The sequence below is a fragment of the Nonomuraea sp. AD125B genome (genome assembly GCF_041402765.1).
GTDB lineage: Bacteria > Actinomycetota > Actinomycetes > Streptosporangiales > Streptosporangiaceae > Nonomuraea > Nonomuraea bangladeshensis.
The window spans coordinates 1-54,447 of sequence record NZ_JBGLOU010000030.1; the positions used below are offsets into that span (position 1 = coordinate 1).

The 54,447-nt window shown below is 74.2% G+C and carries 56 protein-coding genes and 1 pseudogene (1 of these 57 only partly in view); 31 read left to right on the forward strand and 26 right to left on the reverse strand.

Annotation, left to right across the window (positions count from 1 at the left end; all coding sequences use genetic code 11):
• Positions 1–124, forward strand: a pseudogene (locus ACBR40_RS45195) (IS481 family transposase); the annotation flags it as partial.
• Here the strand turns inward: ACBR40_RS45195 and ACBR40_RS45200 are convergent.
• Complete coding sequence (locus tag ACBR40_RS45200; protein ID WP_344205720.1) at positions 121–594, reverse strand: ATP-binding protein; 474 nt, start codon at positions 592–594, stop codon at positions 121–123. The pseudogene ACBR40_RS45195 and the gene ACBR40_RS45200 sit on opposite strands and share 4 nt — an antisense overlap.
• Before the next feature lie 209 nt (positions 595–803).
• Here ACBR40_RS45200 and ACBR40_RS45205 point away from each other — a divergent pair, with 209 nt between their 5' ends.
• Positions 804–1,271: an adenylyltransferase/cytidyltransferase family protein gene (locus ACBR40_RS45205; RefSeq protein WP_344205719.1), complete on the forward strand. Its 468-nt coding sequence runs from the start codon at positions 804–806 to the stop codon at positions 1,269–1,271.
• Between the two features lie 37 nt (positions 1,272–1,308).
• Here the strand turns inward: ACBR40_RS45205 and ACBR40_RS45210 are convergent, their stop codons facing one another.
• Positions 1,309–2,178, reverse strand: coding sequence for a glycerophosphodiester phosphodiesterase (locus ACBR40_RS45210; RefSeq protein ID WP_371252709.1), 870 nt, complete (start codon positions 2,176–2,178; stop codon positions 1,309–1,311).
• Between the two features lie 178 nt (positions 2,179–2,356).
• Between ACBR40_RS45210 and ACBR40_RS45215 the strand changes: the two genes are divergently transcribed.
• The 5 genes from ACBR40_RS45215 to ACBR40_RS45235 all read left to right on the forward strand — a co-directional run bounded on the left by ACBR40_RS45215 (position 2,357) and on the right by ACBR40_RS45235 (position 6,038).
• Positions 2,357–3,022, forward strand: a complete 666-nt coding sequence (locus ACBR40_RS45215) for a DUF1345 domain-containing protein (protein ID WP_371252710.1) — start codon at positions 2,357–2,359, stop codon at positions 3,020–3,022.
• Entirely contained in the window at positions 3,019–3,399 is a 381-nt protein-coding gene (locus ACBR40_RS45220; RefSeq protein WP_371252711.1) for an STAS domain-containing protein, read from the forward strand. Before ACBR40_RS45215 ends, ACBR40_RS45220 begins: the two co-directional genes overlap by 4 nt.
• Before the next feature lie 106 nt (positions 3,400–3,505).
• Positions 3,506–3,937 (forward strand): SPW repeat protein, encoded by a 432-nt coding sequence (locus ACBR40_RS45225; protein ID WP_344205714.1) that lies wholly within the window; start codon positions 3,506–3,508, stop codon positions 3,935–3,937.
• A 231-nt stretch (positions 3,938–4,168) separates the two neighbouring features.
• Positions 4,169–5,158 carry a TerC/Alx family metal homeostasis membrane protein gene (locus tag ACBR40_RS45230; RefSeq protein WP_371252712.1) on the forward strand — a complete coding sequence of 330 codons (990 nt, stop codon included), beginning with the start codon at positions 4,169–4,171 and terminating at the stop codon, positions 5,156–5,158.
• Between the two features lie 64 nt (positions 5,159–5,222).
• Positions 5,223–6,038, forward strand: coding sequence for an SAM-dependent methyltransferase (locus ACBR40_RS45235; protein WP_371252713.1), 816 nt, complete (start codon positions 5,223–5,225; stop codon positions 6,036–6,038).
• Positions 6,039–6,057: 19 nt separating this feature from the next.
• Here ACBR40_RS45235 and ACBR40_RS45240 read toward each other — a convergent pair whose 3' ends face one another.
• Entirely contained in the window at positions 6,058–7,914 is a 1,857-nt protein-coding gene (locus ACBR40_RS45240; protein ID WP_371252714.1) for an ABC transporter ATP-binding protein, read from the reverse strand.
• A 163-nt stretch (positions 7,915–8,077) separates the two neighbouring features.
• Between ACBR40_RS45240 and ACBR40_RS45245 the strand changes: the two genes are divergently transcribed.
• The 3 genes from ACBR40_RS45245 (at position 8,078) to ACBR40_RS45255 (ending at position 10,543) form a co-directional block, all read left to right on the forward strand.
• On the forward strand, positions 8,078–8,947 hold the full coding sequence (locus tag ACBR40_RS45245; RefSeq protein WP_371252715.1) for an alpha/beta fold hydrolase: 870 nt from the start codon (positions 8,078–8,080) through the stop codon (positions 8,945–8,947).
• A gap of 134 nt (positions 8,948–9,081) precedes the next feature.
• On the forward strand, positions 9,082–9,438 hold the full coding sequence (locus ACBR40_RS45250; protein ID WP_344205705.1) for a helix-turn-helix transcriptional regulator: 357 nt from the start codon (positions 9,082–9,084) through the stop codon (positions 9,436–9,438).
• Positions 9,439–9,601: 163 nt separating this feature from the next.
• On the forward strand, positions 9,602–10,543 hold the full coding sequence (locus ACBR40_RS45255) for a M23 family metallopeptidase (RefSeq protein WP_371252757.1): 942 nt from the start codon (positions 9,602–9,604) through the stop codon (positions 10,541–10,543).
• A gap of 88 nt (positions 10,544–10,631) precedes the next feature.
• Here the strand turns inward: ACBR40_RS45255 and ACBR40_RS45260 are convergent, their stop codons facing one another.
• The 6 genes from ACBR40_RS45260 to ACBR40_RS45285 are packed head-to-tail and all read right to left on the reverse strand — an operon-like array spanning position 10,632 to position 17,096.
• On the reverse strand, positions 10,632–12,092 hold the full coding sequence (locus ACBR40_RS45260; protein ID WP_371252716.1) for an NAD(P)/FAD-dependent oxidoreductase: 1,461 nt from the start codon (positions 12,090–12,092) through the stop codon (positions 10,632–10,634).
• A complete protein-coding gene (locus ACBR40_RS45265; protein WP_371252717.1) occupies positions 12,076–12,381 on the reverse strand; it encodes a (2Fe-2S)-binding protein in 306 nt (101 codons plus the stop codon). Before ACBR40_RS45265 ends, ACBR40_RS45260 begins: the two co-directional genes overlap by 17 nt.
• Positions 12,378–13,532, reverse strand: coding sequence for an NAD(P)/FAD-dependent oxidoreductase (locus tag ACBR40_RS45270; RefSeq protein ID WP_371252718.1), 1,155 nt, complete (start codon positions 13,530–13,532; stop codon positions 12,378–12,380). Before ACBR40_RS45270 ends, ACBR40_RS45265 begins: the two co-directional genes overlap by 4 nt.
• Complete coding sequence (locus ACBR40_RS45275; RefSeq protein ID WP_371252719.1) at positions 13,529–14,848, reverse strand: aminopeptidase P family protein; 1,320 nt, start codon at positions 14,846–14,848, stop codon at positions 13,529–13,531. Before ACBR40_RS45275 ends, ACBR40_RS45270 begins: the two co-directional genes overlap by 4 nt.
• Positions 14,841–16,130 (reverse strand): alpha/beta fold hydrolase, encoded by a 1,290-nt coding sequence (locus ACBR40_RS45280; RefSeq protein ID WP_371252720.1) that lies wholly within the window; start codon positions 16,128–16,130, stop codon positions 14,841–14,843. The genes ACBR40_RS45275 and ACBR40_RS45280 overlap by 8 nt, the downstream gene beginning before the upstream one ends.
• Before the next feature lie 54 nt (positions 16,131–16,184).
• Complete coding sequence (locus ACBR40_RS45285) at positions 16,185–17,096, reverse strand: SDR family oxidoreductase (protein ID WP_371252721.1); 912 nt, start codon at positions 17,094–17,096, stop codon at positions 16,185–16,187.
• A gap of 119 nt (positions 17,097–17,215) precedes the next feature.
• On the opposite strand from ACBR40_RS45285, the gene ACBR40_RS45290 reads away from it, so the two are divergent.
• Entirely contained in the window at positions 17,216–17,791 is a 576-nt protein-coding gene (locus ACBR40_RS45290) for a TetR family transcriptional regulator (protein ID WP_344205692.1), read from the forward strand.
• 55 nt (positions 17,792–17,846) lie between these two features.
• Here the strand turns inward: ACBR40_RS45290 and ACBR40_RS45295 are convergent, their stop codons facing one another.
• The 3 genes from ACBR40_RS45295 to ACBR40_RS45305 form a co-directional block, all read right to left on the reverse strand.
• The gene (locus tag ACBR40_RS45295) at positions 17,847–19,547 is read right to left on the reverse strand and encodes an RICIN domain-containing protein (protein WP_344205691.1); all 1,701 of its coding nucleotides are present in this window, start codon (positions 19,545–19,547) and stop codon (positions 17,847–17,849) included.
• A 276-nt stretch (positions 19,548–19,823) separates the two neighbouring features.
• The gene (locus ACBR40_RS45300) at positions 19,824–20,213 is read right to left on the reverse strand and encodes a VOC family protein (protein WP_371252722.1); all 390 of its coding nucleotides are present in this window, start codon (positions 20,211–20,213) and stop codon (positions 19,824–19,826) included.
• Between the two features lie 73 nt (positions 20,214–20,286).
• Positions 20,287–21,573, reverse strand: coding sequence for a glycosyltransferase family 4 protein (locus ACBR40_RS45305; RefSeq protein ID WP_371252723.1), 1,287 nt, complete (start codon positions 21,571–21,573; stop codon positions 20,287–20,289).
• Positions 21,574–21,849: 276 nt separating this feature from the next.
• On the opposite strand from ACBR40_RS45305, the gene ACBR40_RS45310 reads away from it, so the two are divergent.
• Positions 21,850–22,203: a peptidase inhibitor family I36 protein gene (locus ACBR40_RS45310; RefSeq protein WP_344205686.1), complete on the forward strand. Its 354-nt coding sequence runs from the start codon at positions 21,850–21,852 to the stop codon at positions 22,201–22,203.
• Positions 22,204–22,334: 131 nt separating this feature from the next.
• Positions 22,335–23,987, forward strand: a complete 1,653-nt coding sequence (locus ACBR40_RS45315) for an ATP-dependent DNA helicase RecQ (protein WP_371252724.1) — start codon at positions 22,335–22,337, stop codon at positions 23,985–23,987.
• Here ACBR40_RS45315 and ACBR40_RS45320 read toward each other — a convergent pair.
• A complete protein-coding gene (locus ACBR40_RS45320) occupies positions 23,984–24,160 on the reverse strand; it encodes a hypothetical protein (RefSeq protein WP_371252725.1) in 177 nt (58 codons plus the stop codon). The genes ACBR40_RS45315 and ACBR40_RS45320 overlap by 4 nt on opposite strands.
• A 21-nt stretch (positions 24,161–24,181) precedes the next feature.
• Positions 24,182–24,385 (reverse strand): hypothetical protein, encoded by a 204-nt coding sequence (locus ACBR40_RS45325; RefSeq protein ID WP_371252726.1) that lies wholly within the window; start codon positions 24,383–24,385, stop codon positions 24,182–24,184.
• Positions 24,386–24,858: 473 nt separating this feature from the next.
• On the opposite strand from ACBR40_RS45325, the gene ACBR40_RS45330 reads away from it, so the two are divergent.
• A complete protein-coding gene (locus ACBR40_RS45330) occupies positions 24,859–25,476 on the forward strand; it encodes a hypothetical protein (RefSeq protein WP_344205681.1) in 618 nt (205 codons plus the stop codon).
• 3 nt (positions 25,477–25,479) lie between these two features.
• Here ACBR40_RS45330 and ACBR40_RS45335 read toward each other — a convergent pair whose 3' ends face one another.
• Positions 25,480–26,220, reverse strand: coding sequence for a GntR family transcriptional regulator (locus ACBR40_RS45335; protein ID WP_344205680.1), 741 nt, complete (start codon positions 26,218–26,220; stop codon positions 25,480–25,482).
• Between the two features lie 74 nt (positions 26,221–26,294).
• Here ACBR40_RS45335 and ACBR40_RS45340 point away from each other — a divergent pair, with 74 nt between their 5' ends.
• From ACBR40_RS45340 to ACBR40_RS45380, 9 genes are all read left to right on the forward strand, one after another.
• Positions 26,295–27,785, forward strand: a complete 1,491-nt coding sequence (locus ACBR40_RS45340; RefSeq protein ID WP_364445217.1) for an amino acid permease — start codon at positions 26,295–26,297, stop codon at positions 27,783–27,785.
• A 2-nt stretch (positions 27,786–27,787) separates the two neighbouring features.
• Positions 27,788–29,221, forward strand: a complete 1,434-nt coding sequence (locus ACBR40_RS45345) for an FGGY family carbohydrate kinase (protein WP_371252727.1) — start codon at positions 27,788–27,790, stop codon at positions 29,219–29,221.
• Positions 29,221–30,591 carry an NAD(P)/FAD-dependent oxidoreductase gene (locus ACBR40_RS45350; protein ID WP_344205676.1) on the forward strand — a complete coding sequence of 457 codons (1,371 nt, stop codon included), beginning with the start codon at positions 29,221–29,223 and terminating at the stop codon, positions 30,589–30,591. Before ACBR40_RS45345 ends, ACBR40_RS45350 begins: the two co-directional genes overlap by 1 nt.
• Positions 30,588–31,826, forward strand: a complete 1,239-nt coding sequence (locus tag ACBR40_RS45355) for an FAD-dependent oxidoreductase (protein WP_344205674.1) — start codon at positions 30,588–30,590, stop codon at positions 31,824–31,826. Before ACBR40_RS45350 ends, ACBR40_RS45355 begins: the two co-directional genes overlap by 4 nt.
• Positions 31,827–31,920: 94 nt before the next feature.
• Positions 31,921–33,150, forward strand: a complete 1,230-nt coding sequence (locus ACBR40_RS45360) for a cytochrome P450 (RefSeq protein ID WP_371252728.1) — start codon at positions 31,921–31,923, stop codon at positions 33,148–33,150.
• Position 33,151: 1 nt separating this feature from the next.
• On the forward strand, positions 33,152–33,790 hold the full coding sequence (locus tag ACBR40_RS45365; protein WP_371252729.1) for a TetR/AcrR family transcriptional regulator: 639 nt from the start codon (positions 33,152–33,154) through the stop codon (positions 33,788–33,790).
• Positions 33,791–33,895: 105 nt separating this feature from the next.
• On the forward strand, positions 33,896–34,864 hold the full coding sequence (locus tag ACBR40_RS45370) for an alpha/beta hydrolase (RefSeq protein ID WP_371252730.1): 969 nt from the start codon (positions 33,896–33,898) through the stop codon (positions 34,862–34,864).
• Between the two features lie 75 nt (positions 34,865–34,939).
• Positions 34,940–36,277 (forward strand): sensor histidine kinase, encoded by a 1,338-nt coding sequence (locus tag ACBR40_RS45375; RefSeq protein ID WP_371252731.1) that lies wholly within the window; start codon positions 34,940–34,942, stop codon positions 36,275–36,277.
• Positions 36,274–36,945 carry a response regulator gene (locus ACBR40_RS45380; protein WP_371252732.1) on the forward strand — a complete coding sequence of 224 codons (672 nt, stop codon included), beginning with the start codon at positions 36,274–36,276 and terminating at the stop codon, positions 36,943–36,945. The genes ACBR40_RS45375 and ACBR40_RS45380 overlap by 4 nt, the downstream gene beginning before the upstream one ends.
• On the opposite strand, the gene ACBR40_RS45385 is transcribed toward ACBR40_RS45380, so the two are convergent.
• Genes ACBR40_RS45385 through ACBR40_RS45395 form a run of 3 tightly spaced genes read right to left on the reverse strand, consistent with a single transcriptional unit; the run spans position 36,942 to position 39,764 of the window.
• Positions 36,942–37,685, reverse strand: coding sequence for an MBL fold metallo-hydrolase (locus ACBR40_RS45385; RefSeq protein ID WP_371252733.1), 744 nt, complete (start codon positions 37,683–37,685; stop codon positions 36,942–36,944). The genes ACBR40_RS45380 and ACBR40_RS45385 overlap by 4 nt on opposite strands.
• Positions 37,686–37,694: 9 nt before the next feature.
• Positions 37,695–38,939 (reverse strand): DUF3500 domain-containing protein, encoded by a 1,245-nt coding sequence (locus tag ACBR40_RS45390; protein ID WP_371252734.1) that lies wholly within the window; start codon positions 38,937–38,939, stop codon positions 37,695–37,697.
• 33 nt (positions 38,940–38,972) lie between these two features.
• Positions 38,973–39,764, reverse strand: coding sequence for a FadR/GntR family transcriptional regulator (locus ACBR40_RS45395; RefSeq protein WP_371252735.1), 792 nt, complete (start codon positions 39,762–39,764; stop codon positions 38,973–38,975).
• Positions 39,765–39,824: 60 nt separating this feature from the next.
• Here ACBR40_RS45395 and ACBR40_RS45400 point away from each other — a divergent pair, with 60 nt between their 5' ends.
• Positions 39,825–40,715, forward strand: coding sequence for a fumarylacetoacetate hydrolase family protein (locus ACBR40_RS45400; RefSeq protein ID WP_371252736.1), 891 nt, complete (start codon positions 39,825–39,827; stop codon positions 40,713–40,715).
• On the opposite strand, the gene ACBR40_RS45405 is transcribed toward ACBR40_RS45400, so the two are convergent.
• Positions 40,675–41,103: a glutaredoxin domain-containing protein gene (locus ACBR40_RS45405; RefSeq protein ID WP_371252737.1), complete on the reverse strand. Its 429-nt coding sequence runs from the start codon at positions 41,101–41,103 to the stop codon at positions 40,675–40,677. The two genes, ACBR40_RS45400 and ACBR40_RS45405, sit on opposite strands and share 41 nt — an antisense overlap.
• Before the next feature lie 174 nt (positions 41,104–41,277).
• Between ACBR40_RS45405 and ACBR40_RS45410 the strand changes: the two genes are divergently transcribed.
• Entirely contained in the window at positions 41,278–41,937 is a 660-nt protein-coding gene (locus ACBR40_RS45410; RefSeq protein WP_371252738.1) for a DUF4142 domain-containing protein, read from the forward strand.
• Between the two features lie 26 nt (positions 41,938–41,963).
• The gene (locus ACBR40_RS45415) at positions 41,964–42,470 is read left to right on the forward strand and encodes a MarR family transcriptional regulator (protein WP_344205654.1); all 507 of its coding nucleotides are present in this window, start codon (positions 41,964–41,966) and stop codon (positions 42,468–42,470) included.
• A 9-nt stretch (positions 42,471–42,479) separates the two neighbouring features.
• Here ACBR40_RS45415 and ACBR40_RS45420 read toward each other — a convergent pair whose 3' ends face one another.
• Genes ACBR40_RS45420 through ACBR40_RS45440 form a run of 5 tightly spaced genes read right to left on the reverse strand, consistent with a single transcriptional unit; the run spans position 42,480 to position 46,285 of the window.
• A complete protein-coding gene (locus tag ACBR40_RS45420; protein ID WP_371252739.1) occupies positions 42,480–42,908 on the reverse strand; it encodes a GNAT family N-acetyltransferase in 429 nt (142 codons plus the stop codon).
• A 38-nt stretch (positions 42,909–42,946) separates the two neighbouring features.
• Entirely contained in the window at positions 42,947–43,540 is a 594-nt protein-coding gene (locus ACBR40_RS45425; RefSeq protein ID WP_371252740.1) for a response regulator, read from the reverse strand.
• Complete coding sequence (locus ACBR40_RS45430) at positions 43,537–44,679, reverse strand: sensor histidine kinase (RefSeq protein WP_371252741.1); 1,143 nt, start codon at positions 44,677–44,679, stop codon at positions 43,537–43,539. Before ACBR40_RS45430 ends, ACBR40_RS45425 begins: the two co-directional genes overlap by 4 nt.
• On the reverse strand, positions 44,676–45,377 hold the full coding sequence (locus tag ACBR40_RS45435; RefSeq protein WP_371252742.1) for an ABC transporter permease: 702 nt from the start codon (positions 45,375–45,377) through the stop codon (positions 44,676–44,678). Before ACBR40_RS45435 ends, ACBR40_RS45430 begins: the two co-directional genes overlap by 4 nt.
• On the reverse strand, positions 45,374–46,285 hold the full coding sequence (locus ACBR40_RS45440) for an ABC transporter ATP-binding protein (protein ID WP_371252743.1): 912 nt from the start codon (positions 46,283–46,285) through the stop codon (positions 45,374–45,376). Before ACBR40_RS45440 ends, ACBR40_RS45435 begins: the two co-directional genes overlap by 4 nt.
• A 299-nt stretch (positions 46,286–46,584) precedes the next feature.
• On the opposite strand from ACBR40_RS45440, the gene ACBR40_RS45445 reads away from it, so the two are divergent.
• Positions 46,585–47,292 carry a CHAP domain-containing protein gene (locus tag ACBR40_RS45445; protein WP_344205643.1) on the forward strand — a complete coding sequence of 236 codons (708 nt, stop codon included), beginning with the start codon at positions 46,585–46,587 and terminating at the stop codon, positions 47,290–47,292.
• Positions 47,293–47,315: 23 nt separating this feature from the next.
• On the opposite strand, the gene ACBR40_RS45450 is transcribed toward ACBR40_RS45445, so the two are convergent.
• Complete coding sequence (locus ACBR40_RS45450; protein WP_371252744.1) at positions 47,316–48,533, reverse strand: TetR/AcrR family transcriptional regulator; 1,218 nt, start codon at positions 48,531–48,533, stop codon at positions 47,316–47,318.
• Between the two features lie 175 nt (positions 48,534–48,708).
• Here ACBR40_RS45450 and ACBR40_RS45455 point away from each other — a divergent pair, with 175 nt between their 5' ends.
• From ACBR40_RS45455 to ACBR40_RS45470, 4 genes are all read left to right on the forward strand, one after another.
• Complete coding sequence (locus ACBR40_RS45455; protein ID WP_371252745.1) at positions 48,709–50,496, forward strand: long-chain fatty acid--CoA ligase; 1,788 nt, start codon at positions 48,709–48,711, stop codon at positions 50,494–50,496.
• On the forward strand, positions 50,493–51,629 hold the full coding sequence (locus ACBR40_RS45460) for an acyl-CoA dehydrogenase family protein (protein WP_371252746.1): 1,137 nt from the start codon (positions 50,493–50,495) through the stop codon (positions 51,627–51,629). The genes ACBR40_RS45455 and ACBR40_RS45460 overlap by 4 nt, the downstream gene beginning before the upstream one ends.
• 117 nt (positions 51,630–51,746) lie before the next feature.
• The gene (locus ACBR40_RS45465; RefSeq protein WP_371252747.1) at positions 51,747–53,282 is read left to right on the forward strand and encodes a PP2C family protein-serine/threonine phosphatase; all 1,536 of its coding nucleotides are present in this window, start codon (positions 51,747–51,749) and stop codon (positions 53,280–53,282) included.
• Positions 53,282–54,307, forward strand: coding sequence for a B12-binding domain-containing protein (locus tag ACBR40_RS45470; protein ID WP_371252748.1), 1,026 nt, complete (start codon positions 53,282–53,284; stop codon positions 54,305–54,307). Before ACBR40_RS45465 ends, ACBR40_RS45470 begins: the two co-directional genes overlap by 1 nt.
• A 13-nt stretch (positions 54,308–54,320) precedes the next feature.
• On the opposite strand, the gene ACBR40_RS45475 is transcribed toward ACBR40_RS45470, so the two are convergent.
• Positions 54,321–54,447, reverse strand: partial view of a hypothetical protein gene (locus tag ACBR40_RS45475; protein WP_371252749.1) — the final stretch only. 1,529 nt of this gene lie beyond the right edge of the window; 127 of the gene's 1,656 nt are visible here — the last part of the coding sequence; its start codon lies beyond the right edge, outside the window — the gene reads right to left on this strand; its stop codon occupies positions 54,321–54,323.

A 54,447-nucleotide genomic window follows, 5' to 3' on the forward strand; every position in this document is an offset into this window, starting at 1 on the left:
CGACGAACGCACCATCGCTCTGCCAGACTTCCTCCACACCTACAACCACCACCGAGGCCACACCGCACTCGGCGGCCATCCACCGATCACCCGCGTCAACAACGCTGCGGGTCAATACAGCTAGACCGCGACCGCCGCGACGCCGGCCAGCAGCAGCTCGAACCAGACCGTAGTCGAGCCGTTCTCGCGGGTGAAGCCCCAGCGGTGGCTGAGGGCCTCGATGAGCGGCAGGCCGCGCCCGCTGGTCGACTGCGCCCCGGTACGGCACACGCACGGCGGCCCGTCCGACCCGGCGTCCTCGACGCGCACCCGCACCGCGGACGGCGAGCTCGTCACGCTCACCGTGAACGAGCCGCCGGCGCCGGATCGGGTGTGCAGGACCGCGTTCGTGGCCAGCTCGCTGGTGAGCAGCACCACGTCGTCGTGGAGCGGATGGTCGCGGCCCAGCGCGTCGGTGACGACCCCCCGCGCCCGCGCCACCTGAGAGGGCGCCCCCGGCAACCGGACCACGAGGTCGCCCCCGTCGACGAACTCGTCGGCGAACTCGTCGACAACCCCGCCGACAGACCCGTCAACGCGGTGAAAGTCCGGCATCAGCGACCTCCCCCATGATCGTGCCCGTACCCGGGCGGCGTTATGAGACGCGCCGCGCCCACCTTCCGGAGCCTCGCCAAAAGGTAGGAATGCACTTTCCCATGGTCACCTGCACGGCCCTCCTGAGCGACCGAGTACGCTGCGATCGACGAGTCGTCTAGGCCCAGGGGCGGAGCCGTCGAGGCCGGCAGGGCAGCGGAGGAGGTCGCGTGAGCAGCCTGGAGGCCCTCTGGGTGCAGCCGTACGACCGGCCGGGGGCGGCGGTCGTGACCGGGGTCTTCGACATCCTGCACGTGGGCCACGTGCGCTATCTCGGCGCCGTGGCGGCGCGCGGGCTGCCGCTCGTCGTCGGCGTCGAGGACGACCCCCGCGTACGCGCGTGGAAGGGGCCGACCCGCCCGCTCAACCCCGCCGCCGAGCGGGCCGAGGTGCTGGCCGCGCTCCGGTTCGTCGCGGGCGTCTTCATCGTGACCGGCCCGCCCGAGGCGCACGGCCCGGAGGACTACATCGACCTGCTCGCCCCCATGAGCCCCCGCGCCCTGGCGCACACCGCGGGCGACCCGCACGCCGGGGCCCGCGCCGCGGCGGCGGCGATCCTCGGCGCCGACTGCTGGGAGATGGAGGCCATCCCCGGCCGCTCGACCACCCGCATCGTCAACGCCGCGGGCAAGGGCTGAGCGCCGCGGGCAAGGGCTGACAAGCGCGTCACGGACGTCAATAGCGCAGCACGTCCCGCAGGCGGGCAGGAACGCCCGTCATGATGCCGTCCACGCCGAGGGAGAGCAGGCGGCGCTGCACCCGCGGCCGGTCCGTCGGGCCGGCGTAGACCCGCAGGCCGCGCGCCTTGATCTGGCGCACCTGCCCTGCGCTGAGCTGGGCGGCGTGCGGCAGGACGAGCGCGTCGGCGAAGTCCTCCACCTCGGACAGCTCCGCGCCGCTCCCGCCGAGCAGGAGGATGGGGACGTCGGGCACCGCGCGGTGCAGCGTACGCAACGCCCGCCGGTCGAATGACTGGAGCGCGAGGCGCCGGCCCTCCCACAGGTCCCTGGTCTCCAGCAGCTCGGCGGCCACCCGGCTGTCGATGCCGGGGCTGCGGGGCGAGTGCTTGATCTCCAGGAGCAGCCCGGCCCTGCCCTTGCCCAGCATCTCCAGGGCCTGCCGGAGCGTGGGCACGCGCTCGTTGCGGAAGCGCGGCGAGAACCACGACCCGGCGTCCAGGCGGCGGATCTCGGCGAGGGTGAAGTCGGAGACCCGCCACGGGCTGCGGTCGGGGAAGACCTCCTCGACGTTCGTGGTGCGGTCCAGCGTCTCGTCGTGGATGAGGACGAGCTGCTGGTCCTTGGTCTGCTGGACGTCGAACTCGCACCGGTCCGCGCCCGAGGCGCTGGCCCTGACGCAGGCGGCGATGGTGTTCTCGGGCGCGACGCCGGAGCCCGCGCGGTGCGCGATGTTCTCGGCCCGCGCGAAGTGCGGCCGCGACGGCTTCGGCGGTCTCGCGGGCGAGGCCACCGAGGCCCATGCCGTGCCGCCGAGGAGCGCCGTGCCGGTGAGAAGTGCGGCGGCGATGCCGAATGAGCGGTACATCTCCCTCCTTCACCCACTACAGAGAGTTATGTCTGACTTGCAGACTGTGCCCGCTAAGAGGTTGATCACTCCACTTCTGAGCAGGTCAGTGTGCGCGACCCGCGCCGCGGGAGATCATCCGGGGCGGCCCACGGCGCTAGCCTGGACCCGACGCGGCGGGCAAACGGAGGGATCCCAGGTGGTGCGGCCGAAGCGGGTGTCCTGGCTGGCGGGGGCCGCGGCGCGGCGGACCGCGGAGATCGCCGCCGTGATCGGGGTCGTCGTCATGGCCGTGGCCGTGGCCCTCGTGCCGGCGTCCTTCGTGCCGCTGATCGGCTGGGACGCCGCCGGGCTCACCTTCCTCGCGAGCACCTGGTGGCGGATCGGCCGGCTCGACGGCCCCGCGACCGCCTCCGCGATCGGGAGCGAGGACCCCTCACGGGCGGGGGCGGACCTCGCGGTCCTGGTCGCCGCGGTGGCCAGCCTGGTGGCCGTGGCCTACCTGGTCGTCCAGGCCGACACGCCGGAGGAGCTGGTGCTGCACGTGGGGGTCGGCGTGGTCAGCGTGGTGGTCTCGTGGGCGGTGGTCCACACGATCTTCACGCTGCGCTACACGCGGATGTACTACTCCCCCGGCCCCTACGGCGGGGTGGACTTCCACGACCACGACCCGGACCCCCGGCCCCGCTTCACCGACTTCGCCTACCTCGCCTTCACCGTGGGGATGACGTTCCAGGTCTCCGACACCGAGCTGAACAACGCGGGGTTCCGCGCGGCGGTGCTGCGCCAGGCGCTGCTGTCCTACCTGTTCGGGGCCGTCATCCTGGCCCTCACCATCAACCTGGTCGCGGGCGTGGGCCGGTGAGCCCGTCAGGCGAGCGCCGGCTGGAGGTCGGCGACCGCCCGGCCGGCGACCGGGTCGTCGTGGTGACCGTGCGCGGGCCGCTCGACATGGACACCTGCCCCGTCCTGCAGGACGCGCTGGCCCGGGCGCTGACCGTGCGCGACCCGCCGCTGCTGGCGATCGACCTGAGCGGCCTGACCTCGGCGGACTCGTACGGGCTGACCGTCCTGCTGGCCACCGAGCGGCACGTGCGGACGACCGGAGGCGGCCTCGTCGTCTTCGGCGTCGGCCCGCTCCCCCGCCGCATCTTCCGCGACCGCGGCCTCGACAGGTTCCTGGACATCCAGCCGACGCTGGCCGAGGCCGTACGGCGGCTGGAGGACGGCCCGCTCCTTTGAATAGGCCCCTCACCAGGGGTATGAGGGCATGAAGCACCGAGGTCCGCGCATCTCAGGAAGGCGGTGCACGATGGTCCGAACACCGGGGACGCGGATGCGTCCCGACATGGCGGAAACGCGGCAGCACTACGAGGAGGCGGCCTGCCGGGGCCTCTTCCAGGCGCTCGACGGGCTCACCTTTCTCGCCGGGCTCTATCTGGCGATCTCGCCCTGGGTGGCGGGCTTCGCCCAGGCCGGCCGGCTCACCGTCAACAACCTGGTGACCGGCCTGGCGGTGGCGGCCCTCGCCGTGGGCTTCGCCACGGCCTACGGCCGCACCCACGGGCTGGCCTGGGTGACGCCGATCATCGGCGTCTGGACGATCATCGCGCCCTGGGTCGTCTACGGCGGCGCGGTCCCGGGCGGAGCCGTGCTGAACAACGTCGTCGTCGGCATCTGGATCGCCCTCACGGGCCTGGCGGCGGCCGGGATGGCGGCGGGCGGCCGGGGACGCGGCCGAAGTCACGGGCACGTGAACGGGACCCGGCCCACCAGATGAAAGCCGCGCGACCGGGCTTTCCGGCCATGACTTCGGCCGGAAAGGTTCAGGTACGTCCTGATCTGGTCTACGCTCAGCGTGGCGAGGGGAGTACTTCGCAAGCGCCGATCCGGTCAGTACGGACGTACCTGAGCGTCCCCGGACGGCGGCCCGCTACCCCCGGGTGAAGGAGACCTCGAACGGTTGAGTCACGTTCGAGGAGGTTCCATGTCCCCGGGGACACTTTCGGCTGTGTCCGGCACGTCCGGCTCCATCGCGTCCTTCACGCTCTGGGCGGTCACCGTCGCCGCGCTGCTCGTCCTGTTGGTCGTCGACATCGTCCTGACCAGGCGCCCGCACGAGGTGCGCATGCGCGAGGCGATCGGCTGGTCGGTCTTCTACCTGGTGCTGCCGGTGCTGTTCGGCTTCTACCTGTGGGCCGAGTTCGACGGCGGCGTGGCGGTCGAGTTCTTCACCGGCTACGTGGTGGAGAAGTCGCTGTCGGTGGACAACCTGTTCGTGTTCATGCTGCTGCTGGCGGCCTTCGCGGTGCCCGCCGAGCTGGCGCAGCGGGTGCTGCTGTACGGCATCATCGGGGCTCTGGTGCTCCGGGCGATCTTCATCGCGCTGGGGGCGGCGGCCCTGGAGAGCGGCACGTGGGCGTTCCTGCTGTTCGGCGCGGTGCTCATCCTGACCGCCGGCAAGGTGCTCAGGGAGGCGCGCAAGGGCGAGGCGCACGCCGTGGACATCGACTCCATGCGCAGCGTCCGGCTGCTGCGCCGGCTCGTCCCGGTCTCGCCCCGCTACCACGGCTTCCGGCTCCTGGTGCGGGAGAACGGCCGGACCGCGATCACCCCGCTGGCGCTGGCGACCGTCGCGGTGTTCGCCACCGACATCGTCTTCGCCGTCGACTCCGTGCCCGCCGTCTACGGCGTCACCGACGACCCGTTCCTGGTCTTCGCCACCAACGCCTTCGCCCTGCTCGGCCTGCGGGCGCTGTACTTCGTGCTGCGCGGCGCGCTGGCCCGGCTGCGCCACCTCAACTACGGCCTGGCCATCATCCTCGCCTTCATCGGGGTCAAGCTGGTGCTGCACTGGGCGCACGGGATCTGGGCGTGGGTGCCGGAGATCCCGACGCCGGCCTCGCTCGGCGTCATCGTCACGGTCCTGTTCACCGTCACGGTCACCAGCCTGCGCGCCGAACGCGTCACGCCTCCTCTTCAGCAGGAGGACGAGGCTTGACCGTCCCTCCCTCCCGTGATGGCCTGGAATTCGTTCCGGATCATGACGGGATGGGAGCGGGCCGATGAGCGAGCACGACGTCCGGGCCGAGATCGACACCACGGTCCCGCACTCGGCGCGGGTGTGGAACTTCCTGCTCGGCGGCAGCGACAACTTCGACGTGGACCGCGAGGCCGGGCGCACCCTGCTGCGGCTGTTCCCCGACTTCGCGGCGGTCGCCCGCACGCAGCGCGCGTTCCTCATCCGGGCCGTCCGCCACCTGGTGCTGGAGGCCGGGATCAGGCAGTTCCTGGACGTCGGCAGCGGGCTGCCCACGGCGGACAACACGCACGAGGTCGCGCAGGCCCTCGCGCCCGGGTCGCGGGTCGTGTACGTCGACCACGACCCCATCGTGCTGACGCACGCCCGCGCCCTGCTGGCCGGCGCTCCGGAGGGCGCCACGGACTACGTGCACGCGGACGTCCGCGACACCGGCCTCATCCTGGAGCAGGCGGCGCGGACCCTCGACCTGTCCCAGCCGGTGGCGCTCATGATGCTGAGCGTCGCCGGGCAGCTCACCGACGACGACGCGCCGGAGGACGTCGTCGCCCGGCTGCTGGAGCCGCTCGCCCCCGGCAGCCACCTGGTGCTGAGCGACGGCGTCGACACGAACCCGGCGCTGGTCGAGGCCGTCGCCGCCTACAACGGCAGCGCGGCCAACACCTATCAGCTCCGCGCCCCTGAGCGCATCGCCGGCTTCTTCGCCGGGCTGGAGCCGGTGGACCCGGGCGTGGTGCCGACACCCGCGTGGCGTCCCGACGCGGGCGCCGGCGAGCCGCCGGAGGGGACCGGCGTGGTCAGCGCGGTGTGCGGCGTGGCCCGCAAACCCGCCCCGGCCTGACCCGGGGCGGCGTCCGGGCTCAGGCCGTGACCTCCCGGCCCGCGCCGGCCTCCTGGACCCCGTCGGAGGTGTCCTCCTCGGGCAGGAAGCCGCCGGACTGGTGGCTCCAGAGGCGGGCGTAGGGGCCCTGCGCCCGCAGCAGCTCGCTGTGGGAGCCCTCCTCTACGATGGTCCCCCTGTTGAGCACCACGAGCCGGTCCATCCGCACCACCGTGCTCAGCCGGTGGGCGACCACGATCGCCGTACGGTCCTGCATGAGCCGCCACAGGGCCTCCTGGACGAGGATCTCGCTCTCGGAGTCGAGGGCGCTGGTGGCCTCGTCCAGCAGCAGGATCGGGGCGTCGCGCAGGATGGCGCGGGCGAGCGCGACGCGCTGGCGCTGCCCGCCGGACAGCTTCACGCCCCGCTCGCCGACCAGGGTGTCGAAGCCCTCCGGCAGCGCCTCGACGAACTCCGTGACGTGCGCCGCCCGCGCCGCCCGCAGGATCTCGGCCTCGGTCGCGCCCGGCCGGGCGAAGGCGATGTTGTCGCGGACCGTGCGGTGGAACATCGCCGGCTCCTGCGGGACGTAGGCGATCAGGCTCCGCAGGTCGGCCTGGCGCAGCCGGGAGATGTCCTGGCCGCCGACGAGGATGCGGCCGCCGTCGACGTCCATGAGCCGCAGCAGCAGCCGGGTGAGCGTGGTCTTGCCGCCGCCGGACTGGCCGACCAGGCCGATCTTGGTGCCGCTGGGGATGTCGAGGTCCAGATCCGCGAAGAGGGGGTCGCCGTCGGCGTAGCCGAAGCGCACGCGTTCGAAGCGCACGCTCGCGTCGGCCGGGCGCAGCGGCTGCGGCTCGGGCGGGTCCACCACGGTCGGCGGGTCCAGCAGCAGCTCCGTGAACTGCGCGGCCTCCGTGAGCACGCTCTCGACCCGCCGGTAGATCTGGTTGAACTCGAACATGATGCTGATCGTGTTGGTGTAGTACGTGAATGTCACCACGATCGCCTCCACGCCCAGCCCGCCGCGCAGCGCCACGGCGAGCAGCAGGCCGACGGCGCTGGTCAGCACCGACAGGGGCGCGACGACGGTGTCGACCCGCAGGTTGCCGTAGTCCCACGAGCGCAGGGACGCCCGGCCCTGCTCGGCGACCCTGGCCCGGTGCTCGGCGGCCTCGCGGTCCTCGGCGGCGAAGGCGCGGACGGTGTCCATGTTCGCCAGCACGTCGGCGACGTGCCCCGACACCAGCACCTTGGCGGCCTCCCGCCGGTCGACCAGCGCCTGCCGGCGGCGGATGAGCGGGGCGACGAGGAATCCGGTGACCAGGATGAGGCCCACCAGCACCAGGACCAGGAGCGGGTGGTACTGCCACAGCACCACCGAGGCGAAGCCCAGCGGCACCACCTTGGCCATGATCGAGAAGGCGAGCGTGTCGGCGAACTCCTCGAACCTGGAAGAGAACCCGAGCACCCGCTTGGTCAGCGAGCCGGCGAAGTTGTTGTGGAAGAACGCGGCGTCCTTGGCCAGCAGCTCGTCCATGCCGACGACGCCGAGCCGCTCGATGCCGCGGGCGTCGGTGCGGTTGAGGAAGTGCAGGCCCACCCGCCACAGGGCCTCGCCCGCCAAGAGCATCCCCGCGAAGCCGAGGACGTACGGCAGCAGCGACCCGACGGACCCGTCGCCGCCGCCCGCCAGGTGCCCCACCAGGCCGGCCACCGCCAGGGGCGCCAGGTAGAACAGGCAGATGTTGCCGACGGCGGGGAGCGTCAGCGCGGGCAGCGCGACCGGCCACTGCCGGCGCAGTTCGTTCCAGTAGTAGCGCAGTGCGAGCAGGACCGCCGATTTTCGTGCGGACGACCGCTCTCCGGAGCCCACGAGTGATCCGAGCACAGCCATCCGCCCTCCCGAATGCCGACGCCGCCCTGTCATGCTGCCGCAGCGCTCGTGTCAGGAGCCAACGATTTTCCGGTAGAAAAAGCCGGCGCGGGTGTCGAGAAGCCGGCAGCGGCTCCGACTGCCCGGTGAAGGAGTCACCGTCAACGCCCTGAGGAGAGACACCATGGAAGCCATCAGGACCGGCACGCTCGCCACGCCCGGCGCGACCCTGCACCACGAGGTGCGGGGCTCCGGCCCGATCCTGCTGCTGATCTGCGGCGGCGTGTACGACGCCGCCGGCTTCTCGGCCCTCGCCACGACGCTGGCCGACCGCTACACGGTGGTCACCTACGACCGGCGCGGCAACTCGCGCAGCCCCCTGGACGGCCCGCCGGAGCCGCAGCGCGTCGAGGTGCACGCCGACGACGCCGCCCGGCTGCTGACGGCGGTCGGCGTCACGCCGGAGGAGCCGGCCCTGGTCTTCGGCAACAGCTCCGGCGCGGTGATCGGCCTGGAGCTGGCGGCCCGCCGTCCCGAGCTGGTGCGGACGCTGGTCGCCCACGAGCCGCCCCTGTTCGAGCTGCTGCCCGAGCGCGACCGCTGGCGGGCCCTGTTCCGGGACGTCGAGGATGCCTTCCACAAGGAGGGTCCGGGCGCCGCGCACCAGATCTTCGCCGCCGGCCTGGACGGCGGCGGGGAACACCAGGAACAGCAGGACGCGGACGGCGGCGAGGCTCCCGAGGGGCAGCCGGACCCGGAGATCATGGCCATGATGGGCCGCCTGGAGCAGAACGCCGCGTTCTTCATCGGCTACGAGGCTCCGTCCTTCTCCCGCCACTCCCCCGACCTCGCCGCCGGCCGCGCGGCCGGGGTGCGGGTGGTGCCGGCGCTCGGCGAGGCGACGGCCGAGGACGAGCCGTACGCGCGCGCCACGCGGCTGGTCGCCGAGCGGCTGGGCACGCGGATCGCCCCGTTCCCCGGCGACCACGGCGGCTTCGGCACGGACCCGGCCGCGTTCGGTGCGGCGCTGCGGAAGACGCTCGCCACCGGCTGAGCCTCCGCGCGGATTTCGGCCAGCGTTCGCAGGGATCAGGACACGGACGGCCGGTGCCGTTGCCGCGCGGCCGGACCCCGGCGAAGAGTGGGGTCCGGCCGGCGCGGTGCCGGCGTACGGAAGGAGGAGAGCCCATGCGGGTGCTGGCGAACATCACCGTGGCCGCACCGGCCACGGAGGACGAGGCCCCGCCGCGCGGCGCGCCGGTTCCCACGGGAGCGGAACCGGCGCTGGGCGCGCTGCTGCGGGCCTGGCGGGAGCGGGCCCTGGTGACGCAGGAGGAGCTGGCGGCGCGGGCGGGGCTGAACGTGCGCACGGTGCGCCGGCTGGAGGCGGGCGCGCTGAGCAGGCCGCGCGCCACGTCGCTGCGGCTGCTCGCCCAGGCGCTGGGCCTGGAGGGGACGGAGCTGGCCGCCCTGACGCGGGCCGCGACGGGGACGGCGATCGAGCTGACCGTCACGCTACGGTACGTGGAGGAGCCCGGCGAGTGACGACGGCGCCGGGCGGCGGCCGCCGCCTTCGCCGAAGGCGTTGATGAAGACATCTTTCACAGATATCTTCTTGAACCTCCGCCTTACCGGCTGTCACTCCAGCACCGCAAGGCGGCGGAACGCCTGACAGCGTCCCCCCTCGTTCCCGTTCAGAAAGGTGAGCATGCCGACCACCGGCGCGCCGACCTGGCCGAAGACCTTCAGATCCACGATCGCCGCCCTGCTGCTCGCCGTCCCCGCGGCGATGCTCCCCCAGCACGCCGCCATGGCGCGGCAGCAGGACGCGGCGACGCTCGCGGTGACGCACAAGAGCCCGTTCAACTGCGGCAAGACGTTCTACGCCAACAACTGGACGCCCAAGCACAACCCGTCGGGCTCCATCGACTGGCAGAACTACGGCGGCGACGCCATCAACGGCGAGACCGTCCGCGCCACCGCCGCGGGCACCGCCACCTTCCGCAACGCGGGCAGCAAGAGCTACGGCCAATGGGTCGAGATCCGCCACAGCGACGGCTCCCGCACCCGCTACGCCCACCTGTCGACCATGGTGCGGGCGGCCGGCGGCTCGATGAGCGTCGGCCAGGGCACCGTGATCGGCACCGTCGGCTCGACGGGCGGCTCCTCGGCCCCGCACCTGCACTACGAGCAGCGCACCTCCTCGGGCGCGATGGACACCAGCCCGACCGTGGAGGGCGTGACCGTCTCCCTGGGCCAGAAGAAGGCCGTCAAGAGCACCAACTCCTGCGGCGGAGGCGGCGGCACCGGTGACAGCGGCAGCGGCGGCAACCGCTACACCCCCGCGGGTGTCTGCGGCAGCGGCTACGCGGTCATCGACTCGGCGGCGCTCACCGGGGGCCGCACCTACCTGCTCTACAACAAGGGCAACGGCTCCAACTGCGTCGTGACGCTCAAGTCGACGAAGCTCGGCTCGGCCTCGCCCGTCTCGGCGTTCCTGGAGCCGAAGGGCGCGAGCAGGGCCACCGACTCGGGCAACTTCTCCTACTACGCCGGGCCGGTCAAGCGGAGCGCCCCCGGCAAGTGCGTCAAGTGGGGCGGCTCGATCGGCTCCAGCTCCTACACCAGCTCGTTCGAGCACTGCGGCTGACGCCCTGTTCCTTCCGTCGCCCCGGCCGGCCTCGTGTCCGGCCGGGGCGACGTCGTTCCCGGGCCCCTGGCCTCCGGACGGTCCGGCGTCAGGAGCCGCCGCCCTCCCCCGCCGCGTCGTCGGCCAGCGCGGCGAGCTCGCCCAGCGTCACCGGGGCGGCGATCGGGCGGGTGGACATCGGCCGCAGCTCGTCGGCGGTGCTCTCGCGGCCGCTCAGGCACGCCGCGATGCCCGCCGTGGCGAAGCCGCACACCCGGCCCTGGCACCAGCCCATGCCGGGCCTGGCCAGCATCTTCAGCGTCCGGGGGTCCGCGGCGCCCAGCTCGGCGTGCGCCGCGCGCAGCTCGCCGTACGAGACCTCCTCGCACCGGCAGACCAGCGTCGAGTCCCGCAGCCAGCCGGTCCACGCGGGCGGCACCGGGTAGGTGCGGTGCATGGCGGCGGCGAAGCGGCGTCCCCGGACGATCGCGGTCCGCAGCCGGACCATCAGCGCCGGGTCGGCCGGCCGGCCCAGCGAGCGGGCCAGGGCGAGCGCGCTCAGGCGGCCCTCCTGCCCGGCCAGGGCCGCGCCGCCGACGCCGGTCGCCTCGCCGGCCACGTACAGGCCGGGGACGCTGCTGCGCTGCAGGGCGTCCACGGACACCACGAGCGAGCCGTCCACGTCCTTGCGGGCGGCGGCGCCGAGCATGAGCGGCAGCTCGATCGACGGGGTGAAGCCCCAGCCGAGCGCGACGAGATCGGCGCGGATCTCCTCGGCCGGTCCGTACGGGCGGCCGTCGCGGTCCACGCGGGCGACCCGGACCGCCTCCACGCGGTCCTCGCCGAGGATCTCGGTGATCGCCGTCCTGGTCCGGTACGGGATGCGGTGCCGGGCCATCAGCGCCGCGTACTGGAGCGCCTCCAGGCCCTTGGCGGGAGCCGAGGCCGCGCCCGCCGGGTCGCGCAGCCAGCCGAGGGTGGCGTTGGCCTCGACGACGGCCGCCACCTCGGTGCCGGCGCGGGCCAGGCCGGTCGCGACCGGCAGCAGGAACGGGCCGGTGCCGGCGACGACGGCGCGCCGGCCGGCCGCCGTGCGGTGGCCCTTGAGCAGGGCCTGCGCGCCGCCCGCTGTCATCACGCCGGGCAGGTCCCAGCCGGGGACGGGGAGCTGGCGGTCGTAGCCGCCTGGGCAGAGGATCAGCGCGGGGGCGGTGACCGTGGCCCCGGTCTCGCCCGGCGCGCCGGCCACCGGGGTGGTGCGGAGGGTGAAGGCGCCGTCGGCGGCGCGGGTGATCAGCCAGACCTGGAGGCCGGGGAGGTGGCTGATCAGGCCGGCGGCGGACAGGGAGCGCAGGCGGGCGCGCAGGGCGGTGAACGTCCGCAGGTCGTGGTGGCCCGCGCGGTCGGCGGGGCGGGCGTGGCGCTCGTCGTAGTGCCGCCAGTACTGGCCGCCCGGCTGGGCGGCGGCGTCGACGAGCGCGACCCGCAGCCCGGCCTCGGCCGCCTGCACCGCCGCGGCCAGCCCCGCCGGCCCGGCCCCGACCACGGCCACGTCATGCTGACGGCGCATGCCCACCTCCCGCCTCGCCACCGTCGAGGACCCGGTCCTCGGGGGCGGGGGTGTCGGTGAGGTGGAGGCCGTCGGCGGCCGGGGTGAGGCAGGCGCGGCGGTCGGGGATGCCGTTCACCGTGATGAGGCAGTCGAAGCAGACGCCGATGCCGCAGAACAGGCCACGCGGCCGGCCGCCCTTGCGGGTGCTGCGCCAGTCGCGGATCCCGGCCGCGACCAGCGCCGCGCCGACGCTCTGCCCCGGCTCGGCGGGCACGACGGCCCCGCGGAAGGTCATGCGGTACGTCAAGAGAGCACCTCCTCGGGCTCCGGGAACCGTTCGGGCGCGAACGGCTTGAGTTCCAGGTCGGGCCGCTCACCGGTGAGGGCCTGCGCGATCAGCTTGCCGGTGCCCGCCGACAGCCCGATGCCCGCCCCCTCGTGCCCGCAGGCGTGCCACAGGCCGGGCGCCCGCGGGTCGGGCCCGATGACCGGCAGGTGGTCGGGACAGTAGGGGCGGAACCCGAGGTAGGTCCGCATGACGCGGACGTCGCGCAACATGGGGAACAACGCGATCGCCTTGCTCGCCAGCGCGCCGATCGCCGCCGTGGACACCGTGCGGTCGAAGCCGACCCGCTCGCGCGAGGCGCCGATGAGGATCGTGCCGCTGCCGGTGCCCTCGACGACGGGCGAGGTCTGGAGCGCGGCGTCGGAGCTGGCGACGTCGCCGACGTACTCGGCGGCGTACACCTTGTGCCGGATCGTACGCGCCGGCATGGGCTGCGTGACCAGCACGAACCCGCGCCGCGGCAGCACCGGCACGTGCACCCCGGCGAGCGCGGCCACGTCGCCCGCCCAGGTGCCGGTGGCGTTCAGCACCGCGCCCGCAGGCAGATCGCCGGCCGTGGTGCGCACGCCCGTCACCCGGTCGCCGGCGCGCAGGAACCCGGTCACCTCGACCCCGGTGCGCACCCGCGCGCCGAGCCCGCGGGCCAGGCGCAGCAGGTGGGCGACCACGAGCATCGGCTGCACCTGGGCGTCCTGCGGGTAGAACGCGCCGCCGCGCAGCTCGGGCGACAGGTGCGGCTCGTACCCGCGCAGCTCGTCCCCGGGCACGTCGCGCACCTCGACGCCGTGATGGCGCTGGTGGACGGCGAGCTCGCGCAGCGCCGCGACGCTCGACTCCGATCCGGCGACGACCAGGCCGCCCTTGGACTCGAACTCCCACAGCCCGGCGTGCTCGGCCAGGTCCTCGCGCCACACGCGCTGCGCGTACAGGGCGAGGTCGAGCTCGGGCCCGGCCTCCTTGTCGGAGACGAGCAGGTTGCCCTCGCCGGCGCTGGAGGTGCCGCCGGCGATGGCGCCGCGCTCCACGACGACCACCCGCAGCCCGGCCAGCGACGCGAAGTACGCGGCGGCGGCGCCGACCACGCCCGCGCCGATCACCACGAGATCGGTCACGCCTGCGCCATCCACTTCTCGATGCCGGCCGCGTCCAGGGGCAGCGCCTCCGACAGCACCCGCGCGCCGTCAGGGGTGACCAGCAGGTCGTCCTCCAGGCGGACGCCGATGCCGCGCAGCTCGGGCGGCACGGTGAGGTCGTGGGCGTGGAAGTACAGTCCGGGCTCCACGGTGAGCACCATGCCGGGCGCGAGCACGGCCCCGTGGTAGGTCTCCTCGCGCGCGCGGGCGCAGTCGTGCACGTCCAGGCCGAGGTGGTGGCCGATGCCGCACACCAGGTAGCGGCGGTGGTGCTGGCCGCCGTCGGACAGCGCCTCGTCCACGGAGACCGGCAGCAGCCCCCAGTCGGCCAGGCCGTGGGCGATGACCTCCATCGCGGCGTGGTGGAAGCCGGTGAAGGGGCGGCCGGGCCGGACGGCGGCGAGCCCGGCCCGGTGCGCCCGTTCGACCAGGTCGTGGACCTGCCGCTGGGCGGGGCTGAAGCGGCCGGAGGCGGGGAAGGTGCGGGTGACGTCGGCGGTGTAGTGGCTGGTCACCTCGACGCCCAGGTCGAGCAGGAGCAGCTCGTCCGGCAGGACGGGGCCGTCGCAGCGTTCCCAGTGCAGGGTGGCCGCGTGCGGGCCGCTGCCGACGATGGAGGCGTAGCCGGGGCCGTTGCCGTAGGCGCGGGCGTACCGGTCGAAGGTCCCCTGGAGCCACCGCTCGCCGGGGCCCGCGACGGCGGCGGGGATCTCGCGGACGACGGCGGCGAAGCCCTCGACCGTGCGGTCCACGGCCTGGCGGAGCTGTTCGGCCTCCCAGTCGTCCTTGTGCATGCGCAGCTCGGCGAGCACGCGCCGGGCCTCGGCGTCCTCGCCCGGCTCCAGGTCCAGCTCGGCGAGCGGCCGGACCGGCACGCCGAGCGCCCGCGACCAGTCGTCCAGGCCGGGGGCGGCGCCGACCCACAGCTCGCCGTGGCGGGCGTCGCTCCAGAAGCGGGGGTCGCCGGGGTAGGCGGGGGGCGGCGCGTAGAGGGTGGCCTCGCCGTCGCGCAGCACGACGACGGCGTCCTCGATCGCGCAGCCGGTCGTCCAGACGAAGTCGCTGTCGGCGCGGAAGCCGTAGGTGGTGTCGTTGCTGCGGACGGGGGCCCGCCCGGCGGCGAGCACGACGGTACGGCCGGGCAGCGCCTCGGCGAGCCTCGCCCGGTGCGCGGCGGCGGCCTCGGCCGCGCCGGGGACGACCGGCGGGGTGCGGTCGGGGACGTCCCAGCCGGTGTTCATGTACGCGGTGAACGCCGGGATCTCGCTGAGCCTCGGCGGCCTGCCCTCACGCATCGGCGATCTCTCCTCCCATGTCGCGGACCAGTTCCCTGAGCCGGCCGAGGACCCGGGGGTCGCCGACGCCGTCGTGCTCGTACTCGTTGGTGACCCAGCACCGGGCGTTGCCGACCCGGGCGGCGGTGTCGAGCTGGAGGTGGGCGTCGACGTACATGTCGTCGTAGTAGACGGCGGCGGCGAGCGGGACCTCGCTCGCGGCCAGCCGGTCGTGGTCGTAGAGCGGCGGCCACTCGGTGCGGGCGGCGAGCAGCTCGACCGCGCCGCGGAAGGGCCGCAGCTCGGCGATCTCCTCGAACATCCAGGGGTAGATCATCTCGCCGGTGAACAGCAGCGGCCTGGCGTCCTCGGCGAAGCGCGGATGCCGGGCCCGCTCGGCCTCGGCGGCCCATCCGGTGGGGCCGGGGCCGTGGCCGTAGATGCTCTCCTGGAGCGCGGCGAACAGCGGGTTGTCGCTGAAGGAGGTGCGGGCCAGCACCTGGTGCAGGAACGTCGCCGACAGCTCGTCCCCGCTGAACGCCTCGTCGAGCAGGTAGTGCATGCGCTCGTAGCCGGGTTTCATGCCGAAGTCGAGGCCGAGCGACTGCAGCCGCCGCACGGTCAGCGGGTCGCCGTCGGGCAGCCGTACGTCGCCGGCGGCGAGCCGGTCGGCGACGCGGGCGGCCGTCACGACGTGCTGGGGGTAGCGGCGGTAGAACTCCTCGTTCTTGGCCTGGACGCGAGGATAGGTGCGCCGGTAGACCTCGGCCGCGGACGGGTCCAGGCCGGGCAGGCCGCCGGTGACGTAGCAGGCGCTCAGCCCTTCCGGCGCGTTCGACAGGTACGTCAGCGTGAGGAACCCGCCGTACGACTGGCCGAGCGTGCTCCAGCGCCGCCCGCCGAAGAACGTCCGGCGTACGTGCTCGTGGTCGGCCACGATGGCGTCGGCCCGGAAGCAGGCGAGGTGACGCGCCCCTTCCTCGGCGGTGGCGAAGGCGCTCATCCGGCGGCCGTCGACCCGGGTGCTGCGGCCGGTGCCGCGCTGGTCCATGAGGATCACCCGGTGGGTGCGCAGCGCCTGGCCGAGCCAGCCGTCCGCGGCGAGCGGGCGCGGCCCCTTACCGCCGGGGCCGCCCTGCAGGTAGACCAGGCACGGCAGGTCCTCGCGGGCCCGCTCGGGGTCCACCAGCTCGCGGAAGAAGATCTCGATCTCGCCCCGCGACGGGTCGGACCAGTCGAGCGGCACGGCGGTCGCGTGCTCGCGTACGAGGACGCCCGGCATCAGGTAAGTAATGTGTGGCATTGCACTGAACATTAAAGCCAGGCGCGGCGGCTGCCAAGGGCCGCCACCCGCGAATCAGCGGAAGTAATGCCCCTCGTCGAGGTCGGCGAGCAGCCCCTGCCGTACGGGCCGCCAGCCGAGCAGCTCGCGGGTCAGCTCGCTGGAGGCGGGGGCGTCCGCGGCGGCGAAGTCGCCCAGCCAGCCGAAGTGCGCGCCCGCCTCCTCGGCAGGGATCGAGGCCACCGGCAGTCCCAGGTGGCGGCCGAGCACCTCGGCGATCGCGCGGAACGGCACCCCTTCCACGGCGGCAGCGTGCAGCACCGACCCCGCGGGGGCCCGCTCCAACGCCGCCACGAAGAGCGTCGCGACGTCGAGTCGGTGCGCGGCCGGCCACCGGTTGGACCCGTCGCCCACATAGCCGGCCACGCCCTTGTCGCGGGCGACGCCGACCAGCGCCGCCATGAAGCCGTAGTCCCCTTCGCCGTGCACGGTCGGGGGCAGCCGCAGGACGCTCGACCGCACGCCCCGCTCCGCGAGCGCGACGGTGAGCCGCGCGGTCTCCCGCCGGCCGGCGGGGCCCGCGGGCAGGTGGTCCGTGGGCGGGTCGTCCCGCTCGGTGACCAGCCGGCCGGGCAGCAGCCCCAGCAGGCCGGAGGCGAGGACGAACGGCCGCCCGGAGCCCGCCAGCGCCTCCCCCATGACCTCGACGGCGCGCCGGTCGGCGACGGCGGCGGCCTCGAAGCCGCCGCTGAAGGCGAGGTCGTGCTTGAAGGCGAGGTGGATCACGCCGTCGGCGGCGGCGGAGGCGTCCCGCAGGACGTCGAGGTCGTCGAGGGCGCCCCGGCGGACCTCGGCGCCGGCCGCGGCGAGGGCGTCCGCCGACGCGTCGGACCGGGCGAGCCCGATGACCTGGTGTCCCGCGCCGATGAGCTCGGGAACGAGGGCGGATCCGATCCAGCCGGACGCGCCGGTGACGAAGACACGCATGAGAAGGACCTCCGGGAGAGCAGGCGGGCAGGCTGACGCCGCCGCCGACTGATGTCAGTTGCTGTCATCACGAGCATAGCCCGCGATGTCAGTGACTGTCATCAACTATGATCGGGGGCATGGGGCGATGGGAGCCGAACGCGCGCGGCCGGCTTGAGGAGGCCGCGCTGGAGCTGTACGGCGAGCGCGGATACGAGCAGACGACGGTCGCGGAGATCGCCAGACGCGCCGGGCTCACCGAGCGCACGTTCTTCCGGCACTTCGCCGACAAGCGCGAGGTGCTGTTCGGCGGCGGGACGCTGCTGGAGGAGCGCCTGACGGCGGCCGTCGCCGCCGCGCCCGAATCGGCCGGGCCGCTGGAGGCGGTCGCGGCGGCCCTCGACGCCGTCGGGCCGCTGTTCCAGGAGCGCCACGAGCGCTCCCGCAGGCGTCAGGCGATCATCCTCGCCCACGCCGAGCTGCGGGAGCGCGAGCTGATCAAGCTGGCCACGCTCGCCAGGGCGCTCGCCGGCGCGCTGCGCGAGCGCGGGGTCGGCGAGCCGGCCGCGAGCCTCGCCGCCGAGGCGGGCATCGCGGTCTTCAAGATCGCCTTCGAACGCTGGGTGGGCGAGCCCGGCGAGGCGGACCTGCGGCAGGTGATGCGGGAGGCGTTCGCCGAGCTGAGGGCCGTGACGGCGGGCGCGCCGGGCCCGTGAACGCGAGCGCCACCCGCCCGGAGCTTCCGGACGGGTGGCGGGGAGAGGAGTCGCGTCAGAAGGTGACCGGGACGCCGCCAAAGCTCACGACGAGCCGGCCGTCCGAGGCGAACGACCAGCTCAGCGTGCCGCTGTAGGACGAGCAGCGCGAGCCGTTGGAGCCGCTCCAGAACTGGTTGGAGCTGTCGGAGTTACCGACGATCTTGTCGTTGCTCCCGCTGCCGCTGCGGCAGGAGGTGTTGCCGCGGAACACCGAGGTGCCGCCGTCGAAGGAGAAGTTGCGCTCGGTGTTGTCGATGCTCACGTTGTCGGAGATCGTCATGGTGCCGAGGTTGCGGTTGTAGGTGAAGCCGTGCTTGCCGTTGCGGTAGGCGATGTTGCGGCGGATGACGTGGTTGACGGAGATGTCCTCGCCGCCGAGCTTGAACCCGTTGCGGTCGCCATTGCCGGCCTGGCCGCCGTTGCTCAGGGTGCCGTTGTTGTAGGCCAGGGAGTCCTCGATGGTCACGACGCCGATGGGGCCGGTGTCGGTCTTGGTGTAGAGGTCCCAGCCGTCGTCGATGTTGTTGCGGGACACCGCGTAGCGGAAGACGTTGCCGGAGCCGACCGTCAGCTTGGCGGCGAAGCCGTCGGCGTCCTCGCCGTCGGAGTCGGCGTTGTCGTGCGACAGGACGCTGAGCATGAGGTTGTTGGCCGGCCACTGGCTCTGCGGCGTGTCGGAGGCGATCCGCGAGAGCTGCAGGCCGGTGTCGCGGTTGTAGCGGGTCGTGGTGCGCTCGATGATGTTGTTGCTGCCGCCGACGAAGATGCCGTTGTCCCCGGCCCGCTCGACCACGATGCCGTAGACGTGCCAGTACGAGCCGTTCACCGCGAGCCCCCGGTTGGCCGGGTCCTCGCTCTGGGCCGAGAAGTTCAGCACCGGGGTCTCGCCCGGGTAGGCCGACAGCTTCTTGCGGGCGCTGGAGGTGCCGTTGTTGCCCGCGGCGATGGTGACGGTCTGCGCGTAGGAGTAGGTGCCGCCGCGCAGGTAGATGGTGCCGCCGGCGGCGATGCGGCCGATCGCCGAGGTGAGCGTCGTCGGGTCGGACTGCGTGCCGGTGGCGCTGTCACGGCCGCTCGGCGAGACGTACAGGGTGCCGCTCGCCGGCGGGGGCGTGGTGGTCGGGGTGGTGGTGGGAGTGGACGTGGGGGTGGACGTGGGGGTGGACGTGGGCGTCGGGCCGCCGCCCGCGGGGCTCAGCGTCCACTGCTTGGTGGAGACGGAGTCGCAGGAGTTCTGCTGGAGCAGGGCGCCGGAGGAGGTGGCGTTGTCCTTGACGTTGAGGCACTTGCCGCCGTTGGCGTTGACGACGCGGTAGTTGGCGCCGGAGGCGGTGAGCTGCCAGGTCTGGGAGGTCGCGCCGGTGCAGCTCTCCTGCTGGACGGGCTTGCCCGCGCTGGTGGAGGCGTCGCGGACGCCGACGCACTTGCCGCTGTGCCGGGCGGTGAGCCGGTAGGCCGAACCGCTGGCGGTGAGGGTGAAGACCTGTCCATCCGCGCCGGTGCAGGAGGTCTGGCTGAGCTGGACGCCGTCTCCCGTGGCGGCGCCCGGGACGGTGGCGCACAGGCCGCTGCCCGCGTTGACGAGGGTGTAGGCGCCGTCGGCCGGCGCGGCCGAGGCGGGGGTGCCGAGCACGGCCACCAGGCCGCCCGCGGCGAGGACGCCGGCGGCCAGCACGACGGCCGCCCTCCGTCCGGAGAAATGGTTGTTGCGCACGTCCGGCTCCGTTCGGTCGGTTCGAGGCATGGCGCTGCACAGCTCTCAAGGGGGGAGTGCCAACCGGTTGCAGTCACAGTGACGTTACATGGCGGAAACGTCAATACATCCAGGTAAAACTGCAAACGGCGCTGGGCGTTCTGGCTGGCTGCGCGAAGATTTCTGCAACAACCGATTGCAAGAATCCTGCAATAAGGGCCCTTTTCGACAGGCGGACGCGGGCATGGGAAAGCCGGACGGGCAACCGCCCGCCCGGCCCGGTCATGCGGAGGGCCGTCAGTCCTCCCAGCGCTGGGCGTTGCCGTCGTGGAGGGCGCCGGGCGGCTCGGGGACGACGCAGAACCGCAGGCCGGCCGGATCCTCCATGATCCACCAGCGGCCGTCCAGGTGCCTGACGCGTTTGGCGCCCAGACGCTCCAGCCGGGCCGTCTCGGCCTCGACGTCGTCGGTGTGGAAGTCGAGGTGCACCCGGGCCGGCCCCTCGTCCAGACGCTGGAGCAGCAGCCCGAAGTCGCCGCTGCCCAGCATGGCGCCGTGGAACTCGGGGAAGGAGGGGAAGTTCTCCAGCGTGGCCCCGGTCGCGGCCTGCCAGAAGGCGAGCTCGTCGGCGTGGTGGCGCCCCTCGACGTCGATCACGATGCGGCAGAGCTTGCTGTAGTGCGGCACGTCTTCCTCTTTCTGATCAGATTGCGCGATCAACCGGACCGTACGGGGAGACGCCGAAGGGAGGCAAAGCGGCTCACGCGCCGCGGCCGGCCCCAGCCGCCTCGGCGTAGACGGCCAGGGTGGCCTCGGCCGTGCGGTCCCAGCTGAACCGGGCCCGTACGTGCGCCGCCCCCCGCTCCCCCAGCCGCCCGGCGGCCTCCGGGTCGCCGAGGCACGTCAGGAGGGCGCCCGCCAGGTCGTCCGGCGAGTCGCGGACGCAGCGGAGCGCCCCGTCGCCGACCACGTCCGGCGAGAACCCCGGCCCGACCACCACGGGCCGGCCGAGCGCCATCGCCTCGACCGCGACCAGCCCGAACGGCTCGTACGTCGAGGGGAACACGCACACGTCGGCCGCGAGGAAGCAGCCGAACACCTCCTCCTGCGGCAGGAAGCGGTGACTCGCGGTGACCCGCCCGGCGACGCCGGTCCGCTCGATGAGCCGGGCCACCACGGCGTCGTCACCGCTGTGCGGCGGCTGCCCGCCGACGAGCAGGACACGCACGTCGTCGTATGTCTCGGCGACGCGCGGCACGGCCCGGACGAGCGTGCCGACGCCCTTGTGCGGCGACGGCCGCCCGACGAACACGATCAGCCGGCCCTTCCCGCCGGGCAGGTGCCGCGCCCGCACCTCGGCCCGCAGCCGCTCGCGCTCCCGCGCGGGCAGCGCGGCCAGCCGCAGCAGGCCGGGCTCCTCGAAGCCGTGCGGCACGACCCGCAGCCGCGCCGCGGGCCAGCCCTTGGCCAGCAGCTCGGCGCGTACGCCGGCGCTCGGCACCACGACCAGGCGGGCCAGCCTGGCCGTCGCGGTCTCCAGGGCGTCGAGGACGGCGGTGAACAGGGAGCGGCGGGCGCCGGGGGCGTCGTTCAGCTCGCGGGTGTGGACGTGGAACACCACGGGCAGGCGGCCGAGCAGCGCGCACAGGATGCCCGCCGGGCAGCCCATCCAGTCGTGCACGGCGACCACGGGCCCGTCGGGGCCGCGCCGCGCCCACGGCGGCTCGGCGCGCAGGACGCGGGCGGCGACGCGCAGGTTGTAGCCGAGGATCCCGGCGAACCTGGCCGCCCTGCGCAGCGGCGCGGGCAGCCGGGAGCTCCCTGCGGGGCCCCAGCCCATGACCGGCACCCGGCGGAGCAGCACCTCGTCCAGGCGTTCCGCGCGCGGCGCGCGCCCGCGCCGCCGGGCGGCTCCGTGGACGACGACGGGCGTGCCGCGCCCGCGCAGCGCCGCGATCAGCCGCTCGGCGTAGCGGCCGAGCCCGCCGACGATGTCGGGCGGCACCTCGGCGCAGACGACGTGGACGCGGCCGGGACGGTCGCTCATCGTGCGCCTCGCAGGTCGGCATGGGGGTGTCCGCTGACCGGCGTACGGGGCCGGTCGATCGAGCGGAGCGTAGCCGAGCGCGCCGGGCCGCGCCAAGCCCGTCGTTCCATAGCCGAGAGCGGCGGCTTTCGCCATGGCCCTCCGGATACTTCTCCGCCACCTGAAGTGCCCCCTCATGTACCACACGGGCGGATTCGAAGAGTGACGGCACTGTAACAGGATGTGACGGAGCCGGGCGGCGACCGCCGTCCCGGTCCCCCGACACGAGGAGACACCATGAGGACGTCCCACGTCACCCGCATCGCCGCCGCCTCCGCGGCCACGCTCGCCGCGCTGGCCGTCCTGGCCGCCCCGGCCGCCGCGGCCCGCGCGGGCGACATCTGCCTCTACACCGGCCGCAACTTCAGCGGGGCGAGCTGGTGCTGGAACCCGGGCAACGGCTACGTGGACGTGCCCCCCGCCCTGCACGACAACGTCGGCTCCTTTCGGGCGGGGGCGGACGGCTGCTTCATCAACTGGATCACGGTCCCCACCAGGAAGGAGACCCGTGTCGTCCGTAACGGCGACTACCGCACCGTCTACGACAACGACTTCGGCGCCAAGATCGACGCCGTGGCGCCGCAGTGCTGACCTGATCGCAGCGCTGACCTGATCGCCTGCCTGATCGCTTTCCGTGGCGCATGGGCGGGGCCAGGCTGGGTACTGGCCCCGCCACCATGGCGGCGGGACCGGGCGAAGGGCGGGTGGCAGTGAGCCTGACGGTGGCGTTGAGGCATCGGTTCGGGCGGCGCGGCCGGCGGCTGCGGGCCGCGGCGCGGCGGCGGTTCGGGTGGGAGCGGCTGCGGCCGGGCCAGCAGGAGGCGATGGAGCACCTGCTCGCCGGGCGGGACGTGCTGCTCGTCATGCCGACGGGGGCCGGCAAGTCGGCCGTCTACCAGATCCCCGCGCAGCTCCTCGACGGGCCGACGGTCGTCGTCTCGCCGCTCATCGCGCTCCAGCGCGACCAGGTGGCGGGCCTGCTCAAGGCGGACGCGGGCGGCGCGGTGGCGGTCAACTCGACCACCTCCGTGGACAGCGGGCTGGAGCAGGTGACGGCGGGCGCGGCGGAGTTCGTGTTCCTGTCGCCGGAGCAGCTCGCCAAGGCGGAGGTGGTGGAGCGGCTGGCGCAGGCCCGGCCGTCGCTGATCGCGATCGACGAGGCGCACTGCGTCGCGGCCTGGGGCCACGACTTCCGGCCCGACTACCAGCGGCTCGGCCGGGTCATCGCCCGGCTGGGGCACCCGCCCGTGGTGGCGATGACGGCCACGGCCGCGCCGAACGTCCGGGAGGAGATCGTCCGCGCGCTCGGCCTGACCGACCCCGTGGAGATCGTCCGGGGCTTCGACCGGCCGAACATCGCGCTGGAGGTCCGCCGGTTCGTCCGCGAGGAGGACAAGAGCAAGGCGCTGGTCGAGCACGCCGCTGGCCAGGACGGCCTCGGCCTGGTCTACGTCGCCACCCGCAAGGACACCGAGCGGTACGCCGCCGCGCTGGCCGAGCGGGGGCGGCGGGCGGAGGCGTACCACGGCGGGATGAAGGCCGCGGAGCGGACCCGCGTCCAGGAGCTGTTCGCCTCCGGGGACCTGGACGTGGTGGTCGCGACGTCGGCGTTCGGGATGGGCATCGACCGGCCGGACGTCCGCTACGTGCTGCACGCCGCGCCGCCCGAGTCCCCTGACGCCTACTACCAGGAGATCGGCCGCGCGGGGCGGGACGGCGCGCCCGCCTCGGCGGTGCTGTTCTACCGGCCGGAGGACCTCGGCCTGCGCCGCTTCTTCACCGGCGGCCGGGCCGACGCCGAGACGCTGCTCCGGGTGGCGACCCTCGCCCGCGAGCACGCGGGGGCGGTGCCCGCGCGGGAGCTGGCCGGGCTGCTGGAGCTGAGCGCGTCCCAGCTCACCCGGCTGGTCAACCTGCTGGAGCGGGCGGGGGCGCTCGCCGTGACCGACGCCGGCGACCTCCGGTACGCCGATCCCGAGCTGCCGCCCGAGGAGGCCGCCGAGCGGGCGGCGGCGCTCGACGAGGCCCGGCACCACCTGGACCGGTCGCGGGTCGACATGATGCGCGGTTACGCGGAGACCCTGGGGTGCCGCCGCCGCTTCCTGCTGGCGTACTTCGGGGAGCCGTACGCGGCCGGGGCGTGCGGCTCGTGCGACACCTGCCGCGACGGCGGGGACCCGGAGCCGGCGCCCCCGGCGGACGAGGGGCCGTTCCCGGTGGGCGCGAAGGTGACACACAAGACGTGGGGCGGGGGGACGGTGATGGGCCGCGAGCCCGACCGGATCACCGTGCTGTTCGACTCGGTCGGCTACAAGACGCTGGCGCTGAGCGCGGTCGATCACGTCCTGACGCCCGGCGGCGGCGACCCGGTCTAGGGGTCGCGCCTGCTCAGCAGCTTCGGCAGGGCCGCCAGCGTCGCGCCGGCGGCCCCGCCCGCGCCGAGCAGGGCGCCCGGCCACTCGGCGCCGGTGGCCAGGACGAGGGCGCAGGTGATCGCGGCGATCACGACGGTCACGGTGAGCGTGAGCAACTGGCGCGTGGTGAACATGGTCCTCTTCTCTGCAAGCGGTCAGGGGCGCTCGTCGGCCCAGAAGTCGATGAGCTCCTCGGGGGTGAGGTCCCCGGGGCGGCCGACGGGAGGGGTCCGGCCCGTCGCCAGCACCCAGGTCGTCAGCAGCGTGACCAGCAGGCGCTCGTCCGCGAGGCAGGGAGCGTCGGCACGGTACGCGATGCTCGGCGGGCGGGCCGTGAGCAGCGGCATGGGCAGGGGCATGGGCGGCGGCCTCCCGGCGGGCGGTCGTTCATCGCGCCTCACCCTGCCGGTGCGGGAAAGCGTCCGGCCACCGGTCCAAACATGCCCGGACGGGGCCGTACGAGCCCGAAAGTGGGCCGGTCGGCCCGCCGATATCCGCACTCATCCGGATTTATCCGGAATCATCCGGACGGAATAACAAAGAAACGTGCGGAACCACCTCTGAGACCTTTGAGGCGCTGATTGACCGGCGTGACTGTGGTGCCGAACGAGATGGAATTCGTCAATCATCGTGGGTTGCGAGGATTTTTCTGGAACTATTGCCGCACTCACCGACTCCGACCTCACCAGGGACGATGACTGACACCTTCCGGGCGGGACCGCATTCCGCCTTCATCGCTGCGCTCATAGAGTTGCGGGAAGCGGCCGGGCAGCCGAGCTATGCACAGATGCACCGATGGTCCCGTCTGCTGGACACGCCCAAGAAGCTCCCCGTGAGCACGCTCAACGACATACTCAACGGCAAGCGGGAGCGCCTGCCCGACTGGGAACTGGTCGCCTCCTTCGTGGCGGTCTGCCGGCGCCACGCCGAGAGCACCGGCCTGCCGCCCGGCTCTCTCGGCACCCTGGAGCAGTGGCAGGTCCGCTGGCGCGCCGCCCGCAGCGAGCCGGCCCGGCCGCGCGTCTCCGGCTCCTACGACCCCTACACGACGGCCCCCGACGAGGCTGAGCGGCGTACGACCAGGACCGTCGCGCGCCTGGTCCGGCTGGCGGGCGACGGCGACCCCGACGCGGCGTGCCGGCTGGCCATCATCGACCTGCTGACCGGCAAGGTCGCGGAGGCGCGTTACTGGATCCACGCGGCGGCCCGGCGCGGCCATCCGGACGCCCGCGCCCTCGCCGCCCATCCGCGGCCGGTCGAGCTCGCGGCCGGGCTGTCCTTCGCCTACGGGGAGGCGTGCGAGCAGGCGGGCCCGGCCAAGCTCGACATCGCCCGGTTCTACTACCGGCTCGCCGCCGGGCAGGACCATCCGGCCGCCGCCGAGCGCCTGCGCGTGCTGCGCGCCGTCCCGTTCGGCAAGCCGCTCCCCACTCGGGCGGACGGCGACTGAGGCTCAGTCGCCAACGGGCACGGGGATGCGCGCCTCGACCCTGAACGAGGCCCGGTCGGCGCGGTAGACGTCGCGGGCGAACTCGATGCACCGGCCCTCGGCGGTGTAGGTGCGGCGGGTCAGCAGGACGCCGTTGGAGGCGCTGCGCACCTTGAGCCGGGCGCAGGAGGCGTCGTCGATGACGATCGACTCGATGACGGCGGAGGCGTCCGTGGGGACGATCCCGTACTCGCTGCGCAGGACGTGCCAGAGCGAGCCGGTGAGCGGCTGCCCCAGCAGGCCCGGCGTGAGGGCGCTGGGGAAATAGGTGGTCTCCAGGGCGATCGGCTCGTCGTCGGCGAAGCGCAGCCGGTGCAGGGCGTGCACGGTCTCCTCGCCCGCCAGGTCGAGCGCCGCCCGCGCGGAGGGGGTGGGCGGGCGTTCCTCGGCCCAGATGAGCTGGGCGGACGGCCGCCGCCCGGCCAGGATGATCTCGTCGGAGAAGCTGCCGATGTGGAAGGGCACGCGGGGCTCGGCGACGAACGTGCCGCGCGGCGGCCTGCGGTAGACGTACCCCTCCTTCTCCAGGAGCGCGAGTGCCTGCCTGGCGGTCATCCTGCTGACGCCGTAGGTCTCGCTGAGCTCCCGCTCCGACGGCATGAGGGTGTGCGGGCCGAGCTTCTCGCCGGTGATCCGGTCACGGAGCTCCGCGGCGATCGTCACGTAACGCGGAGATGTTGCGGTCTTGTGAACTCTCGTCCCCATGGTTGACACCTTAGCCCGCCTGGACGGTACCTTGCGGTCTACACCAGATGGTATATACCAAGGAGGAGGTTGCGATGAGTGAACCAAAAACCGACAGCGACGAGCTGGCCCGCTTCGGCTACGAGCAGTCCTTCGAACGGCGGACGGGTAAGTTCGCGTCGTTCGCCGTGGCCTTCGCGTTCGTCTCGATCGCGACCGGCATCTTCACCACCTACGGGTCGGTCCTGAACTCCTCGGGACCGCTCGGCATCTGGACCTGGCCGATCGCGGTGATCGGCCAGCTCGCGGTGGCCCTCGTGATCGGCTCACTGGCCTCCCGCATCCCGGTGACCGGCTACGCCTACCAGTGGACGTCCCGCCTGGCCAACCCCGTGCTCGGCTGGATCATCGGCTGGATCTCGTTCATGTTCCTCGCGGTCGTGGTCGTGGCCGTGGACTACACGGTGGCCTCGACGGTGCTGCCCGTCCTGCTCGACTACACGGCGAACGGGTTCGTCACCTGGGCGGTCACCGCGGTGATCCTGCTCGGGCAGGCGGCGCTCATCGGCGGTTCGACCCGGCGGGCGGAGAAGGTCAACAACGCGGCCGTCTCGGCCGAGCTCGTCGGCATGGTGCTGCTCACCGTGCTGCTGCTCGTGGTGGCCGCGATCCGCAACGACATGGACTTCAGCAACCTGTGGAGCCACGGCGCCATCCCGGCCGAGGGCTACTGGAGCTTCGGCGGCCTCACCTCGGCGGGCCCGTGGATGCTGGGCTTCCTGCTGGGCGCGTTCACCATCGTCGGCTTCGAGTCGGCGGCCAACCTCGCCGAGGAGACCAACGACCCCGAGCGGGTGGTCCCGCGGGCCATGTGGCAGGCGGTGCTCGCCTCGGGCGTGCTGGGCTTCCTGTTCCTGATCGCGGTGACGCTCGCGGCCGGTGACCCGGTGGCGCTGGCCGCGTCGGGCACGCCGATCGCCGACGTCATCAAGAACACCCTCGGCCCGGTCGTGGCCACGCTCCTGCTGCTGCTCGTCGTGCTGGCGATCTTCGCCTGCGGCCTGGTCATCATGATGACCGGCACCCGCCTGACCTGGGCGATGTCCCGGGACGAGCGTTTCCCCGGCTGGCGGCAGTGGAAGCAGGTCTCACCGCGCTTCGGCACCCCGCTGCGTGCGACGGTGTTCTACGTGGTGCTCGCCGAGGTGATCCTGGGCCTGTTCTCGGCCTTCTCAGAGGACGCGCTGTTCACCCTGTTCGGCGCGGCCACGCTGCTGCCGGCCGTCATCTACGCCGCGACCGTCGCGCTCTACCTCACCAAGCGGCGGGCGCTGCCCGAGGGCGGCAAGTTCGACCTCGGCACGTGGGAGAAGCCCGTGCTGGCGGTGTCCGTGGTGTGGCTGGTGTTCGAGCTGTCGCTCTTCCGCGACGCCTCCTTCCGCGACGCCTGGCTCTACGTCCTGGTGATGGTCGTGATCGGCGCCGCCTACCTGGTGACGCTGCTGGCCACCCGGGGGCGCAGGGCGCTGGACATGCCCGACATGCACTCGATCGACGCCGCTTTCGCGCAGAAGGAGCAGAGCTGACGATGCACATCCTCGCCATCGACCAGGGCACGTCCGGGACCAAGGCCATCGTCGTGGACGCGGCTGGAACGGTCCTGGCGATCGCCGAGGAGGGCCTGCGGCCCCGCTACCTGGACGGCGGCGGCGTCGAGCAGGACCCCTGGGCCCTGCTCGACTCCGTCCTGACCGCCGGGCGGCGGGCCGCGGCCGAGGCCGGGGTGCCGCTGGACGCGGTCGCCCTGGCCAACCAGGGCGAGACCGTGCTCGCCTGGGACCCCCGCACCGGCGAGCCGCTGACCCCCGCCATCGTCTGGCAGGACCGGCGGGCCGAGCCGCTGTGCGCGGCGCGGGCCGCGCACGCCGGGCGGGTCGCCGAGCTGACCGGCCTCGTGCTCGACCCGTACTTCTCCGCGCCGAAGATGCGCTGGGTCCGCGACGAGCTCACCACCGAGGGCGTCGTGACGACCACGGACACCTGGCTGGTCCACCAGCTGTGCGGGGCGTTCGTCACCGACGCCTCCACCGCCTCCCGCTCGCTGCTGCTCGGCCTGGACGACGCCCGCTGGAACGACGAGCTGGTCGAGCTGTTCGGGCTCGGCGGCGAGCGGCTGCCGGAGATCGTCGCCAGCGACGCCGTGGTGGGCACGACCCGCGCGTTCGGCCCCGAGCTGCCGGTGACCGGGCTGATCGTGGACCAGCAGGCGGCGCTGCTGGCCGAGGCGTGCCTGGAGGCGGGCACCGCCAAGTGCACGTACGGCACCGGCGCGTTCCTGCTCGCCCAGCTCGGCACCACGCCCGCGCGCTCGGCGTCCGGCCTCGCCACCTCGATCGCCTGGCGGCTGCGCGGCGAGACCCGCTACTGCGTGGACGGCCAGGTCTACACGGCGGCCTCGGCCGTGCGCTGGCTCGCCGACCTCGGGCTCATCAGCGGCGCGGGCGAGCTCGACGCCGTCGCGGCGCCGTCCGGCGACGGGGTGCTGTGCGTGCCCGCGCTCGCCGGGCTGGCCGCGCCCTGGTGGGACGCCGGCGCCACCGCCTCCTTCACCGGGATGACGCTCAGCACCGGCCGCGGCCACCTCGTACGCGCCCTGCTGGAGGGCGTCGCCGCGCAGGTCGCCGCGCTGAGCGAGCTGGCCGGGGCGGATCTCGGCGCGCCGCTGACCCGGCTGCGCGCCGACGGCGGCCTGACCCGCTCCCGCGTCCTCATGCAGGCGCAGGCCGACCTCGCGCAGATCCCCGTCGAGGTCTACCCGTCGCCGCACGCGACCCCGCTCGGGGCCGCCGCCTGCGCCCTGATGGCCCTCGACCCCGCGCTGGACCCGGCCACCGCCACGGGCGGCTGGCGGCCGTCGGCCGTCTACGAGCCCGCCTGGCCCGCCGAGCGGGCGGCCGGCTACCTGGAGCGATGGCAGGCCGCCGCCCGCGCCACCCTGTCCGCGAACCCTGAGGAGCAGTGATGATGACGTACGACGTCGCCGTGATCGGCGGCGGCATCGTCGGCTCGGCCATCGCCCGCCTGCTGGGCGGCGCCGACCTGTCGGTGGCGCTGCTGGAGGCCCGCGGGGACGTGGGCGACGGCACCAGCAAGGCCAACACCGCGATCCTGCACACCGGCTTCGACGCCAAGCCGGGCACCCTGGAGTCGCGCCTGGTCGCCCGCGGCTACCACCTGCTCGGCGAGTACGCCGCCGCCACCGGCATCCCGGTCGAGCGCACCGGCGCGCTGCTGGTCGCCTGGAGCCAGGAACAGCTCGACGCCCTGCCGGGGCTGCGCGACAAGGCCGCCCGCAACGGCTACACCGCCTGCGAGATCGTGGACGCGGCCGAGGTCTACCGCCGGGTCCCCGCGCTCGGTCCTGGCGCGCTCGGCGGCCTGACCGTGCCGGGCGAGTCCGTCATCTGCACCTGGACCACGAACCTGGCCCTCGCCACCGACGCCGTCAACCGGGGCGTGCGGCTGCTGCGCCACCACAGGGTCACCGCGGTCCACCAGGACGCGGACGTCACCCGGCTGACCACCACCGCGGGCGAGGTCACCGCCCGGTGGGTGGTCAACGCCGCCGGGCTCGGCGCCGACCGGCTCGACGCGCTCTTCGGCCACGACCGCTTCACCGTGACGCCGCGCCGCGGCGAGCTGCTGGTCTTCGACAAGCTCGCCCGGCCGCTCGCGCCCTGCATCGTGCTGCCCGTCCCGTCGTCGGCGGGAAAGGGCGTGCTGGTCAGCCCGACGATCTACGGCAACGTCATGGTCGGCCCGACCGCCGAGGACCTGGCCGACCGCACCGCCACCGGCACCTCCGAGCCGGGCCTCGCGTTCCTGCGGGAGAAGGCGGCCGCGCTCATGCCGGCGCTGACGAAGGAGGAGGTCACGGCCACGTACGCGGGCCTGCGGGCCTCGATCGGCCAGGACGACTACCTGATCGACCTCGACGCCGGGCAGCGCTACCTCCTGGTCGGCGGGATCCGCTCCACCGGGCTGACCGCCGGGATGGCGATCGCCGAGCACGTCGCGGGGCTGCTGGGTGAGCATCTGGACCTGGCCCAGCGGGCCGGGCTGCCCGCGCCGCCGCGCATGCCGAACCTGGGCGAGGCGTTCACCCGCCCGTACCAGGACGCCGCCGCGATCGCGGCCGACCCCGAGTACGGCCGGGTGGTGTGCTTCTGCGAGCGGGTCACGCGCGGCGAGCTGCGTGACGCCCTCGCCTCGCCGGTGCCGCCCGCCGACCTGGAGGGGCTGCGGCGGCGTACGAGGGCCATGAACGGGCGCTGCCAGGGGTTCTACTGCGGCGCCCGGGTACGCGAGATCTTCGAGGGGGAGACGGAATGACCGAGCGCGTGCGGGTGGCCGTGATCGGCGGCGGCCCGGCCGGGCTGACCGCGGCGGCCGCCCTCGCCCCGTCCGTGGCCGGCGACGTCCTGGTGCTGGAGCGGGAGGCGGAGACCGGCGGCATCCCCCGGCACAGCGACCACCCCGGTTACGGCATGCGTGACCTGCGCAGGTTCATGTCCGGCCCCGAGTACGCGCGCCGGCTGACCCGCTCGGCCCGCGAGGCCGGGGCCCGGCTGGAGACCGAGGCGATGGTGACCGGCTGGGCCGGTCCGCGCACCCTGGAGGTGACCTCGCCGCGCGGCCGGCGGCTGGTCGAGGCGGACGCGGTGGTCCTCGCGACCGGGGCACGGGAGCGGCCCCGGCCGGCCCGGTTCATCGCGGGCGACCGCCCGGACGGCGTCTACACCACCGGCCAGCTGCAGAACCTGGTGCACCTGCACCACCGCGAGGTCGGGCGGCGGGCCGTGATCGTGGGCGCGGAGCTGGTGAGCTGGTCGGCGGTGCTGACCCTGCACGAGGCGGGCTGCCGTACGGTGCTCATGACCAGCGAGTACGACAAGCCGGAGGCCTACACCGCGTTCCGCGTGCCGGGCCGGCTGGCCTTCGGCGTGCTGGTGCGCGCCCGCACCCGCGTGGTCGCCATCCACGGCAAGGGCCGGGTGACCTCGGTCGACATCGAGAACCTGGACACCGGGCGGCGCCACCGCGTCCCCTGCGACACGGTGATCACCACCGGCGACTGGATCCCGGACCACGAGCTGGCCCGCGCCGCCGGGCTCGACCTGGACGAGGGCACGCGGGGGCCGCGCGTGGACACCTCGCTGGCCACGAGCGTGCCGGGGGTGTTCGCGGCGGGGAACCTGCTGCATCCGGTGGACACCGCCGACGTGGCCGCGCTCGACGGCCGGCACGTCGCCGCGGCCGTGCTCGGCCACCTGGCCGGCGAGCCCGCGCCGGGCGGCGGGGTGCCGCTGGTCGCCGACGCGCCGCTGCGGTGGGTCGCGCCGCAGCTCGTCCGGCCCGGCGGCCCGCCGCCCTCGCGCGGCAAGCTGCTGCTGTGGTCGGACGCCTTCCGCACGCTCCCCCGCGTCACCGCCACGCAGGACGGGCGGGTGCTCGGCCGTGCCCGTCTGCCGTGGCCGGCCGCGCCGGGGCGGGTCTTCCGCGTCCCGTTCTCCCTGGTGGCGGGTGCCGACCCGGCGGGCGGGCCGGTACGTCTCTCGCTGGCCTGACTCTCAGAACGTGCACGACGTGCATGGATGCACGTCGTGCACGTTTGTCCTAGGCTGACGGGCGAGACCTTGCCGCCCAGGAGAGGATGTGCTCATGACGACCGAGTCCCCCACCGCGATGCGGCGCCTGCTGCCCGCGGACATGGTGGAGCGGGGCGCCTGCCCGTTCGACCCGCCGGCCGGGCTGCGGGAGCTGCGCGGGAAGAGCGCGGTCCAGCCGCTGACGCTGGCCAACGGCGCGCCGGTCTGGCTGGTCACCGGTCTGGAGGAGGCGCGGGCCGTGCTCGGCGACACCCGCTTCAGCTCCGACCGGGTCCGCCACCCCGACGCCACGCGCCCCGGGCCCGCCGCGCCCCAGGTCGAGAGCCGCACGGACGGGATGTTCGTCTTCATGGACCCGCCGGAGCACACCCGGCTGCGGCGGCTGCTGACCGGCCAGTTCACCGTGCGGCGGATGCGGGCGCTGGAGTCGCGCATCCGCGAGATCGCCGTCGAGCACCTGGAGGCCATGCGGGCCGCGGGCACCGAGGCCGATCTGGTGCCCGCGTACGCGCTGCCGATCCCCTCCCTGGTGATCTGCGAGATGCTCGGCGTCGACTACGCCGACCGCGACCAGTTCCAGACCAACACCGCCATCGCCCTCAACTCCGACACCCCCGACGACGAGCGGGCCCGCGCCGGGCTGGAGCTGTACGGGTTCATCCAGAAACTGGTCGACGCCAAGAAGAGCGAGCCGGGCGACGACATGCTGTCCGGGCTCATCCACGACGCCGACCCGCCGCTGACCGACGCCCAGCTCGTCGACATGGCCCTGGTGCTGCTCGGCGCCGGCCACGAGACGACCGCCAACATGCTGGCCCTCGGCACCTTCGCGCTGCTGGAGAACCCCGGGCAGCTCGCCGCGCTGCGCGACGACCCCGACCTGCTGGACAACGCGGTCGAGGAGCTGCTGCGGTTCCTGTCGATCATCCAGATGGGCGTCAGCCAGGTGGCGACCGAGGACCTCACGATCGGCGGCGTGGACATCCCCGCGGGCGCCACGGTGATCATCGCCACGCCCGAGGCCAACCGCGACCCGCGTCACTGGGACGACCCCGACCGGCTCGACGTACGCCGCCGCCGGGTCTCGCACCTGGCCTTCGGGCACGGCGTGCACCAGTGCCTCGGCCAGCAGCTCGCCCGCGTGGAGCTCAAGGTCGGCCTGGGCGAGCTGCTCACCCGGCTGCCGGGCCTGCGCCTCGCCGTGCCGGCCGACCAGGTGCCGCTGCGCAACGAGATGCTGATCTTCGGGGTGCACTCCCTGCCGGTGACCTGGGGCCCCTGACATGAGCGAAGCCGGCCCGCCGGCGGCGACCGGACGGCGCGAGCGCAGGAAGCTGGCCACCCGCGCGGCACTCAGGGAGGCGGCGCTGCGGCTGGCCGCGCGCCACGGCGTGGAGCGCGTCACCGTCGAGCGGATCGCGGCCGAGGCCGACGTCGCGGTGCGGACCTTCTTCAACTACTTCTCCAGCAGGGAGGAGGCGCTGGTCGCCACGCTGGCCGCCGGGGCGGAGGCGCTGATCGCCGAGTTCCGCGCCCGGCCGCCCGCCGAGTCGGTGCTGACGGCCCTGCGGGAGGCGGCGCTGCGCGTGCTGCGGGCCGGCGACCTCGCCGGAGGGGAGCAGGTCCAGGCGTTGCGGCTGATCGTACGGGCCCCGTCGCTGGAGCCGCAGCGGCTGGCGGTGTTCGCCGCGCAGGAGAAGGCGCTCGCGGCGGCCATCGCCGAGCGGGTGCCGGCCGCGGCCGGCGCCCGCTACCCGGCGCTGTGCGCGGCCACGACGCTGACGGCGATGCGCCTCGTCCTCGAGGAGTGGCTGGACAGCGCCGCCGAGTCCCCGGCGGGCCTGCGGGAGAGCCTGGACGAGGTGATGGCCGAGCTGGCCGCGGGGCTCGACCGGCCCGGCGTCCGACTCGTGGACTCGTAGTACGCGGGAGCTACGCGCGAGGTTCGCTCCGCAGCGGGAGTCGGACGGGCTCCGGTGATCCGTACGGTCGGCGGTGGACGATCACCGACCACCGAGGAGCCCGCCATGCCCTCCCCTCCGAGACCCCGACCACCGCGCCCGGGGGTGCTCCGGGCCGGGCTGACGGCGTTGATCATGGCGGCGGTCGCGTGGCCGGTGATCGGGGCGGCGCGGCCGGGGGCGGTGCCGGCGCCCGTGCCCGCGCCCGTGCCGCCGCTGGCCGTCTCGCTCGGCGACGGGCTCGCCGCGCGGTACGCGGCCGCCCGCACGGAGATCCTGGCCGCCGTACGGACCGCGGACCGCCACGGGCACCACCGGCGGGCCGCCGCCCTCCGCGAGCTGGCCGCCCCCGCCCGCCGCTTCCTGGCCTTCGACGGGCGGGACGGCGGCCGGGCGGCGGAGGTCTTCGGCGACCTGCCCACCGCCCGCAGGTTCGTGGTGCTGGTTCCCGGCGCGGGCGTCGACCTCGACCGGTACGGCCCGCTGCGCGGCGGCGCGATGCGGCTGCGGGACGCGCTCGGCGACGGTTCGGCCGTGGTCGCCTGGCTCGGGTACGCGACCCCGAGCAGCGTGAGCCTCGCGGCGCTGACCCCGGCCCGCGCCGACGCGGCGGTCCCCGCCCTGCGCGCCTTCGTACGGGAGCTGCGCGCGGCCAGGCCGGCGGCGCGGATCTGGCTCGTGTGCCACTCCTACGGCTCCGTCGTGTGCGGCCGGGCCGCCGGCGGGCTGGACGTGACGGGCGTCGTGCTGCTCGGCGCCCCCGGCGCGGGCGTCGCCACCGCCGCCGCGCTCGGCCCGTACGCCGAGGTGTGGGCCGGCCGGGCAGCCGGTGATTGGGTGGCCCTGCTGCCGCACGTGTCCGTCGGGCTGCCGTTCGCCACGGTGGGGCTGGACGCCGACCCGGTGTCGCCCGGGTTCGGCGCCCGGGTGCTCGACGCGGGCGGCGGCGGGCACGGCGACTACCTGGCGGCCGGTTCCCCGGCGCTGGCGAGCGTCGCGCGGATCGTGGCGGGGGCGGGTGACGGCGATGGATGACCGTCACCGGCGGTGCCGTCAGGGGCCCGCTACGCTGGAGCGGCCGGACGCGGGGACGGCCAGGGTGGAGGCGACGTGAGGCGGAAGCAGCCAGCCGCGCGGCGCGGGCTCCTCGCCGCCCTGCGCGCCGATCTGTGGTCCACCGCCGCCGACCCGCTCCCCCGGATGCGCGGGCCGCGCCCGCTGGCCCGGCTGCCGCACGTCCTGGTCGTGCTGTACGCGCTGGTCCTCGGCCTGTTCCCGGACGGCGAGGGCATCGACCCCACGGTCCCGCTGCTCGCCACGGCGCAGGCGGCGACGCTGGTGGCCGCGATGTTCCGCCCGCTGCCGGCGTTCTGGGCGTCGCTCGCCGTCGTGCTCGCCGGGGCCCGTGCCGGGATGACGTACCTGCCGCAGACCCTCACTTTCCCCTGGATGGTCGGGCCGGGAGCGCCCCCGTCGAGGTTCCCGCACAACGACGCGGTGGCGTTCCCCTGGACGGGGTCGGGGATCTTCCTGCACGCCGGAGTGCTGTTCCTGCTGGCCCTGCGGGTACGGCCGCGCGCCGCCGCGGAGGCGCTGGCGATCAGCGTGCTCGGCGCGGCGGCGTGCGTGGTGTTCCTGCCCCAGCAGACGGGCGGCACCCCGGTGATCGCCCTCCCCGTGTACGCGCTCGCCGTCGCCTCGGGCACGATGATCCGGATGCTGAGGACCACCAGGAACCGGCTGGAGGCCCAGGAGGAGCTGACGGCGGAGGAGCGCGCCCACCGCACGCTGCTCCAGGAGCGCAGCAGGATCGCCCGCGAGCTGCACGACGTGGTGGCGCACCACATGTCGGTGATCTCCATCCAGGCGCAGGTGGCGCCGCACCTCGTCCACGACCCGCCCGACGAGCTGCGCGACAACCTCGCCGGCATCCGCGAGAACGCCGTCGAGGCGCTGACCGAGCTGCGCAGGATCCTCGGCGTGCTGCGTACGGAGGACGGCGCGGACGCCCCCCAGCAGGCGCCGCAGCCGACGCTCGACCGGCTCGGCGAGTTGCTGGCGAACGTGCGCGGCGCGGGCGTGACGCTCACCGAGGAGATCGCGGGCGAGCCGCGTCCGCTCGCGCCCGGGGTGGAGCTGTCGGCGTTCCGCATCGTGCAGGAGGCCCTCAGCAACGCGATGCGGCACGCGCCGGGCGCGGCCGTGACGCTCCGGCTGCGGTACCAGCCGGACGCCCTCACGATCCGCGTCGTCAACGCCGCCCCGGCGAGGCCCGTGACGGCTCCGGGCGGCGGGCACGGGCTGCCGGGCATGCGCGAGCGCGCCGCCATGCTCGGCGGCGACCTGGTCGCCGGGCCGACGCCCGACGGCGGTTACGAGGTCAGCGCGTTCCTGCCCGCCGGTCCTTCCACCGCCCCGCCGAGGAAAGGTGACGAGAGCGTCCCATGACGAGCATTCGCGTGCTCATAGCCGACGACCAGGCGATGGTGCGCCAGGGCTTCACCGTGCTGCTCGATGCCGAGCCGGGCATCGAGGTCGCCGGCCAGGCCGCGAACGGCCTCGAAGCCGTCGCCATGGCCGCCGAGCTGAACCCCGACGTCGTGCTCATGGACGTGCGGATGCCCGAGCTCGGCGGCATCGAGGCCACCCGCCGCATCGCCGCCCAGGCCGGCACGACGGTGAAGGTCCTGATGCTGACCACGTTCGACCTGGACGACTACGTGTACGAGGCGCTGCGCGCGGGCGCGTCCGGCTTCCTGCTCAAGGACGCCTCGGCGGCCGAGCTGGCGCAGGCCGTACGGGTGGTCGCCGCCGGGGACGCGCTGCTCGCGCCGGCCGTCACCAGGCGGCTCATCGCCGAGTTCGCGCGGCTGAGCACCGGGCCGCGCCCGCCGCTGAAGGAGCGCCTCGGCGACCTGACCGAGCGGGAGACGGAGGTGCTGTCGCTGGTCGCGCAGGGCCTGTCGAACGCGGAGATCGCGGCCGGTCTGGTGGTGGCCGAGCAGACGGTCAAGACGCACGTGAGCCGGATCCTGGTCAAGCTCGGGCTGCGGGACCGGACGCAGGCGGCGGTGTTCGCGTACGAGACGGGCCTGGTCCGCCCGTCCGGCTACTAGGTCATTTCGATGGTGAGACCGGGGGTGGCGAGGCCGATCTCGCCGTCGTACTCGGCTGCAGCGGCGGCTCGGGCGGCTGCGGCGTCCGTGCCCGGCTGCAGGTGAGTCAGTAACAGGTGCCGGGCGCCGGCGTCCTCGGCCTGCCGGCCTGCCTGGCGGGCGCTCGACAGGTGGCGCCGCGCACCCCGCGGGACCAGGTCCGCGAAGGTGGCCTCGGCCAGGAGCAGGTCAGCGCCGCGCGCCAGGTCGGCGACGTCAGGGCTGGGGCCGGTGTCCCCGGTGTACGCCAGCACGCGCTCGCCCGCTGTCAGCCGTATGCCCGCGTTGGGCACCGAGTGCGGCAGCAGCCGGGTCTGCGCGTGGAACGGGCCGATGGCGAGCCGGTCGCCGGCGACGAACTCGTGCAGGAAGTAGGCGCCGCTCAGCATTCCCGGGCGGTCCAGCGCGAGCACCGCGTCCAGGGCGCCGGGCAGCGCGTACACCGGCAGCGGCGCCGGTGGGTCGTCACGCAACGTACGCGCGCGCAGCAGCGGGTTCAGGTCGGCACAGTGATCGGGATGTCCGTGACTGACGAACACCGCGTCGACCTGGTCGGCGGTGATCCGTTCCAGCAGCCGCGGCACCGTCGCGTATCCGGGGTCGACGAGCAGCCTGAACCCCTCGTGCTCCACGAGGTAACCGCCGCAGGCCTGGCCCGCCGCCGGCCACGCACCGCATCCGCCGAGGATCGTCAGCAGCATCCATGAACTCTAACGGCGGGCCTGCCACTGCCGGACCCAGGCGCGGCCGTAGTCGTTGCCGTGCGGGGTGCGCAGCACGGTGTGGACGTGGAACGGCTTGGGGGTGTCGTAGTCGAGGAAGACGCCGCAGTGGTGGTCGAGCTCGGCGACGATCACCGGCGACTGGAGCCGGTAGTAGAACACGTCGCCGGGCCGGTGCCCGCCGATCCAGCAGAACCAGGTCTCCTCCAGGTGGGCGGCGACCTCCCTGAGCCGGGCGGCGCGCGGCCCCTCGGGCAGCAGCCCGGCGAACGTGGCCGCGATGGCCAGCGCGTGCTCCCGTGCCTCGGCGGGCATGTCGGCGACGCGGACGCCCTCCACCGGGATCACCCGGTTGTCCTGGAACGCCCCGGCCAGGTGGCGTTCGTCGCCCGGGTCCACCCGGCCCTCCGGCATGGCCGGATCGACCATCCGCTCGTAGACGACGGCCTGCCGGCGCTGCTCGGCGGGCAGCGCGGCCATCAGCCGCAGCCCCAGCTCCACCCGGTCGGCGAACACGTCGCGCAGCCCGGCGTGCGGGCCCGCGTCGATCTCGTCGGGCTCGGCGCCGAGGAACACCGGCGACAGCGCCATGCGGCCCTCGACGACCAGGCAGTTGAGCGCGCAGTGGTGGCCGTAGAGCTGCCAGCCCCAGGGGGCGCGGAGGTCGGGGGTGCCGTAGAGCGCGAGGTTGTAGCTGAACTCGTTGAGTATGGTCTCCAGGCCGACGACCTCGCCGAGGAAGCCGTTGATGAGCATCATGGCGCGCGTCAGCTCGTAGCCCTCGGGCGAGAGCGAGGCCCGCACCAGCGCCAGTGCCTTCTCGCGGACCGGCTCCGGCTGGAGCTCCAGGCGCAGGCCGGTGTCGAACTGCAGGAACTCCGGGTTGGCCCAGGTCTGCCACTCCACGGCGTCCACCGGGTGGGTGAGGCGCGTGCGGCTCTCGTCGTCCAGGGCGGCGAGCAGGTCGCGGGCCGCGGCGGTCATGGCCGCGACGGGCGCCTCCTCGCCCGGCTCGGCCGGTGTCAGCGAGTGAAGGCCCTCGCGGAGTACGCCGTTCTCGGTGACGCCGCGGAAGTCGTTCCTGTAGAGGGGGGTCCAGTTCGCGACCAGGCTGCCGGTGAAGGTGCCCGGTTTCCTGGCGAGCTCGCCGTAGGCGTACGGGTCGAGGCCGCGGATCTCGGCCAGGCGGGGGTGGTCGTGCGGGAACAGGTGCCGTCGGTACTCACCGGGCATGACGGGCTCCTCCGGCGTTCAGGGGGCTACGGGTCAGGGGGCGGCGGGGGTGCGGTGTGCGGCGACGGCGACGCGGACCGCGGCCTCGTCACCGTCGGCGATGGCCTCGACCAGGTCGGCGTGGACCTGGTAACGGGCGGCCCGGTACGCCGCCCGCCGGTCGTCGCCGGGCCGGTCGGCCGCGGGTCCGGTGGTGACGGGCCGGTCGTCGGCGGGCCGGTCGGCGGCGGGTCCGTCGGCGGCGAGGCGGGCGGAGGTGGTGCTCAGGTGGCCGAGGGTGCCGACGTAGACGGCGCGGGCCATCGTGTTCGGGCTGATGGCGGCGATCCGTTCGTGCAACGCCCAGTTGGCGCGCATGAAGCCGTCCCAGCCGGGCGCGGTGCGCAGCGCGCGCAGCAGGCGGCGCAGGTCGGCGACGTCACGGCCGGTGCGGTGCCGGGCCGCGCCGAGGTCGATGAGCTCTTCGAGGTGCTCGCGCAGCTCGATGGCGTCGGCGACCGTGCCGGGCTCGTCGGCGATGCTCAGCAGCGTGTGCCGCAGCCGCACCACCGGCCCGCGGTCGGCGGCGAACAGCCCGCCCCCGCGCCCCGGCCGGATCTCCAGCACGCCCCGGTCGCGCAGCAGCCGGACGGCCTCGCTGACCGTCGCGTAGGCGAGGCCGGTCTCGGCGCGCAGCGACTCCAGCGTCCCGACCGGCTCGCCGGGGGCGAGCCCGCGGATGCGCTCGTCGAGCGCGGCGGCCAGCCGCTCGGCGCGGGTGCGCGCGCCCTGCCCGACGCCGGCCAAGGGTTGTCCGGTGGAGGAGGTGTGCGGCATAGTCGCCATCCAAGCACAAACCTGCGAACCTTTAGAAGGGTTTGCCTGGCGGGCGCGAGGAGAGAGCCGATGAGGATCGTGGGCATCCGCAGGGACGGCGGCCCGGTCGAGGTGGCGGCGCTGTCGCCCGACGGCACGGCGGTCACCGTGCTGGCCGGGCTGGAGGAGTTCTGGGCCGGCGCGTCCGCGTGGCTGTCGCGGGAGCCGGCCGGTGAGACCGTCCCGGCCTCGGCGGTCACCCTCGTGCCGCCGGTGCTGCCGGAGGCGCGGGTGATCTGCGTCGGGCTCAACTACCTGAGGCACGTGGCCGAGGGCTCGTACGCGGGCGAGGGCGTCCCGCCGCACCCGACGCTGTTCGCCCGCTGGACGCGGTCGCTGACCGTCGGCGGCGTCCCGGTGCCGGTGCCGTCGGGCGAGGACGGCCTGGACTGGGAGGGCGAGGTCGTGGCGTACGTGGGGGCGCCGCTGGCCGACGCCGAGCCCGACGAGGCGCTGGCCGCCGTGGCCGGCTACTCGGCCTTCAACGACATCACCTCGCGCCGCGCGCAGAAGCTGACCAGCCAGTGGATCCTCGGCAAGAACGGCGACAACTCCGGCCCGCTCGGCCCGCTGGTGCCCGCCCCCGAGGTCGGCGACCTGCGTGACGGGCTGCGGGTGCGGACCCGGGTCAACGGCGAGGTCGTCCAGGACGGCTCCACCGACGAGATGGTCTACACCGTCGGCGACACGCTCGCCCTCATCTCCCGCACGTTCACGCTGCGGCCCGGCGACCTGCTCGCCACCGGCACCCCCGCCGGGGTCGGCTACGCCCGTACGCCGCCGTGGCTGCTGCGGCCCGGCGACGAGGTGGAGGTCGAGGTCGAGCGGCTCGGCAGCGTACACAACCCGATCGTCGCCAACGACGCCCGCCTGACGGAGGTCACCGCAGGCGCTCGCGCACCCAGGCCGGGTCGGGGTTGACGTACGCCTCGCCCCGCAGCACCACCGTCGGGACCGTCTCCGAGCCGCCGTTGACGGCGCGCACCGCCGCCGCGCCCTCCGGATCGCGCCAGATGTCCACCCAGTACGCCCGGCGGGCGTCGCGCCCCAGCCGGAAGCGCAGCCGCAGGCAGTAGCGGCAGCCCGCCCGCCAGTAGACGATCGCCCGGCCGTCGGCGGCGCTCAGCTCGCGGGCGCGGGCCGCGCCGACCGGCCGGGGGAACGCCAGCGGCGACAGCCACCAGGCGGCCGCGCCGAACAGCACGAGGATCACGACCGCGCTGACGGTCTGCCCCGAGGCGAACCTGGTGATCGCCGACGCCAGGCCGAACAGCGTCATGAGCCCGGCCATCGTCCACGCGCGCATCATGGTGCGGACGTTATCGGGGTCCCGGTCACCGGTCGAGCGCCGGGGGCCCTCTTGCACTGCGCAACCGTTGCACACTGCCATGAACAGACCGGTGCCCGTCGCGCGTATCTCATGACGAGCGGCGCCTTCCGACCCCGGCGCCGCGCCACCCGGATCCGGAACGGGATGACTGTCATGGCTCACCACAGCTCGACCGCCGCCTTGACCACCGCCGGGGGCCTCGCCGCCCTCTGCCTGCTCACCGCCTGCGCCGGCTACACCCCCACGCCCCTCCCCGACACCGCCGCCCTCGACGCCGCTGTGACCGCCCAGCCGACCTCCACCCCCGCCCCGCCGGAAGGCGACACCGGCACCGTCCAGACCAAATGGGGCCCGCTGTCGGAGCTCGACCGCGACCTCGTCCGCAAGGTACGCCTGGCCAGCCTGTGGGAGATGCCCATGGCGCAGGACGCGATCCAGCGCGCCGACGCCGCCCGCGTCCGGCAGATCAGCCAGGAGATCGCCGCTCAGCACCACACCCTCGACCGCCAGGTCCGCGACGTGGCGGCCAAGCTGCGGATCACCCTGCCGGTCAAGCCGACCGAGCAGCAGCAGGCGTGGATGACCGACATCTCGGGCCGGTCCGGCCCGGCCTACGACGCCACGTACGTGAAGTGGCTGCGCCTGGCGCACGGCCAGATCTTCGGGGTGATCGGCACCGTGCGCGGCACCACCCAGAACACCCTGGTCCGCCGCTTCTCCGAGCAGGCCAACGCGGCCGTGCTCAACCACCAGCGCCTCCTGGAGAGCACCGGCCTGACCACCCCCGAGAGCTTCCCCACCCCGCCCTCCTGAACCCATGAGCGTGTACAACTGAGCCCATGAAACAGCCCTTCGCGGGCGGCCAGGCCGGCGCCGACGACCTCGACGCCGTCATCTCCGCCGTGCTCACCGGCTCGCGGCTGCTGGTGGCCGTCGCGGCCCGCTCCCTGGCCGCGGCCCAGGACCGGGTCACCCTCCCCCAGTTCCGCATGCTGGTGGTGCTGTCGGTGCACGGTGAGACCAAGCTCGTCACCATGGCCGAACTGCTCGCCGTCAACAGCTCCACCGCCATGCGGATGGCCGACCGCCTCTCCGCCGCCGGCCTCGTGACCCGCGAGGTCAACCCGCACAACCGCCGCGAAAGCCTCATGCGGCTCACCGCCGCCGGCCGTCAGCTCGTCGAGGAGGTGACGGCGCGCCGCCGCGAGGAGATCGCGGCCATCGTCTCCCGCATGACCCCCGAGCAGTCGCGCGCGCTCATCTCGGCCATGAACGCCTTCACCGAGGCCGGCGGCGAGAGCCCGCCGGGACCCCGCTATCCGCTCGGCTGGCCCGACGCCCCGTAGAGACCGGCCTCACGCCAGCGGCTTGACCCAGCGGGACCATTCGGGCTGCGGCGCGTAGCCGGCCGCGGACCAGGCCGGATGGGCGATCACGTTGTCGTCGAGCACCATGGCGTCGGCCCGGAACGCGCCGAACGCGGCGAAGCGCGCCTCGGCCGCGGCGAGCAGCGCCGTGGCGATGCCCTGACGGCGGTGTCCGGGGTGGACGGCCAGCCGGTAGAGGTGGGCGCGCCAGCCGTCCCAGCCGGCGATCAGCGTGCCCACCAGGTCGCCGCCGTCCGGCAGCTCGGCCAGCAGCAGGGCCTCGGGGTCGCGCTCGACGAGCGCGACCACCTTGTCCGGCGAGTCGTGCCGGTCGGTGCCCTCGGCGGCCAGCAGCCAGAAGTCGAGCACGTCCTTCACGTCGTCCGGGCCGCCGCAGCGGATCTGCACCCCACGCATGCCGGTGAGCCTAACAGTCCCTTTTCCGGCGGCCCCGGTCAGAGCCAGCCGCGGGACTCGGCGACCCGTACGGCCTCGGCCCGGTTGCGGGCGCCGGTCTTGCCGATCGCGGAGGACAGGTAGTTGCGCACGGTGCCCTCGGTCAGGAACAGGTGGCGGGCGATGTCGGCGACCGTCGCGCCGCCTGACGCGGTCCGCAGCACCTCGGCCTCGCGCTGGGTGAGCGGGCTCGGCCCGACGGTCAGGGCGGAGACCGCCAGCTTCGGGTCGATCACCGTCTCCCCGGCCATGACCCGCCGCACCGCCGCGGTCAGCTCGGCCACCGGCGCGTCCTTGACCACGAACCCGGCCACTCCGGCCGCCAGCGCCCGGCCGAGATAGCCGGGCCGGCCGAACGTCGTGACGATGACCACGCGCCGCCCGCGCAGGCGTTCGGCGACCGCCAGACCGGACATGCCGGGCATCTCGATGTCGAGCAGGATCACGTCGGGCCGGTGCTCGGCCACCGCCGCCTCCACCTGGTCGCCGCGCCCGACCTCGGCCACCACCTCGATGTCGTCCTCCAGCGACAGCAGCGCGGCGAGGCCGCCCCTGACGAGCTCCTGGTCGTCGGCGACGAGGACGCGGATCACGACGGCACCACCGGTACGCGGGCGCGCAGCAGGTAGCCGGCGCCGTCCGGCGGCGGGCCGGTCTCCAGGCGTCCGCCGGCCGCGGCGAGGCGCTCGGCCAGCCCGGTCAGGCCGTTGCCCGGGGTGGCGCCGGGGGGCGGGCCGGTGCCGTCGTCGCGTACCTCGACGGTGGCGGCGTCGCCGTCCACGGCGAGGGCGATCCGGCAGCGGCGGGCGCGGCTGTGGCGTACGACGTTGGTGGCGGCCTCGCGTACGGTCCAGGCGAGCAGCGTCTCGGCGGCGGCCGGGATGGGGCCGCCGGCGGGCGAGACCTCCAGGTGGATCCCGGCCAGCGCGAGGCCGCCGCTCGCCCGCCGCAGCTCGTCGGACAGGGCGGGGGCGCGGTAGCCGGCGACGGCGTGGCGCACCTCGTCGAGCGCCCGGCGGGCGGCGCGCTCCACGTCGGCCATCCGGCGCGCGGCCCCGTCGGGGTCCGCGCGGGCCAGCCGGGCGGCGAGCTGGCTGGTGATCGTGATCGAGGTCAGCGTGTGGCCGAGGGTGTCGTGCAGGTCGCGGGCGAAGCGCAGCCGCTCGTTGTCCACGGCGAGCTGCGCCACCTCGGCGCGGGCGGCGGCGAGCCTGGCCAGCAGCTCGCCCATGGCCAGCAGCGCCGAGACCGCCCCCGCCTCGGCGAGGATCACCAGCGGCACCCACCAGATCTGCCCGAACGGCAGCCCGTACGCCGCCAGCACGCCGACCGTGACGGCCGCCGTCGCCACGAGCGCCGCCGCGAACGCCGCGCCGCGCACCACGGGGGCCAGCGCGCTGACCACGAAGACGAAGCTCACGTACGCCCACGGCGGCCCCAGGACCGGCATGCCCGCCAGCGCCGCGGCGACCACCCCCGCGGGCCACCACGGCGCCGGCCGGCCCGGCCCGAACACCGCCCACGTCGTACGGAGCCAGCACACCACGAAGACCGCGGCCACCACGGCCACCCACAGCACCCGCCACGGCTCCGGCCGGGACGCCGCGGACGTCCAGGCGAAGGTCCCCAGCGGCCAGGCCAGCAGGGCCAGCCAGGCGGCCGACCCTGCCCTCGCCGCGGTACGCCCCCGGCTGAAGTCGACGTCGTCCACGCTCACAGCGTCCACTTTCACAGGGCTCGACGGTAACGCCAGAGGGCCAGCGCGACGAAGACCAGCGTCCACCCGGCGAGCACGGCGAGCGAGAGGCCGGTCGGCGGCTCCCCCTCCAGCGCCCGCCAGCCGAGCGAGCCGACCTGGTAGGTGGGGCTGTACTCGGCCAGCGCCCGCATGCCGGCCGGCATGCTCGTCACCGGCACCCACAACCCGCCGAGCACGGACAGCCCGAAGTAGACGATCATCATGGCCAGGCTCGCGAGCTGGCCTCTGAAGGTGTAGCCGAAGGCCACGCCGAGCGCGGCGAACGGCAGCACGCCCGCCCAGATGAGCACCACCAGCGCCGCCCATGTGCCTGCGGGCAGCCGCACGCCGGCCAGCAGCGCGCCCGCCGCCAGCACGACGAGGACGCTGGGGAGCACCCCTGCGGCGGCGCCGAGGAGCTTGGCGGTCACGTAGCCGTGGGCGGGCAGCGGGGTGACGGCGAGCTGTCGCAGCCAGCCGCCGGCCCGTTCCATCGCGATGGCGCCGCCGACGAACATCGCGCCGCCCATCGCCCCGTACGTGGCCATGGACACCATCGCCTCGGCGGGCGGCGCCACGGTCAGCACCTTGGCCCACAGCAGGAAGAGCAGGAGGGGGAAGACGGTCAGCATGGTCATCCCGACCGGGTTGCGGAGGGCCCGCGCCAGCTCCAGCCGTACGTACGCGCTCATCGCGCCGCTCCTTCCGCCTGCTCCGTCCCGGCCGTGAGGCTGACGAAGGCGCTCTCCAGGTCCACGCCCTCGACGCGCACGCCCCGTACGTCGTCGTAGGCGGCGAACAGCGCCCGCAGCGTCGCGTCGGAGTCGGCGGTGCGCAGGGCCACGGTGCCGTTCTCGGCGTGGACGCCGCGCACGCCCGGCAGGGCGCGCAGCCGGGCCAGGTCGGCGTCCCCGGGGGCGGTCGCCCGGTCGAAGCGCACCTCTCCCCCGCCGACCAGGGCCTTGATCGCGGCCACGGGGCCGTCGGCGACGACCCGGCCGCGGGCCAGCAGCACGACGCGGTCGGCGTAGGCGTCGGCCTCGGCCAGGTAGTGGGTGGCGAAGACGGTGGTGCCGGCCCGGCGTCTCACCTCGTGCCAGAGGGCGCGGCGGCCGTCCACGTCCAGGCCGGCGGTGGGCTCGTCGAGCACCAGCAGGCCGGGGCCGCCGGCCAGGGCCAGGGCGAACCTGACCCGCTGCCGCTGCCCGCCGGACAGCCGGCCCACGCGCCGCTCGGCGAGGTCCGCGACGCCGGCCGCGTTCAGGGTGGCGGCGAGGGGCGGCGGGCGGTCGTACATGGCGGCGACGGCGGCGACCAGCTCGCGCACCCGTACGTCGTCGAGCAGCCCCGCCTCCTGCGGCAGCACGCCGACGCGGCCCGCGCGCAGGGCCTCGGCGGGCGGGCGGCCGAGCAGCGTGGCCCGGCCCGAGGTGGGCGGCAGCAGGCCGAGCGCGACGGCGAGCAGGGTGCTCTTGCCCGCCCCGTTGGGTCCGAGCAGCGCCACCGTCTCCCCCTCCGCGACCGTGAGGTCCACCCCGTCCAGGGCGGTGACGGGTCCGTAGCGCTTGCGTACGTGGTCCAGTTCCAGCGCGTTTCGCATGGCTCCAGCGTGCGGGGGCGGGGCGGCGCGGAGGTAGTGCGGCGCGTCAGCCACGCGCACATGACAAACGTCATCGCAGGTAAAGCCTGGTGTCGATGTCGTTGCCTGGGAATTACCCAGGTGGGAGGTTAGTTGTACACATCGGACGCGAGATGACATAACTCCGCGTACCGGGCATCGCAATCGTGATTCTCTTATGGCCCTCTGCGAGGAGCCGTGCGATCGCCCCCCTGGCAGCCGCCGTATCGGGCGCTGCCGACGACCGTTGCACGACACACCGCCCAGGAGCGTATTTCTTCATGTTCGAGCACCGTCTCACGCATGCCCGCACCGCCCTCCGCGCCACGCTCGGCGCCGCCCTCGCCGCCGGAGCCGTCGCCGGTGGTGTCGCCGCCGGCACCGCCGCCCACGCCGACGCCGACGTCCGTCCGCCCGCCCACGTCGCACAGGCCGGGGCCCACGTCGCCCAGAACGGGGCCAGCGGCGAGGCCGGCGAGCGTACGCAGGCCGTCAAGGTGACCGCCGCGCAGGTCCTGGCCACGGCCAGGGCGCAGATCGGCACCACCGAGAACGCCGCCGGCGGCGGCACCAAGTTCCAGGACTGGTACGCCGGCTCGCAGCGCGGGGCGGAGACCGCCGCCCGCGACGGCGGCAGCACCGCCTCGTACAAGAACGCCCCCTGGTGCTCGATGTTCGTGTCCTGGGTCGGCGAGCACACCGGCGCCCGCTCGCAGATCGGCTGGGACGCCTACACCGTGACCCACGCCAAGTGGTTCGAGGCCAACCACCGCTGGGGCACCGAGGCCAAGCCCGGCGCCGTGGTGTTCTTCTCCTGGAGCGGCAGCAAGAGCCTGAGCGCCATCAACCACGTCGGTTTCGTCGTCAAGGACAACGGCGACGGCACGATCTCCACGATCGAGGGCAACACCGGCAACGGCAAGGTCGAGCAGCGGACCCGGCCGACCTCGCAGGTCGTCGGCTACGGCTACCCGACCTACGCCTCCTGAGTCAGGGCTTCTCGAACGGCGCCTCAGCCCGTGATGAGCAGCTGCCTGAGCAGCGCGGCGGTGCGTGACTCGGACGCCGACGGGCCGGCCGCGCGGGCGAGGTCGGCCACGATGTTGAGCGCCGCGTGGGCGCGGAAGCGGACGCGGGCCGGCTCCTCCCCCGGGCGCAGCTCGGTGAGCAGGCCGGTCCAGGTGTCGACGTGCCGCCGCTGGGCGGCGCGCAGCCGCCGCAGGTCGGCCGGGGGAAGGTTCTCACTCTCGGTGAGGTAGACGGCGGTGAGGTCGGCCTGGTCGAAGGTGTAGGCGACGTAGGTGTCGATCAGCCTCGACAGGGCCTCGGCGGGCGTGCCCGCGCCCGCCAGGGCGGCGGCCGTGAGGTGCTCCAGGCGGCTGGTGGCGCGGTAGTAGGCGGCGGCCAGCAGCTCGGCCTTGCCCGTGAAGTGGGTGTAGACGCTGGAGGCGTTGATGCCGGCGGCCTGGCCGATGTCGGCGATGCTGACCTGGTGGTAGCCGCGCTCGTCGAAGAGCCTGATGGCCTCGGCGAGCAGCCGCTCACGGCGGGGCAGCAACGCGAACCGCCCTTCGGGGGCGATCGGCTCGTCCGGGGCGGGCGGCCCGTCCGGGGCGGGCCGGCCTTCCCGGTCGGACGGGCCTTCCGGGGCGGGGAGGTCGGCGGTGAGGACCGTGGCGACGCAGTCGAGCACGGTCTGCTCGGCCTTGGCCCTGGGCAGGCTCGCCCGGTGGGTGGCGGGGCTCGCGATCACGCTGAGCGCGGCGGAGGTGAGCAGCGCGGCGTCGCGCCGCCCCAGCTCGGGCCGCACCCCCAGCAGCAGCTCGCGCAGGGCGCGCACCGAGCGGTCGAACGACGCGGCAAGGCCCGCCTGGAACCCGGGGTCGAGATGGCGGGCCTCCCACTGGTAGAGCCGGGCCACGCCGCGCCGGTCGAGGGTGTAGCGGACCAGCGCCCGCAGCGCGGCGTCCAGGCGCTCGCCGGGCGTCGCGGCGCCGGCGCCGGCGGCGACGCACCCGGCGAAGCGGGCGACCAGCTCCTCGACGGCCGCGGCCAGCACGGCCTGCTTGTTCGGGAAGTGCCGGTAGATGGCCGGGCCGGTGATGCCGACCTCCTGGGCGATGTCCTCGATGCCGACGTTGTGGTAGCCGCGGGCGCAGAACAGCTCGGCGGCGACGAGGGCGATCGCCTCCTTGCGGTCCTTGGGCCGGGTGCGCTGACTTGTCGGCATGACCCGAGTGTAGCGATCGCGTGGTGAGCGGGAAATCGCCCCTCCCTCTTTCGGCCACACGTCTTCCACCTGCTCCGATGAGTCTGTAAGTAAGTCGTGATTCGGATGTATTGACACCAGAACGATGTTCGGGATTCGATGGAGGCGCTCGGGGTCCGGCGGAGGGAGAAAAAGGATGATCACAGAGGCGGACGTGCGCGCCGCGCTGGGCACGCACACGGTTCCTGGGCTGCTGCGGCGCAACGCCGAGGAGCACGGCGACCTGCCCGCCCTGACCGGCACCGACGGCGACACGCTGACCTGGCGCGAGCTGCGCGAGCGGGTGCTGTCCGTGGCGAGCGGGCTCCACGCGCTGGGCCTGCGGCACGGCGAGCGGCTGCTCATCGGCATGTCGAGCCGTCCGGAGCACTGGATCGCCGACCTCGCCGCGGTCGAGCTGGGCGCGATCCCGTGCACCACGTACGCGACGTTGAGCCCGGAGCAGATCCGCCAGGTCGCGCTGCACAGCGCGGCCACCGTGGTGGTGCTGGAGGGCCCGGCCGAGCTGGAGCGGTGGGCGCCCGCGCTGGCCGCGATGCCCGGGTTGAAAGGCGTCGTGATCGTCGATGACGCCGGCGACTCCGGTCACACGCGCTTCGCCGACCTGTTGGCCGCGCCGGGCGGCGAGCTGCCGCCCGCGGACGCCGCCCAGGACGACCCGGTGACGATGATCTACACCTCGGGGACGACCGGCGACCCGAAGGGCGTGGTGCTCTCGCACCTCAACGTGCTCTACCAGTGCGCGCTCCAGGAGCTGGTCCAGCCCACGCCCGCGAACCCGCGGACGGTCGCGTACCTGCCGCTCGCGCACATCGCCGAGCGGGTGCTCGGCATCTACCTGCCGATCTACACCGCAGGCCACGTGACGATCTGCGCCGACTCCACGAAGCTGCTGCCCACGCTGATCGCGGTACGGCCGCAGGCGTTCTTCGGCGTGCCGCGCGTGTGGGAGAAGTTCGCCGCCGGGCTGCAGCAGATGCTCGCCGCACTGGACAGTGACGCGCTCCGCCGGGCGCGTGAGCTGGCCGCAGAGGCGTACCGGATCCGGGCCACCGGCGACGAGCCTGACACCGAGCTGGCCGCCGAGCTGGAGCGCGCGGACCGGGAGGTGCTGCGGCCGCTGCGCGAGCGCATCGGGCTCGCCGAGGCGGTCCGGCTGGGCAGCGGCGCGGCGCCCATCCCCGCCGAGGTGCTGGAGTTCTTCGGCGGCCTCGGCATGACGATCATGGAGGTCTGGGGGCTCAGCGAGACCACCGGCTCGGCCACCAGCACCTTCCGCGACGACTACCGGGCCGGCACGGTCGGCCGCCCGATGCCGGGCATGGAGATCAAGCTCGCCGACGACGGCGAGATCCTGGTCCGCGGGCCGCTGGTGTTCCTCGGCTACCTCCAGCCCGACGGGCAGGTGAAGCCCGCGGTGGACGCCGACGGCTGGCTCGCGACCGGCGACATCGGCGCCCATGACGACGACGGGCTGCTGCGGATCATCGACCGCAAGAAGGAGATGATCATCACCTCGCACGGCAAGAACATCGCGCCGAGCGCCGTCGAGTCGCTGCTGCGCGCGCACCCGCTGATCGGGTACGCCGTCGTGGTCGGCGACCGGCGGCCGTACCTGACGGCGCTGCTCATGCTGGACGAGGAGGCCGCGCCCGCCTGGGCCAGGGCGCGCGGCATCGCCGCGGTCGAGCTGAAGGAGCTCGCCGCCGACCCGCAGGTGCTGGCGGAGCTGGCCGAGGGCGTCGAACGGGCGAACGCGGCGCTGTCGCGGCCCGAGCAGGTGAAGGCGTACCGCGTGCTCGACCACGCGTGGAGCCCGGCGAGCGGGGAGCTCACCCCGTCGCTGAAGCTGCGGCGGCGGGTCATCGAGCAGCGCTACGCCGAGGTGATCGAAGAGCTCTACAGGGGAGGATCTGGGGCGTGACCTTGACCGACGAGCGGCGCGACTTCGTGGCCGCCATCGAGGACTTCTGCCGCCGCGAGGCGGGCACCCGCGAGCAGTGGCTCAAGCTGACCGACGGCGGCGCCGAGCCGCACCACGACGGCCTCTACCGCAGGATGGGCGAGCTCGGCTGGCTGGGCGTCGCGGTCCCGGAGGAGTACGGCGGCGCCGGCCAGAGCATGGTGGACCTGCTGCTGTTCCTGGAGACCACCGCCTACTGGCAGGTGCCGATCGGCGGGTTCGCCACGTCCGCGATCACCGCAGCCTCCTACGAGAAGTTCGGCAGCGAGGAGCAGAAGCACCGGGTGCTCGGCGACTTCCTGCGCGGCGAGGTGCTGGCGGTGTCGATGTCGGAGCCCGGCGCGGGGTCGGACGTCGCGGCGCTGACCTGCCGGGCCGAGCGGCGCGACGGCGGCTGGGTGATCAACGGCCAGAAGACGTGGTGCTCCAACGCGCACATCGCCGAGCACATCCTGCTCGTGGCCCGCACTTCCACGGAGGGCGGCAGGCACGACGGGCTCACCATGTTCTCCGTCCCGGCCGGCGTGGAGGGCCTGACCGTACGCGGCATCGAGACGATGGGCGGCCGCGAGGTCAACGACCTCTACTTCACCGACTGCCGGCTTCCCGAGAGCGCGGTGGTGGGCGAGGTCGGCTCGGCCTGGCGGCAGCTCATGTCCGGGCTCAACCTGGAGCGCATGATCCTGGCCGGGCTGATGCTCGGCACCGCGCGCCGGGTGTTCGACGACACGGTGGCGTACGTGCGCGAGCGGCGGCAGTTCGGCCGCCCGGTCGGCAGTTTCCAGGCGCTGCGGCACCGGCTCGCCGACCACGCCACCGAGCTGGAGTGCACGCGGCTGCTGGTGCACGACGTGGCGCGGCGGATCGAGGCCGACCCGGAGCGGCAGCTCCCGCGCGAGGCGTCGATGGCCAAGCTGAAGGCGACGGAGCTGGCCAAGGCGCTGGCCCTGGACGGCATGCAGATGATGGGCGGCTACGGCTACGCCACGGAGTACGGCATGGAACGCCTGCTGCGCTCCACGGTGGTGTCCACGGTGTACGGGGGCACGAGCGAGATCCAGCGCGACATCATCGGCAAGTCGTACGGGCTCTGACTCCCGGCCGGGCTGGCACAAAAATGGCACAAAGACGGCCGAGCATCGGGAAAGCCATGTATGTCCCGTCACTAGGGTGAAAACCAGGCAGGTGACCGCGAACGGGGCAGGTTCGGCATGGCACGGGAGGACACGCCGTACCCGATGCTGGTCGTCGGCGCGTCAGGCGTCGTCGAGGAGGCGAACGCGGCCGCCCGGGCACTGCCCGGCGGCGCGCGGGACGTCCCCGCGTGGCTGCTGCGCGCGCACCGCGAGCACCCCGGCGGACCGGCATGCGGGCCGGTGGGCGAGCGGATCTTCGAGGCGCATCCCGTGCACGACGACGGCGCGGGCCGCGTCGAGTGGTGGCTGGTGGACGTCACCGAACGGCACCGGGCCGGCGAGGCCCTGCGGGCCGAACGTGACTCGCTGGCGGCCGTGATCGAGGTGTCCAGCCGGCTGCTGTCCACGCTCAACCTGGACCGCTGCCTGGAGGCGGTCGTGCGGCTGGCGGTACGGCACCTCGCCGACGCCGCCCGGGTCGTCCTGCCGCGCCACGGGCACCGGCACGTGGTCGCCTGCTGCGAGGCGGACGAGGACGCCGTGCACCGGGATCTGAACCACGACGCGGGGAGCATGCCCGGCCTGGCCGAGGCGCTGCGGGCCTTCCCTCCGGTGCCGCCCCGCTGGCTGGACCCTTCCGAGGCGCCCGGCTGGGTGACGCGGGACGCGCCCGAGGGCATCGGCTCGGTCGTCGTGCTCGCGCTTCCCGGGTACGGGCTGCCGGCGGGCGCGCTGATCCTCCTGCGCCGCTCGGAGACGCACGCCTTCACCCCGTCCGAGGAGTTGTTCGCCCCGCTGTTCGCCGCCCGCGCGGGCACCGCGATCTCGATCGCCCGCCTGTACGCCGAGCAGGCCGCGATCACCGAGACCCTGATGGCCGACCTGCTGCCGCCCGTGGTCACGCACGTGAACGGCGTGGAGGTGGCGGGACGCTACCGGGCGGCGGGCGAGGGCGCGCTGGTCGGCGGGGACTTCTACGACGTGCACGCGATCTCGGGCGCCGGCCACCGATCGCTGGTGGTGCTCGGCGACGTGTCGGGCAAGGGGCTGGAGGCCGCCGTGCTCACCGGCAAGATCCGCAACACGCTGCGCGCCCTGCTGCCGTTGGCCGACGACCACCAGCGGGTGCTGAACCGGCTCAACGACGTGCTGCTCACCGCCGAAGGCCCCCGCTACGTCACGCTCGTGCTCGCCGGGGTCGAACGCCGCGGCGGCCGGGTCGTGCTCCGGCTGACCAGCGCGGGCCATCCGCCGCCGATGATCGTCCGTCTCGACGGGCGGGTGCAGGTGGCCCGTACCAGGGGGACGCTCATCGGCCTGCTGGAGCACGTCACCAGCGTCACCGAGGAGGTGCTGCTGGAGCCCGGCGACACCTGCGTGCTCTACAGCGACGGCGTCATCGAGGCGAGGGGCGGGCCGCTCGGCGGCGAGATGTTCGGCGACGAGCGGCTCGAGGCCGAGCTGCGGCGCTGCGCCGGCATGCCGGCCGACGCCCTGGCGGAGCGGGTGCAGATGCTCGCCTCGCAGTGGGCGGGCGGCGGCGAGCGCGACGACCTCGCGGTGGTCGCCATCGGCGTGCCGCGCGAGCCACCAAGGGAGGGCCAGAGCTGATGAACGACGGTCTGATGAACGACGGCGTCGAGCGGTACGAGGAAGCTCTGTGGGAGGCGGCGCTCGCCGGCGACGAGTACGCCGCGATCGACGCCGCCGTGTCCGCGCTCGACGGCGGCGTCCCCGCCGAGACCCTGATCCTGGACGTGGTCGCCGCCGTGCAGGCGCGGATCGGCCAGGCGTGGGCGGACAACTGCATCACGGTCGCCCAGGAGCACACGGCGACCGCGGTCAACGAGAGCGTGCTCGTCGTGGCGGCCCACCACGCGGCCACGCGGCAGCGCGCATCCGCGCCGGTCAAGGGGCGGATCTGCGTGGCGTGCGTGGAGGGCGAGTGGCACACGTTCCCCGTCCGGCTGCTGGCCGAGGTGCTGCGGCTGCGCGGCTGGCAGGTCGACTACCTCGGCGCGCACGTGCCCACCGCGCACCTCGTCGTGCACGTGCACCGCACCGGGCCCGGCGCGGTCGCCCTGTCCAGCTCGATCGCCACCCACCTGCCGGCCGCGCACGCCTCGATCACGGCGTGCCAGGCGGCGGGCACTCCGGTGCTCGCCGGCGGCCCCGCGTTCGGCCCGGACGGCTGTTACGCCCGCCGGTTCGGCGCGGACGTCTGGGCGCCGGACGCGCGCGCGGCCGCCGACCTGCTCGACCGCGGCCTGCCCCACCGCCGCGCGCCCGGCGCCGGCCACCAGGCCGACCCCGAGTACGTGGTCCTCGACGACCGCGGGCCCGTCCTGGTCAGGGACGTCCTGGAGGAGCTGTCCCGGCACGCCCCCGAGGAGGGGCCGCGCGGCGACACGGCCGAGGACGCCGCCTCGATCGTCGGCTACCTGAAGGCCGCCGTCTACGTCGGCGACCCCGGGCTGTTCACCTCCTTCGCGGGATGGCTGGCGCAGATGCTCGGGGCGCGCGGCGTGCCCGCGCCCGCCCTTCCTGCCGCCCTGGACGTGCTGGCCGCCCGCCTGCCCGGCCTGCCGCACGCCCAGGCGACACTCGCCGAGGCCCGCGCGACCCTCGGCGCCTAGCGCGTGCTGACGGTCACCCGGTGCCCGGGGTGACCGTGACCCGGCGCGAGACCCTGACCGCCCCGGCCGTGGTGTTCCCGGTCCACCTCGCCATGTAGGTGTACGTCCCGGCGGTGGGGGGCGTGTCGGTGAAGGTGTAC

What these genes read in the sequence shown, in the direction of transcription:
- ACBR40_RS45420 (WP_371252739.1), bottom strand. Translation starts at nt 42,908, where the DNA reads ATGCGTGGGGTGCAGATCCGCTGCGGCGGCCCGGACGACGTGAAGGAC.
- ACBR40_RS45470 (WP_371252748.1), top strand. Translation starts at nt 53,282, where the DNA reads ATGAACGACGGTCTGATGAACGACGGCGTCGAGCGGTACGAGGAAGCT.
- ACBR40_RS45210 (WP_371252709.1), bottom strand. Translation starts at nt 2,178, where the DNA reads ATGTACCGCTCATTCGGCATCGCCGCCGCACTTCTCACCGGCACGGCG.
- ACBR40_RS45345 (WP_371252727.1), top strand. Translation starts at nt 27,788, where the DNA reads ATGCACATCCTCGCCATCGACCAGGGCACGTCCGGGACCAAGGCCATC.
- ACBR40_RS45245 (WP_371252715.1), top strand. Translation starts at nt 8,078, where the DNA reads ATGGAAGCCATCAGGACCGGCACGCTCGCCACGCCCGGCGCGACCCTG.
- ACBR40_RS45360 (WP_371252728.1), top strand. Translation starts at nt 31,921, where the DNA reads ATGACGACCGAGTCCCCCACCGCGATGCGGCGCCTGCTGCCCGCGGAC.
- ACBR40_RS45250 (WP_344205705.1), top strand. Translation starts at nt 9,082, where the DNA reads ATGCGGGTGCTGGCGAACATCACCGTGGCCGCACCGGCCACGGAGGAC.
- ACBR40_RS45370 (WP_371252730.1), top strand. Translation starts at nt 33,896, where the DNA reads ATGCCCTCCCCTCCGAGACCCCGACCACCGCGCCCGGGGGTGCTCCGG.
- ACBR40_RS45465 (WP_371252747.1), top strand. Translation starts at nt 51,747, where the DNA reads ATGGCACGGGAGGACACGCCGTACCCGATGCTGGTCGTCGGCGCGTCA.
- ACBR40_RS45390 (WP_371252734.1), bottom strand. Translation starts at nt 38,939, where the DNA reads ATGCCCGGTGAGTACCGACGGCACCTGTTCCCGCACGACCACCCCCGC.
- ACBR40_RS45380 (WP_371252732.1), top strand. Translation starts at nt 36,274, where the DNA reads ATGACGAGCATTCGCGTGCTCATAGCCGACGACCAGGCGATGGTGCGC.
- ACBR40_RS45445 (WP_344205643.1), top strand. Translation starts at nt 46,585, where the DNA reads ATGTTCGAGCACCGTCTCACGCATGCCCGCACCGCCCTCCGCGCCACG.
- ACBR40_RS45400 (WP_371252736.1), top strand. Translation starts at nt 39,825, where the DNA reads ATGAGGATCGTGGGCATCCGCAGGGACGGCGGCCCGGTCGAGGTGGCG.
- ACBR40_RS45325 (WP_371252726.1), bottom strand. Translation starts at nt 24,385, where the DNA reads ATGCCCCTGCCCATGCCGCTGCTCACGGCCCGCCCGCCGAGCATCGCG.
- ACBR40_RS45385 (WP_371252733.1), bottom strand. Translation starts at nt 37,685, where the DNA reads ATGCTGCTGACGATCCTCGGCGGATGCGGTGCGTGGCCGGCGGCGGGC.
- ACBR40_RS45255 (WP_371252757.1), top strand. Translation starts at nt 9,602, where the DNA reads ATGCCGACCACCGGCGCGCCGACCTGGCCGAAGACCTTCAGATCCACG.
- ACBR40_RS45280 (WP_371252720.1), bottom strand. Translation starts at nt 16,130, where the DNA reads ATGCCACACATTACTTACCTGATGCCGGGCGTCCTCGTACGCGAGCAC.
- ACBR40_RS45455 (WP_371252745.1), top strand. Translation starts at nt 48,709, where the DNA reads ATGATCACAGAGGCGGACGTGCGCGCCGCGCTGGGCACGCACACGGTT.
- ACBR40_RS45440 (WP_371252743.1), bottom strand. Translation starts at nt 46,285, where the DNA reads ATGCGAAACGCGCTGGAACTGGACCACGTACGCAAGCGCTACGGACCC.
- ACBR40_RS45405 (WP_371252737.1), bottom strand. Translation starts at nt 41,103, where the DNA reads ATGATGCGCGCGTGGACGATGGCCGGGCTCATGACGCTGTTCGGCCTG.
- ACBR40_RS45200 (WP_344205720.1), bottom strand. Translation starts at nt 594, where the DNA reads ATGCCGGACTTTCACCGCGTTGACGGGTCTGTCGGCGGGGTTGTCGAC.
- ACBR40_RS45235 (WP_371252713.1), top strand. Translation starts at nt 5,223, where the DNA reads ATGAGCGAGCACGACGTCCGGGCCGAGATCGACACCACGGTCCCGCAC.
- ACBR40_RS45365 (WP_371252729.1), top strand. Translation starts at nt 33,152, where the DNA reads ATGAGCGAAGCCGGCCCGCCGGCGGCGACCGGACGGCGCGAGCGCAGG.
- ACBR40_RS45290 (WP_344205692.1), top strand. Translation starts at nt 17,216, where the DNA reads ATGGGGCGATGGGAGCCGAACGCGCGCGGCCGGCTTGAGGAGGCCGCG.
- ACBR40_RS45435 (WP_371252742.1), bottom strand. Translation starts at nt 45,377, where the DNA reads ATGAGCGCGTACGTACGGCTGGAGCTGGCGCGGGCCCTCCGCAACCCG.
- ACBR40_RS45340 (WP_364445217.1), top strand. Translation starts at nt 26,295, where the DNA reads ATGAGTGAACCAAAAACCGACAGCGACGAGCTGGCCCGCTTCGGCTAC.
- ACBR40_RS45285 (WP_371252721.1), bottom strand. Translation starts at nt 17,096, where the DNA reads ATGCGTGTCTTCGTCACCGGCGCGTCCGGCTGGATCGGATCCGCCCTC.
- ACBR40_RS45310 (WP_344205686.1), top strand. Translation starts at nt 21,850, where the DNA reads ATGAGGACGTCCCACGTCACCCGCATCGCCGCCGCCTCCGCGGCCACG.
- ACBR40_RS45320 (WP_371252725.1), bottom strand. Translation starts at nt 24,160, where the DNA reads ATGTTCACCACGCGCCAGTTGCTCACGCTCACCGTGACCGTCGTGATC.
- ACBR40_RS45410 (WP_371252738.1), top strand. Translation starts at nt 41,278, where the DNA reads ATGGCTCACCACAGCTCGACCGCCGCCTTGACCACCGCCGGGGGCCTC.
- ACBR40_RS45415 (WP_344205654.1), top strand. Translation starts at nt 41,964, where the DNA reads ATGAAACAGCCCTTCGCGGGCGGCCAGGCCGGCGCCGACGACCTCGAC.
- ACBR40_RS45450 (WP_371252744.1), bottom strand. Translation starts at nt 48,533, where the DNA reads ATGCCGACAAGTCAGCGCACCCGGCCCAAGGACCGCAAGGAGGCGATC.
- ACBR40_RS45225 (WP_344205714.1), top strand. Translation starts at nt 3,506, where the DNA reads ATGGCGGAAACGCGGCAGCACTACGAGGAGGCGGCCTGCCGGGGCCTC.
- ACBR40_RS45305 (WP_371252723.1), bottom strand. Translation starts at nt 21,573, where the DNA reads ATGAGCGACCGTCCCGGCCGCGTCCACGTCGTCTGCGCCGAGGTGCCG.
- ACBR40_RS45395 (WP_371252735.1), bottom strand. Translation starts at nt 39,764, where the DNA reads ATGGCGACTATGCCGCACACCTCCTCCACCGGACAACCCTTGGCCGGC.
- ACBR40_RS45275 (WP_371252719.1), bottom strand. Translation starts at nt 14,848, where the DNA reads ATGCGTGAGGGCAGGCCGCCGAGGCTCAGCGAGATCCCGGCGTTCACC.
- ACBR40_RS45355 (WP_344205674.1), top strand. Translation starts at nt 30,588, where the DNA reads ATGACCGAGCGCGTGCGGGTGGCCGTGATCGGCGGCGGCCCGGCCGGG.
- ACBR40_RS45260 (WP_371252716.1), bottom strand. Translation starts at nt 12,092, where the DNA reads ATGCGCCGTCAGCATGACGTGGCCGTGGTCGGGGCCGGGCCGGCGGGG.
- ACBR40_RS45240 (WP_371252714.1), bottom strand. Translation starts at nt 7,914, where the DNA reads ATGGCTGTGCTCGGATCACTCGTGGGCTCCGGAGAGCGGTCGTCCGCA.
- ACBR40_RS45335 (WP_344205680.1), bottom strand. Translation starts at nt 26,220, where the DNA reads ATGGGGACGAGAGTTCACAAGACCGCAACATCTCCGCGTTACGTGACG.
- ACBR40_RS45350 (WP_344205676.1), top strand. Translation starts at nt 29,221, where the DNA reads ATGATGACGTACGACGTCGCCGTGATCGGCGGCGGCATCGTCGGCTCG.